The organism is Jeotgalibacillus sp. JSM ZJ347 (assembly GCF_044383825.1).
In the GTDB taxonomy this organism is placed as follows: Bacteria; Bacillota; Bacilli; order Bacillales; family Jeotgalibacillaceae; genus Jeotgalibacillus.
The window spans coordinates 56858-114410 of the sequence record NZ_JBISEN010000005.1 but is presented as its reverse complement, the minus strand read 5'-3'; the positions used below and the strand labels follow the sequence as shown (position 1 = coordinate 114410).

The 57553-nt window shown below is 39.3% G+C and carries 59 protein-coding genes and 1 pseudogene (2 of these 60 cut by a window edge); 40 read left to right on the top strand and 20 right to left on the bottom strand.

Going from position 1 to position 57553, the window contains the following annotated elements:
- Window positions 1-723, top strand: the 3' portion of a protein-coding gene (locus tag ACH6CZ_RS14210; RefSeq protein WP_374098119.1) for an MFS transporter. 555 nt of this gene lie to the left of the window's left edge; the window shows 723 of its 1278 coding nt (coding positions 556-1278); its start codon lies beyond the left edge, outside the window; the stop codon is at window positions 721-723.
- A 736-nt stretch (window positions 724-1459) separates the two neighbouring features.
- Here ACH6CZ_RS14210 and abc-f read toward each other — a convergent pair.
- Window positions 1460-3397, bottom strand: a complete 1938-nt coding sequence (abc-f, locus tag ACH6CZ_RS14205) for a ribosomal protection-like ABC-F family protein (RefSeq protein WP_374098118.1) — start codon at window positions 3395-3397, stop codon at window positions 1460-1462.
- A 629-nt stretch (window positions 3398-4026) separates the two neighbouring features.
- Here abc-f and ACH6CZ_RS14200 point away from each other — a divergent pair.
- From ACH6CZ_RS14200 to tatC, 3 genes are read left to right on the top strand one after another with little or no spacing between them, the layout of a single operon-like run.
- Complete coding sequence (locus ACH6CZ_RS14200; RefSeq protein ID WP_374098117.1) at window positions 4027-4698, top strand: redox-sensing transcriptional repressor Rex; 672 nt, start codon at window positions 4027-4029, stop codon at window positions 4696-4698.
- Between the two features lie 59 nt (window positions 4699-4757).
- The gene (locus ACH6CZ_RS14195) at window positions 4758-4946 is read left to right on the top strand and encodes a twin-arginine translocase TatA/TatE family subunit (protein WP_039807383.1); all 189 of its coding nucleotides are present in this window, start codon (window positions 4758-4760) and stop codon (window positions 4944-4946) included.
- Window positions 4947-4964: 18 nt separating this feature from the next.
- Window positions 4965-5783 carry a twin-arginine translocase subunit TatC gene (gene tatC / locus ACH6CZ_RS14190; protein WP_374098116.1) on the top strand — a complete coding sequence of 273 codons (819 nt, stop codon included), beginning with the start codon at window positions 4965-4967 and terminating at the stop codon, window positions 5781-5783.
- A gap of 228 nt (window positions 5784-6011) precedes the next feature.
- On the opposite strand, the gene ACH6CZ_RS14185 is transcribed toward tatC, so the two are convergent.
- Window positions 6012-6215, bottom strand: a complete 204-nt coding sequence (locus ACH6CZ_RS14185; protein WP_039807386.1) for a YdiK family protein — start codon at window positions 6213-6215, stop codon at window positions 6012-6014.
- Window positions 6216-6965 (bottom strand): CPBP family intramembrane glutamic endopeptidase, encoded by a 750-nt coding sequence (locus ACH6CZ_RS14180; protein WP_374098115.1) that lies wholly within the window; start codon window positions 6963-6965, stop codon window positions 6216-6218.
- A gap of 654 nt (window positions 6966-7619) precedes the next feature.
- Here ACH6CZ_RS14180 and groES point away from each other — a divergent pair.
- The 3 genes from groES (at window position 7620) to ACH6CZ_RS14165 (ending at window position 11522) form a co-directional block, all read left to right on the top strand.
- The gene (gene groES / locus ACH6CZ_RS14175; protein WP_039807392.1) at window positions 7620-7904 is read left to right on the top strand and encodes a co-chaperone GroES; all 285 of its coding nucleotides are present in this window, start codon (window positions 7620-7622) and stop codon (window positions 7902-7904) included.
- A gap of 60 nt (window positions 7905-7964) precedes the next feature.
- A complete protein-coding gene (gene groL / locus ACH6CZ_RS14170) occupies window positions 7965-9587 on the top strand; it encodes a chaperonin GroEL (protein ID WP_374098114.1) in 1623 nt (540 codons plus the stop codon).
- Between the two features lie 696 nt (window positions 9588-10283).
- Window positions 10284-11522, top strand: coding sequence for a hypothetical protein (locus ACH6CZ_RS14165; protein ID WP_374098113.1), 1239 nt, complete (start codon window positions 10284-10286; stop codon window positions 11520-11522).
- Between the two features lie 219 nt (window positions 11523-11741).
- Here ACH6CZ_RS14165 and ACH6CZ_RS14160 read toward each other — a convergent pair whose 3' ends face one another.
- Both ACH6CZ_RS14160 and ACH6CZ_RS14155 read right to left on the bottom strand, forming a co-directional pair.
- Complete coding sequence (locus ACH6CZ_RS14160) at window positions 11742-12359, bottom strand: hypothetical protein (RefSeq protein ID WP_374098112.1); 618 nt, start codon at window positions 12357-12359, stop codon at window positions 11742-11744.
- Between the two features lie 336 nt (window positions 12360-12695).
- Window positions 12696-13373 (bottom strand): SDR family NAD(P)-dependent oxidoreductase, encoded by a 678-nt coding sequence (locus ACH6CZ_RS14155; protein ID WP_374098111.1) that lies wholly within the window; start codon window positions 13371-13373, stop codon window positions 12696-12698.
- 379 nt (window positions 13374-13752) lie between these two features.
- Between ACH6CZ_RS14155 and ACH6CZ_RS14150 the strand changes: the two genes are divergently transcribed.
- Window positions 13753-14499, top strand: a complete 747-nt coding sequence (locus ACH6CZ_RS14150; protein WP_374098110.1) for a hypothetical protein — start codon at window positions 13753-13755, stop codon at window positions 14497-14499.
- Between the two features lie 239 nt (window positions 14500-14738).
- Here ACH6CZ_RS14150 and ACH6CZ_RS14145 read toward each other — a convergent pair whose 3' ends face one another.
- Entirely contained in the window at window positions 14739-14999 is a 261-nt protein-coding gene (locus tag ACH6CZ_RS14145; protein ID WP_374098109.1) for a DUF4209 domain-containing protein, read from the bottom strand.
- A 298-nt stretch (window positions 15000-15297) separates the two neighbouring features.
- Here ACH6CZ_RS14145 and ACH6CZ_RS14140 point away from each other — a divergent pair, with 298 nt between their 5' ends.
- Window positions 15298-15555 carry a hypothetical protein gene (locus tag ACH6CZ_RS14140; RefSeq protein WP_374098108.1) on the top strand — a complete coding sequence of 86 codons (258 nt, stop codon included), beginning with the start codon at window positions 15298-15300 and terminating at the stop codon, window positions 15553-15555.
- A 202-nt stretch (window positions 15556-15757) separates the two neighbouring features.
- Here ACH6CZ_RS14140 and ACH6CZ_RS14135 read toward each other — a convergent pair whose 3' ends face one another.
- From ACH6CZ_RS14135 to ACH6CZ_RS14110, 6 genes are all read right to left on the bottom strand, one after another.
- Window positions 15758-16192, bottom strand: coding sequence for a hypothetical protein (locus ACH6CZ_RS14135; protein WP_374098107.1), 435 nt, complete (start codon window positions 16190-16192; stop codon window positions 15758-15760).
- A gap of 3 nt (window positions 16193-16195) precedes the next feature.
- Entirely contained in the window at window positions 16196-16390 is a 195-nt protein-coding gene (locus ACH6CZ_RS14130) for a helix-turn-helix transcriptional regulator (protein ID WP_374098106.1), read from the bottom strand.
- A 501-nt stretch (window positions 16391-16891) separates the two neighbouring features.
- Window positions 16892-17788, bottom strand: coding sequence for a DMT family transporter (locus ACH6CZ_RS14125; RefSeq protein ID WP_374098105.1), 897 nt, complete (start codon window positions 17786-17788; stop codon window positions 16892-16894).
- A 59-nt stretch (window positions 17789-17847) separates the two neighbouring features.
- The gene (locus tag ACH6CZ_RS14120) at window positions 17848-18501 is read right to left on the bottom strand and encodes a peroxiredoxin-like family protein (protein ID WP_374098104.1); all 654 of its coding nucleotides are present in this window, start codon (window positions 18499-18501) and stop codon (window positions 17848-17850) included.
- A 26-nt stretch (window positions 18502-18527) separates the two neighbouring features.
- Complete coding sequence (locus tag ACH6CZ_RS14115; RefSeq protein ID WP_374098103.1) at window positions 18528-19079, bottom strand: NAD(P)H-dependent oxidoreductase; 552 nt, start codon at window positions 19077-19079, stop codon at window positions 18528-18530.
- 156 nt (window positions 19080-19235) lie between these two features.
- Entirely contained in the window at window positions 19236-19700 is a 465-nt protein-coding gene (locus tag ACH6CZ_RS14110) for an ArsR/SmtB family transcription factor (protein WP_374098102.1), read from the bottom strand.
- A 260-nt stretch (window positions 19701-19960) separates the two neighbouring features.
- Between ACH6CZ_RS14110 and ACH6CZ_RS14105 the strand changes: the two genes are divergently transcribed.
- The 3 genes and pseudogenes from ACH6CZ_RS14105 to ACH6CZ_RS14095 all read left to right on the top strand — a co-directional run bounded on the left by ACH6CZ_RS14105 (window position 19961) and on the right by ACH6CZ_RS14095 (window position 21624).
- Window positions 19961-20407 carry a hypothetical protein gene (locus ACH6CZ_RS14105; protein WP_374098101.1) on the top strand — a complete coding sequence of 149 codons (447 nt, stop codon included), beginning with the start codon at window positions 19961-19963 and terminating at the stop codon, window positions 20405-20407.
- Between the two features lie 2 nt (window positions 20408-20409).
- Entirely contained in the window at window positions 20410-20625 is a 216-nt protein-coding gene (locus tag ACH6CZ_RS14100; RefSeq protein WP_374098100.1) for a helix-turn-helix transcriptional regulator, read from the top strand.
- 201 nt (window positions 20626-20826) lie between these two features.
- Window positions 20827-21624 (top strand): annotated as a pseudogene (locus tag ACH6CZ_RS14095) (MBL fold metallo-hydrolase).
- Window positions 21625-21736: 112 nt separating this feature from the next.
- Here ACH6CZ_RS14095 and ACH6CZ_RS14090 read toward each other — a convergent pair.
- A complete protein-coding gene (locus tag ACH6CZ_RS14090; protein WP_374098099.1) occupies window positions 21737-22492 on the bottom strand; it encodes an SDR family NAD(P)-dependent oxidoreductase in 756 nt (251 codons plus the stop codon).
- 198 nt (window positions 22493-22690) lie between these two features.
- On the opposite strand from ACH6CZ_RS14090, the gene ACH6CZ_RS14085 reads away from it, so the two are divergent.
- The 3 genes from ACH6CZ_RS14085 to ACH6CZ_RS14075 all read left to right on the top strand — a co-directional run bounded on the left by ACH6CZ_RS14085 (window position 22691) and on the right by ACH6CZ_RS14075 (window position 24874).
- Complete coding sequence (locus ACH6CZ_RS14085) at window positions 22691-22846, top strand: hypothetical protein (RefSeq protein WP_374098098.1); 156 nt, start codon at window positions 22691-22693, stop codon at window positions 22844-22846.
- Between the two features lie 149 nt (window positions 22847-22995).
- Window positions 22996-24060, top strand: coding sequence for a bifunctional transcriptional activator/DNA repair enzyme AdaA (locus ACH6CZ_RS14080; protein WP_374098097.1), 1065 nt, complete (start codon window positions 22996-22998; stop codon window positions 24058-24060).
- Window positions 24061-24226: 166 nt separating this feature from the next.
- Window positions 24227-24874, top strand: a complete 648-nt coding sequence (locus ACH6CZ_RS14075) for a DUF429 domain-containing protein (protein WP_374098096.1) — start codon at window positions 24227-24229, stop codon at window positions 24872-24874.
- Window positions 24875-25115: 241 nt separating this feature from the next.
- On the opposite strand, the gene ytvA is transcribed toward ACH6CZ_RS14075, so the two are convergent.
- Window positions 25116-25898: a YtvA family blue-light photoreceptor gene (gene ytvA / locus ACH6CZ_RS14070; protein ID WP_374098095.1), complete on the bottom strand. Its 783-nt coding sequence runs from the start codon at window positions 25896-25898 to the stop codon at window positions 25116-25118.
- Between the two features lie 635 nt (window positions 25899-26533).
- Between ytvA and ACH6CZ_RS14065 the strand changes: the two genes are divergently transcribed.
- From ACH6CZ_RS14065 to ACH6CZ_RS14005, 13 genes are all read left to right on the top strand, one after another.
- Window positions 26534-26920: a transcriptional regulator GutM gene (locus ACH6CZ_RS14065; protein WP_374098094.1), complete on the top strand. Its 387-nt coding sequence runs from the start codon at window positions 26534-26536 to the stop codon at window positions 26918-26920.
- Window positions 26921-26932: 12 nt separating this feature from the next.
- Entirely contained in the window at window positions 26933-27460 is a 528-nt protein-coding gene (gene srlA / locus ACH6CZ_RS14060) for a PTS glucitol/sorbitol transporter subunit IIC (RefSeq protein WP_039807463.1), read from the top strand.
- 39 nt (window positions 27461-27499) lie between these two features.
- Window positions 27500-28552, top strand: a complete 1053-nt coding sequence (srlE, locus tag ACH6CZ_RS14055; protein ID WP_374098093.1) for a PTS glucitol/sorbitol transporter subunit IIB — start codon at window positions 27500-27502, stop codon at window positions 28550-28552.
- A gap of 20 nt (window positions 28553-28572) precedes the next feature.
- On the top strand, window positions 28573-28950 hold the full coding sequence (locus tag ACH6CZ_RS14050) for a PTS glucitol/sorbitol transporter subunit IIA (RefSeq protein WP_374098092.1): 378 nt from the start codon (window positions 28573-28575) through the stop codon (window positions 28948-28950).
- A gap of 18 nt (window positions 28951-28968) precedes the next feature.
- Complete coding sequence (locus ACH6CZ_RS14045) at window positions 28969-30270, top strand: NAD(P)H-dependent oxidoreductase (RefSeq protein WP_374098091.1); 1302 nt, start codon at window positions 28969-28971, stop codon at window positions 30268-30270.
- A 110-nt stretch (window positions 30271-30380) separates the two neighbouring features.
- Window positions 30381-30719 (top strand): bh protein, encoded by a 339-nt coding sequence (locus ACH6CZ_RS14040; protein WP_374098090.1) that lies wholly within the window; start codon window positions 30381-30383, stop codon window positions 30717-30719.
- Between the two features lie 140 nt (window positions 30720-30859).
- Entirely contained in the window at window positions 30860-31843 is a 984-nt protein-coding gene (locus ACH6CZ_RS14035) for a thiamine pyrophosphate-dependent dehydrogenase E1 component subunit alpha (protein WP_374098089.1), read from the top strand.
- Between the two features lie 24 nt (window positions 31844-31867).
- On the top strand, window positions 31868-32848 hold the full coding sequence (locus ACH6CZ_RS14030) for an alpha-ketoacid dehydrogenase subunit beta (protein ID WP_039807473.1): 981 nt from the start codon (window positions 31868-31870) through the stop codon (window positions 32846-32848).
- A gap of 20 nt (window positions 32849-32868) precedes the next feature.
- On the top strand, window positions 32869-34227 hold the full coding sequence (locus ACH6CZ_RS14025; protein WP_374098088.1) for a dihydrolipoamide acetyltransferase family protein: 1359 nt from the start codon (window positions 32869-32871) through the stop codon (window positions 34225-34227).
- Between the two features lie 7 nt (window positions 34228-34234).
- Complete coding sequence (gene lpdA, locus ACH6CZ_RS14020; protein ID WP_374098087.1) at window positions 34235-35611, top strand: dihydrolipoyl dehydrogenase; 1377 nt, start codon at window positions 34235-34237, stop codon at window positions 35609-35611.
- 146 nt (window positions 35612-35757) lie between these two features.
- Window positions 35758-36696 carry a sugar-binding transcriptional regulator gene (locus ACH6CZ_RS14015; protein WP_374098128.1) on the top strand — a complete coding sequence of 313 codons (939 nt, stop codon included), beginning with the start codon at window positions 35758-35760 and terminating at the stop codon, window positions 36694-36696.
- 175 nt (window positions 36697-36871) lie between these two features.
- Window positions 36872-37048, top strand: coding sequence for a hypothetical protein (locus ACH6CZ_RS14010; RefSeq protein ID WP_374098086.1), 177 nt, complete (start codon window positions 36872-36874; stop codon window positions 37046-37048).
- Between the two features lie 30 nt (window positions 37049-37078).
- Entirely contained in the window at window positions 37079-37414 is a 336-nt protein-coding gene (locus ACH6CZ_RS14005; RefSeq protein ID WP_374098085.1) for a hypothetical protein, read from the top strand.
- A gap of 211 nt (window positions 37415-37625) precedes the next feature.
- Here ACH6CZ_RS14005 and ACH6CZ_RS14000 read toward each other — a convergent pair whose 3' ends face one another.
- Both ACH6CZ_RS14000 and ACH6CZ_RS13995 read right to left on the bottom strand, forming a co-directional pair.
- The gene (locus ACH6CZ_RS14000; RefSeq protein WP_374098127.1) at window positions 37626-38102 is read right to left on the bottom strand and encodes a DUF4825 domain-containing protein; all 477 of its coding nucleotides are present in this window, start codon (window positions 38100-38102) and stop codon (window positions 37626-37628) included.
- A gap of 641 nt (window positions 38103-38743) precedes the next feature.
- Entirely contained in the window at window positions 38744-39421 is a 678-nt protein-coding gene (locus ACH6CZ_RS13995; protein WP_374098084.1) for a cell surface protein, read from the bottom strand.
- Window positions 39422-39634: 213 nt separating this feature from the next.
- On the opposite strand from ACH6CZ_RS13995, the gene ACH6CZ_RS13990 reads away from it, so the two are divergent.
- Window positions 39635-39775, top strand: a complete 141-nt coding sequence (locus tag ACH6CZ_RS13990; protein WP_374098083.1) for a hypothetical protein — start codon at window positions 39635-39637, stop codon at window positions 39773-39775.
- 516 nt (window positions 39776-40291) lie between these two features.
- The gene (locus tag ACH6CZ_RS13985) at window positions 40292-41155 is read left to right on the top strand and encodes a DegV family protein (RefSeq protein WP_374098082.1); all 864 of its coding nucleotides are present in this window, start codon (window positions 40292-40294) and stop codon (window positions 41153-41155) included.
- A 195-nt stretch (window positions 41156-41350) separates the two neighbouring features.
- Here ACH6CZ_RS13985 and ACH6CZ_RS13980 read toward each other — a convergent pair whose 3' ends face one another.
- Window positions 41351-43237 carry an RNA-directed DNA polymerase gene (locus ACH6CZ_RS13980; RefSeq protein ID WP_374098081.1) on the bottom strand — a complete coding sequence of 629 codons (1887 nt, stop codon included), beginning with the start codon at window positions 43235-43237 and terminating at the stop codon, window positions 41351-41353.
- Between the two features lie 272 nt (window positions 43238-43509).
- Here ACH6CZ_RS13980 and ACH6CZ_RS13975 point away from each other — a divergent pair, with 272 nt between their 5' ends.
- On the top strand, window positions 43510-44625 hold the full coding sequence (locus ACH6CZ_RS13975) for an RNA-directed DNA polymerase (protein ID WP_374098080.1): 1116 nt from the start codon (window positions 43510-43512) through the stop codon (window positions 44623-44625).
- A 227-nt stretch (window positions 44626-44852) separates the two neighbouring features.
- On the top strand, window positions 44853-46649 hold the full coding sequence (locus ACH6CZ_RS13970; RefSeq protein WP_374098079.1) for a DUF4365 domain-containing protein: 1797 nt from the start codon (window positions 44853-44855) through the stop codon (window positions 46647-46649).
- A gap of 93 nt (window positions 46650-46742) precedes the next feature.
- Here the strand turns inward: ACH6CZ_RS13970 and ACH6CZ_RS13965 are convergent, their stop codons facing one another.
- The gene (locus tag ACH6CZ_RS13965) at window positions 46743-47351 is read right to left on the bottom strand and encodes a GntR family transcriptional regulator (protein WP_374098078.1); all 609 of its coding nucleotides are present in this window, start codon (window positions 47349-47351) and stop codon (window positions 46743-46745) included.
- A 264-nt stretch (window positions 47352-47615) separates the two neighbouring features.
- On the opposite strand from ACH6CZ_RS13965, the gene garR reads away from it, so the two are divergent.
- The 4 genes from garR to ACH6CZ_RS13945 all read left to right on the top strand — a co-directional run bounded on the left by garR (window position 47616) and on the right by ACH6CZ_RS13945 (window position 51895).
- On the top strand, window positions 47616-48515 hold the full coding sequence (gene garR / locus ACH6CZ_RS13960; protein ID WP_374098077.1) for a 2-hydroxy-3-oxopropionate reductase: 900 nt from the start codon (window positions 47616-47618) through the stop codon (window positions 48513-48515).
- Window positions 48512-49930 (top strand): four-carbon acid sugar kinase family protein, encoded by a 1419-nt coding sequence (locus ACH6CZ_RS13955; RefSeq protein WP_374098076.1) that lies wholly within the window; start codon window positions 48512-48514, stop codon window positions 49928-49930. The genes garR and ACH6CZ_RS13955 overlap by 4 nt, the downstream gene beginning before the upstream one ends.
- A 23-nt stretch (window positions 49931-49953) precedes the next feature.
- Window positions 49954-51309 (top strand): GntP family permease, encoded by a 1356-nt coding sequence (locus tag ACH6CZ_RS13950; RefSeq protein WP_374098075.1) that lies wholly within the window; start codon window positions 49954-49956, stop codon window positions 51307-51309.
- 211 nt (window positions 51310-51520) lie between these two features.
- Entirely contained in the window at window positions 51521-51895 is a 375-nt protein-coding gene (locus ACH6CZ_RS13945; protein WP_374098074.1) for a VOC family protein, read from the top strand.
- 431 nt (window positions 51896-52326) lie between these two features.
- On the opposite strand, the gene ACH6CZ_RS13940 is transcribed toward ACH6CZ_RS13945, so the two are convergent.
- The gene (locus ACH6CZ_RS13940) at window positions 52327-52755 is read right to left on the bottom strand and encodes a MarR family winged helix-turn-helix transcriptional regulator (protein WP_374098073.1); all 429 of its coding nucleotides are present in this window, start codon (window positions 52753-52755) and stop codon (window positions 52327-52329) included.
- Between the two features lie 109 nt (window positions 52756-52864).
- Between ACH6CZ_RS13940 and ACH6CZ_RS13935 the strand changes: the two genes are divergently transcribed.
- Window positions 52865-54028, top strand: a complete 1164-nt coding sequence (locus ACH6CZ_RS13935) for an MFS transporter (RefSeq protein WP_374098072.1) — start codon at window positions 52865-52867, stop codon at window positions 54026-54028.
- Window positions 54029-54235: 207 nt separating this feature from the next.
- Here the strand turns inward: ACH6CZ_RS13935 and ACH6CZ_RS13930 are convergent, their stop codons facing one another.
- Window positions 54236-54415 (bottom strand): helix-turn-helix domain-containing protein, encoded by a 180-nt coding sequence (locus tag ACH6CZ_RS13930; RefSeq protein ID WP_374098071.1) that lies wholly within the window; start codon window positions 54413-54415, stop codon window positions 54236-54238.
- Window positions 54416-54768: 353 nt separating this feature from the next.
- On the opposite strand from ACH6CZ_RS13930, the gene ACH6CZ_RS13925 reads away from it, so the two are divergent.
- The 3 genes from ACH6CZ_RS13925 to ACH6CZ_RS13915 all read left to right on the top strand — a co-directional run.
- A complete protein-coding gene (locus tag ACH6CZ_RS13925) occupies window positions 54769-56031 on the top strand; it encodes a hypothetical protein (RefSeq protein WP_374098070.1) in 1263 nt (420 codons plus the stop codon).
- 67 nt (window positions 56032-56098) lie between these two features.
- A complete protein-coding gene (locus tag ACH6CZ_RS13920; protein WP_374098069.1) occupies window positions 56099-57220 on the top strand; it encodes a mandelate racemase/muconate lactonizing enzyme family protein in 1122 nt (373 codons plus the stop codon).
- Window positions 57217-57553, top strand: partial view of a YfcC family protein gene (locus ACH6CZ_RS13915; protein WP_374098068.1) — the 5' end (the start) only. Its footprint extends 1064 nt past the window's final position; the window shows 337 of its 1401 coding nt (coding positions 1-337); it begins with the start codon at window positions 57217-57219; its stop codon lies beyond the right edge, outside the window. Before ACH6CZ_RS13920 ends, ACH6CZ_RS13915 begins: the two co-directional genes overlap by 4 nt.

Below are 57553 nucleotides of genomic sequence, written 5' to 3'. Positions count from 1 at the left end.
TTCGTATTAGCGGCTGCAGCTTACATTGCAGCTGGACTGGTGTTATTTATCATGCTAAAGCCTGACCCGCTGATCATCGCACGTGGACTGTCTGAAGCTTCAAAAGAAGAAACAGCACCTATCGAAACGTTTGATGTGTCCGGTCTGAAAAGAAGAGGCGTAATTACTGGGGCGGTAGTGATGGTGCTCACGCAGATCGTTATGGTCGCTGTCATGACAATGACGCCGGTTCATATGGGACATCACGGTCACGCGCTGAGTGCGGTCGGATTAGTAATCGGCCTTCATATCGCAGCGATGTATCTCCCGTCATTAATTACAGGTGTACTAGTTGATAAGCTGGGGAGGACATTCATGGCGTCAGCATCAGGAATAACGCTGCTTGCAGCTGGCGTAGTAGGCGCACTAGCACCTGGAGAATCACTTGCAGGAATGATTGTCGCATTGATGCTGCTTGGACTCGGGTGGAACTTCGGACTGATCAGCGGGACAGCAACGATCATAGATGCTACACATCTTTCGGTACGTGCAAAAACACAAGGGTCAGTCGATGTCTTCATTGCATTATCAGGAGCGGCTGGTGGTGCACTGTCAGGAATGGTCGTCTGTGCTACAAGCTTTTTCGTTTTGTCACTGGGCGGAGGGCTATTGTCTCTTATTTTAATTCCAATGATCTTCTGGGCAAGGGGAACAAAATCAATGAGAAGCGAAACTCAGCTGTGAAAAAGCTGAGTTTTTCTGTGGATAAGCTGTGCATAAGTGTGAAAAATCTTGTATATAACTCGGCGTGTCGTTTAATGTGGATAATGTTAATAATTGTGTACAAAGCTGTGGGTAATGTGTATAACTCTGTTGAAAAGCATGAAAACGCTGTGCGCAGTGTGTATAAGTCTGTGCATTGTAATCGTTCTGTCACACTGCGTTCACATTCTGTACATATTTGATTTGCAATTTTCACACAAATATAAGCGAAAAGTTATTCACAATTGCCTGATATTTCGGATATGGAAGAATGGGGGAGGATACGTGGGAATCGGTGAGAATTTGGGTGGGGAGTAGTTTGAGTTTGTGAAATGTGCTGCTGGATTTTAGAGTGATCGTGCGGGACAGGCGGATAGGTCAAATTACACTTTTCTACGAACCACCTTGGTTTTTCTAAGAAGGTACCTGTTTTTTCTACGGACATGGCTGTTTGTTCTGGGGACCTTGATTGTTTTTCTAAAAACATGACTTATTTTTCCATGAACCCGGCCAGCCAAACGCCAAAACTGTAAAATCAGGTGAGGAGTGGGGTGGGCTAAATGATACAATTTCCGGTACCACCGGCGAAATGTTCTGAACACCCGCGATAATCTTTCGGACCATCAGCCAAATCTCCGGAACACCCGCTGTAATCTCCTGAACCACAAACCCAACAAACAAAAAACAGGAACCCCAAAAGGATTCCTGCACAAAACACTCACTCACTCAATTCTTCTTCCAATTCAGCCCACTCCTCAAGCAGCTGATCCATCTCAGCTTTTGCCTGATCAATGGCCTGGTTGGATTCCATCACGCGCTCATGATCCTGGAAAATCTCCGGATCACACAGCAGATTTTCATGCTCTTCAATCGTACCTTCAAGCTCTGTAATCAGCAGCTCAATTTCCTCAAGACGCCTGCGTTTCTTTCGTTCAGCCTTCTGTTTTTCCTTATCAAGCGCAAAAGATGATTTGTCAGTAGCTTTTTCAGCGGCTGGCGCTTTCTCAAGGCGCTCGCGTTCTTCAATCGCCGCAAGCTCAGCCTGTTCACTCAGCTTTTCCATATAATAATCATAGTCGCCAAGATACTCTGTGCTGCCATCAGGCGATAGCTCAAGCACCTTTGTCGCAAGCCTGTTGATAAAATAGCGGTCGTGCGATACAAACAGAATCGTGCCCGGATAATCGATCAGCGCATTCTCCAAAATCTCTTTACTATCGAGATCCAGGTGGTTAGTCGGCTCATCTAAAATCAGCAGATTCGATTTCTGCATCATCAGCTTTGCGAGCGCAAGACGAGCTTTCTCGCCACCGCTTAGTGTAGAAACCGGCTTCAGCACGTCATCCCCTGAAAAGAGGAAGTTACCAAGCACCGTACGGATATCCTTTTCATTTTTCATCGGATAGTCATCCCACAGTTCATTCAGCACCGTTTTATTCGAATGCAGTTCTGCCTGCTGCTGGTCGTAGTAGCCGATGCTGACATTCGATCCGTATTGAATCTGACCCGCAAGCGCAGGAATTCTTTTAACAATCGTTTTTAAAAGGGTAGACTTCCCAACGCCGTTTGGTCCGATCAGCGCAATGCTGTCTTCCCGTGTGATCGCTGCGTTGATGTTACTTGAAACGGGGGCATCATAGCCGACAGAGAGATCCTGCAGCTTAAGGACGTCATTCCCGCTCTGACGGTCAATCGAGAAGCCGAAGCTTGCTGATTTCTCATCGCCTTTTGGACGGTCCATCCTGTCCATCTTTTGTAGCTTTTTACGGCGGCTCTGTGCCATTTTCGTTGTCGAAGCCCGCGCCAGGTTCCGCGCGACAAAGTCTTCCATCTTCGCGATCTCTTCCTGTTGCTTCTCAAATTCCTTCATCTCACGCTCATAATCAAGCGCCTTCTGATCCAGATAACGGCTGTAGTTGCCGTGGAATTTCTTTGAACGCTTACGTGAGATCTCCACAACCTGATTGACGATTTTATCTAAAAAGTAGCGGTCGTGTGAGACGATTAAAATCGCGCCCGGGTAACCCTGCAGATAAGACTCCAGCCAGCTGAGTGTATCAATGTCCAGGTGGTTGGTCGGCTCATCGAGGATCATGACGTCAGGCTTGGTTAAAAGTAATTTACCCAAAGCAAGACGCGTTTTCTGACCACCGCTTAACGTTGAGATCGGTGTATCGTAATCAAACGACTGGAAGCGCAGCCCGTGAAGCACGGTTCTGATATCCGCTTCATACTGATACCCGCCGGCGTCTTTGAACTGTACCTGCAGCTCATCGTATTCGGTCACCAGACGGTTATAGCGTTCCTCATTTTCATACACGTCCGGATCTGCCATCTGCTGCTCGGCTTCACGCAGGCGTTTTTCCATGTCTTTTAAGTAATCAAATACAGTCATCATTTCTTCCCAGATCGACAGCTCAGATTCAAGTCCGCTGTGCTGTTCAAGGTACCCGATCGACACGCCTTTTGGTTTATTAATATCGCCGTCGTCATGCGAAAGCTGACCGGCAATAATTTTTAAAAGGGTAGACTTCCCGGCACCGTTACGGCCGACAAGTGCGATCCGGTCCTTGGTCTGAACTTCAAGCTTTATATTAGCAATAATCTCTTCTGCGCCAAACGACTTGGAGAGATTATTGACCTGTAGTAAAATCATTCGCTCACCTCATTTTTCTTCCTATCTAAGTGTATCGTAACAGCGTTATGATAAGCAACGAACTGTCATTGTGAAAAAACTTGCATACTTTGCAAGCGGATACCTTAATGGTGTATGATACAATAGGGACTTGGAATGTATTTAAAAGGAATTTGTTGTGAAAGATTGTTCTTATATAAATGGTTGTTTCGCTGCGCTTCAGGCGGACGCTTTCCGGACGGTTGTTGCTGAGCCTCCTCGCCTACGGCTGTGGGGTCTCAGCTTCCAACTAATCGTCCCGGAGTCGCCGCCTTACGCTACGCTCAACGCTTTGGTAAGAAGGATAACTTTACAACAAAGTACTATTTTATAGTTTGATAAATGAGAGAGTAAATCTAAACGATGTTAGATATACTCACTCAGCGGATGATCTTCGTCCCGGACGGAGACTCCTGCGGCGGGAAAGGACAAGTGAGACCCCGGAAATGCGTAGCATTGAGGAGGCTCACTGTCCGGCCGCGGAAAGCGCAGTCCTGCACGTAGATCATCCGCGTTATAGAACCATTAACAAAATATAGATTTGGAAGCGTTCACAGCTTCACTTTACATGCGGTGCCAGGCGCACTGTTGGATTTAGGGGGAGTACAGGAATGAGTCAGGAACAAATGAAGATTCCTCAGGCAACGGCGAAGCGGCTTCCGCTTTACTACCGTTTTCTGAAGAACCTGCATTCATCAGGAAAGCAGCGTGTTTCTTCGAAAGAGCTGAGCGATGCTGTAAAGGTGGATTCAGCAACGATCAGACGTGATTTTTCTTATTTTGGTGCACTTGGCAAAAAGGGTTATGGGTATAATGTAGAATACCTGCTGTCCTTTTTCCGTAAAACACTTGATCAGGACGAGACGACAAAAGTTGTGCTGATTGGTGTCGGAAACTTAGGTACTGCGTTTTTACATTATAATTTCCTGAAAAACAATAATACAAAGATTGAAATGGCGTTTGACGCGGATCCGAAAAAAGCGGGCACTTCAATTGGAGAAGTACCTGTGTATGCAATGAATGATCTTGAGGAAAGAGTGAAGGAGAGCAACATTGAAGTCGCAATCCTCACTGTGCCGGCTGGTCCTGCACAGGGAATCACCGACCGATTGATCGATCTGAAGGTAAAGGGAATTCTGAATTTCACACCTGCCAGACTCTCTGTGCCTGAGCATATGAGAATCCATCATATTGATCTTGCTGTCGAGCTTCAGTCACTCATTTATTTCCTGAAGAATTATGGAACAGATGACGTAGAAACGTCACAATTAGAAGAAATATAGAATAGCCAAAAAGCTTAATTTAATTTATGATATAGGAAGAAAGAGGAGGTGCACGCATCATGTTACCAGGTGGAATCAGCCTTGCCGTGATTGCAGTCGTTGCATTATTAATTTTTGGTCCTAAAAAACTGCCGGAGCTTGGGAAAGCAGCAGGCAGCACCCTTCGTGAATTCAAGGATGCAACAAAAGGACTTGCAGATGATGATGACGATGTAAAGCCGGCTAAGAAAGACGAAAAACAGCAATAATTACGGGATGGTGGCCATATGAACCAGCAAGATATGACCGTCCATGAACATATAGGTGAAATAAGAAAACGACTCATCATTGTAGTCGTTTTCTTTGTCATTTCGATGGTAGGAGGCTTTTTCTTAGCAGAACCGCTCATGAAATTCCTCCAGTCTTCAGACGAAGCAGCATCGATGACATTGAATGCATTCCGGGTAACGGATCCTGTAAAGATCTATTTCCAGATTATCATGTTCACTGCGTTGATCATGACGGCACCAGTAATACTCTACCAGCTTTGGGCATTTATCAGTCCGGGCCTGCATGACAGAGAACGGAAAGTAACCCTCAGTTACATTCCGGCATCCGTTATCCTGTTTTTAGCAGGCCTTGCGTTCGCATATTTTATTTTATTCCCATTCGTTGTCCGCTTCATGATGAACCTGTCGAACAATCTTGAGATCGAGCAGGTTATCGGAATCAACGAATTCTTCCAGTTCTTATTTCAAATGACTATCCCGTTCGGCTTCTTATTCCAGCTGCCGGTGATCATGTTATTCGTCACAAGACTTGGAATCGTCACACCAATGTTTCTGGCAAGCATCCGTAAGTACGCATACTTCGGCCTGCTCGTCGTCGCAGCCTTTGTGACGCCGCCAGACATTTTCTCACACATGATCGTAACCGTACCGCTGATTTTACTATACGAAATCAGCTTGTGGATTGCGAAAATCGGCTATAAAAAAGCACAAAAAGCTGAAGCCGAACAGCTTGAGCTAGAGGAAAAAGAACGCAGGGAGCGGATCGACCGCGAACTTGCGAAAAAAGAAGCAATGAAGGAGAACAGCGGGGAGTGATTCCGGCTGTTTTCTTTTTTGTGTGGGTGTGGGTTGGGGAGGTTCGTAGAAAGATGAGTGATGTTCTTAGAAAAACCATTACGGTCCTTAGAACGAGCAGCCATGTTCGGAGAAAAAACGGTGACCTTCTTAGAAAAAACAGGGTCGTTCGTAGAAAAGTGTAATTGTACCTATGCCCGAGACACGACCCCGCATCATCCACAAACAAAAAAGCAGCGACCTCAGCCGCTACTTCTTCTCATTCATATGCTTCTTAATCTTAAAGTGGAGTCCAATCAGCCTCAAACCAGCCCCGATATCATACGTTGCGAATGCAACAAACAGATAAGCGAAGAAGCCCCAGCCGTTTTCGTTTACGCTGTTGACAGCGAAGTAGACGAAGAATACCCCAAGTATCAGATAGAAGATACCGTGTCCTAATGGAGATTTCATTTACAAAATTCCTCCTATTGCAAAGCGCCACAGTACGAAGACTGCTTCATTCATTTCAATGATCCGCTGAATTTCATCAGCAAAGAAGAACTGCGTCATCACGACAAATGTGTTGATTGCCATATGCGCGATGATTGGTACGATGATTCGTTTAGTATATGCATAAAGGAACGCGAATGCATAGCCCATTGCCGCATAAATCAGGATATGGGTGAAGTCGAAGTGAATCACCGCAAAGATCAGCGCACTGATCAGCCCTGAGATAAAGAAATTATATTTACGATAGAACCAGCCGAAGATTACGCCACGGAACACAATTTCCTCTAAAATTGGTCCAATCACCGCAACCGCTACAGCTGCGAGCGGGACGTATGACAGCAGGCTGATGATGTCAGCTGTATTCTGTGATCCCGGATCAATTCCGATCAGCGACTCAATGCCGACTGCAATCGCCTGACTGAAGAATGCCAGGAAGATCCCGATAAATGACCACAGCGCCGCCATCCCTGGACTTGCCTTTTTACCCGGCAGATCCATGACGCCTTTATTTTTATTCATGATCAGTAAAATCACAATCAGTGCAATCGTAAAGCTGATAAAGATCCAGTAGCCCGATATTGAATACAGCAGCACGGCAGGTTCACTGTCACTGACCATTCCGCTGATAAATAGTGCGAGTGGTACAGCGATAAATGTGGAAAGCTGCATAGCTACGTATGTGATTAATATAATGAGAAAGGTGCGGTTCACAATCATACTCCTTTGAAATAGATTCGTTCTGTTTATTCTACTATTGAACTACAGCGCCTTCAATTGATAGCTACGATGTCAGACGTATTAAGTAGACATTTTGTGAATAGGGTAGACATTGTGGTGTTTTTAATACGCCGGGTGACCCTTTCCGCAGAGGGCTTCGCTTTCCGCGGCCGCGCGCTGAGCCTCCTCGAGCTACGCTCTGCGGGGTCTCAGCTGTCGCTTCTATGCCGCAGGAGTCTTCGCCCTCTGCTCCAAGGGTCATCCGGCTGAGTAGTGCGTCACAAAATTCGATTAAACAGATCTGCCTATCAAGAGGAGGAATACGTTGCTTTTAAATATCTTTTGAAATTACATAATAAATTTACCCAATTTAGCTGCTTCTTGCAGTGGGGGACGGAGACTCCCGCCCCGGGAAAGGACAGGTGAGATCCCGCAAGGCGAAGCCTGAGGAAGCTCACCGGCCGGGGGCAGGAAAGCGCAGTCCCCCACGGAAAGAAGCAGCGGTTCCAGTGATCAAACTTTTAGAAAAATTTAAGTCCAAGATACTTGCAAAACCATCTCAAATTATTTAAACTAATACTTGTGTTAGCACTCATATGTGAAGAGTGCTAATAAACGAATGAACATAATTCAAGGAGGTTGTTTCACTTGTTAAAACCATTAGGTGATCGCGTAGTAATTGAGCTGGTAGAGTCTGAGGATAAAACGTCAAGCGGGATTGTACTTCCGGATAGTGCGAAAGAAAAGCCGCAGGAAGGTAAGATCGTTGCCGTAGGTACAGGACGTGTGCTTGAAAACGGTGAGCGTGTTGAGCTTGAAGTATCTGTTGATGACCGTATCCTTTTCTCTAAGTACGCTGGAACAGAAGTGAAATACCAGGGCACAGAATACCTTATCCTTCGTGAAAGCGATATTCTGGCTGTCGTAAACTAATTCAATTATTTAAAAACATAAGATTTAAAACCATATTACATTCTGGGAGGAACCTTACAAATGGCTAAAGAAATTAAATTTAGTGAAGAAGCTCGCCGCTCAATGCTTCGCGGTGTTGATCAGCTTGCTGATGCAGTAAAGGTAACACTTGGACCAAAAGGACGTAACGTTGTTCTTGAAAAGAAATTCGGCTCACCGCTGATTACAAATGACGGTGTAACAATTGCAAAAGAAATCGAGCTTGAAGATGCATTTGAAAACATGGGTGCTAAGCTTGTCGCTGAAGTAGCGAGCAAGACAAATGAAATCGCTGGTGACGGTACAACAACTGCAACGGTTCTTGCACAGGCAATGATCCGTGAAGGTCTGAAAAACGTAACTGCAGGTGCTAACCCTGTTGGCGTACGTAAGGGTATCGAAAAAGCGGTTCAGTCTGCACTTGAAGAATTAAAAGCAATCTCTAAGCCAATCGAAGGCAAAGATTCAATCGCACAGGTTGCAGCAATTTCAGCAGCTGACGAAGAAGTTGGCCAGCTGATCGCTGAAGCTATGGAGCGCGTTGGTAACGACGGCGTTATTACAATCGAAGAATCAAAAGGGTTCACAACAGAGCTTGACGTTGTAGAAGGTATGCAGTTCGACCGCGGATATGCATCACCATACATGGTCACTGATTCTGACAAAATGGAAGCAGTACTTGAAAATCCATATATCCTGATCACTGACAAGAAGATTGGCAGCATTCAGGAAGTACTTCCTGTGCTTGAGCAGGTTGTCCAGCAGAACAAGCCGCTTCTAATCGTTGCTGAAGACGTTGAAGGTGAAGCACTTGCAACACTTGTTGTGAACAAGCTTCGCGGAACGTTCAACGCAGTAGCTGTTAAAGCACCAGGATTCGGCGACCGTCGTAAAGCAATGCTTGAAGACCTGTCAATCCTGACTGGCGGTGAAGTGATCACTGAAGACCTTGGACTTGATCTGAAGTCTGCAAACATTTCACAGCTTGGACGCGCAGCGAAAGTTGTTGTAACGAAAGAAAACACAACGGTTGTTGAAGGCGCAGGAAACGCTGAACAAATCGGCGGACGCGTTGCACAAATCCGTGCTCAAATCGAAGAATCAACTTCTGAATTTGATAAAGAAAAACTTCAGGAACGCCTTGCAAAGCTTGCAGGTGGCGTAGCAGTCATCAAAGTTGGTGCTGCAACTGAAACTGAACTGAAAGAGCGCAAACTCCGCATTGAAGATGCCCTGAACTCAACGCGTGCAGCTGTTGAAGAAGGTATCGTATCTGGCGGTGGTACAGCGCTAGTGAACGTATACAACAAAGTCGCTGCAGTAGAAGCAGAAGATGACGTGGCAACTGGTATCAATATCGTGCTTCGCGCACTTGAAGAGCCAATCCGTCAGATCGCACACAACGCAGGCCTTGAAGGCTCAATCATCGTTGACCGCCTGAAGAAAGAAGAAGTCGGCGTAGGCTTTAACGCTGCTAACGGCGAATGGGTTAACATGATCGAAGCTGGTATCGTGGATCCAACTAAGGTAACACGCTCAGCACTTCAAAACGCTGCGTCTGTAGCAGCTATGTTCTTGACAACAGAAGCTGTTGTAGCTGACATTCCAGAAGAGAATGAAGGCGGCGGCATGCCTGATATGGGTGGTATGGGCGGCATGATGTAAGTCATCAGCCCTCAGTTAAGAACTCCTTCTCACTTAGTGAGAGGGAGTTCTTCTATTATGAAAGAAATGTTTATTCTTTTTTGTTATCATCATTATAATAGAAACGACAAAGAAATATTATTGATCAAAATTTAAGAGGCTCAAATTGTGTTTCATTAGGTTAATCAAAATGTTTATTGGTTAAAAGGCTTTATGCTTCTTACTAGAATCTTAAAAGTGTATACCCTATAATTTTTTAAAAAGTTACCCCTGTCATGAAAACGACTTTGAACATTCACTACAAATGTATAGTGAAAACTATTAAACCAGTGATTCTATAAAACCCCTGAATTTTAACTGATTTGTAGTGAATATTCATAAGGACGTTTAGGACAGAGGGTTTTTCAAAAAATCGTTTAAAGCCTCTCAAGAGTAAAAACTCTTGAGAGGCTTTTCTTTTTAATGTGTAGCAGTTATTTACTTATCAATCTACCCCAGTAATTTTTTGGAGCAATTATTATTAGTGACAGAACTAATATCTCGAAACTGAGTATTTAGTTACAGGATAGGGACAGAGAGTTGAAACTCTGTTTCGAAATTAGTGGAAAGTCATAGTATTTTTAATGTTTTAATTTTTTCGTTATAATAACTTGTAATATAGGTAATAATTTCTATAAAAGTGAGAGAATGAAGAATATGGTTTAAGGAGGGGGAAAAATGAAATCGACAATTACAATGCAGGACTTAGAGTTAGATTCAAATTTGATTGACAATTTTAGAGATACCGTTAATTCAAACAGAAAGTTCAATATAATTTGTGAAAATATGGACAATACCAATCAAATGAACGCTGTGTATTCGGCTATGGATTGGATTTCAGTAGGCGTGGAAGGAACAAAGAATTTAGATATTGAATTAGCAGGAGTAGGTTATAATCATAAAAACTCGTTGTCTTTATTGCAATATATTATTGTGATAGACCAAATCCATATGTCAATTAAGTTACTACATGGTATTCTTAGTAAAATTAATATAGGTGCAACTAAAGTTGAATACCCTTTTGAAGAAACAAGTTCAATCTTTAATAAAACAGTGAAAGATGATGTATATTTTAAACATCTAAGAGCTGCATTTGGAATGCATCCTACTGATTTACGCAAAGGGGTAGATGGACTTAAAAGCAAAATCAATCAAAAATTTTATGCAAGTTGGCCTGCTTTTGATATAAGCGGTGAAAATGATTTTATTATTCAAGTATATAGTGACTCCCCAGGTTATGAGCCCAGTGAAATTTTAGGAATTAATTTATTGGAGTTAAACGAATTCATTTCAGAAAGATACCAAACTTTGGTGTCGCTTAATAAGAAAGTTTCTGAAATTACGTTTACCTTAGATTCTCAGTACAAAGATATGCCTATAATTCTAAATAACAGTGATATTTTTGAGGATTTAAAAATACTTAAAGATGAAAATAAAAAACGGATTGGTGTCCTTAATGGAGGGTATGAATATTGGATTCGTTATCTAGAGAGTGCTTTTAGATCTTCATTAAAAATGAATGATTTGGACATAGAGAAAGAAATAATTGAAAATTACAATGAACGCCTTATGAATGTCGTACGAGAAATAAAAAAGAACCTAGAGAATATGAACAAAACTATCTTAAGAATAGGTATTCAAGCTAGAGGTTATGAGTTTGAAAAAATCGCTCAATATTTAATAGTTGATCATGAGCATCCTATTGGTGAAGAGTATTTTACAGGGTTAATTAAATATTCAAGCTTACCAGACAGTTTATTGCAAGAAAAAGATTTTGAAAAAAAGAGGTATGTTTTTGATGCTTTCTTATATAGTAAAATGGATGTAAGAGATGAAATTATATATAAAGATCTTTTAGATGATCAAAGCGCATATAATTCAACAGGACACCTTGGGTTTACAGGATATGTGCTTTAAAGTTTAATAACATTTTACAAAACGCGAAAAAAAAATTATCCCTGTCCTGAAAACGATTTTGAACATTCACTAAAAATGTATATTCAGAAGTGTAAAACCAATTATTCTATATGACTCTTGAATATAATGTGATTTGTAGTAAATATTCATAAGTGTATCTAGGACAGGGAGTTTTTAAATAAAATATGTCCACTGCTACAATGCAGGCAGGGGATTGATTTATTTTTTTACAGATTTAAATATTGTTTCTAAAAAGTTTTCTGTAATATTAATGAAATTAAAACAAAATTTTTCATCTAAAATAAGATGTCTCTGTTTGTTAATTGATATATGCTCCAAATCATTAACAACATTAATTAATTTACGTTGATCAGACTCGGATAATTTAGAAACATCACCATTAGCATGAACAATACAGTTTCTTACCTTATTTGATTTTTTTATGTACTGCCATTCTTTAGCGTGATCTGGAAAATCAATTTTGATTACTTTTTTTAAGTAGATTTGAGCTTTGACTATCCCCTTACCGGTAATTTCACTAAGTTTTAAGTCTTGTTCATATTTTTCGCAAAGATCTAGCATTTTTGACTCTAAAAAAGAGTAAATAGTTGTAAACTGAGAATTTCTCATTAATCTAGGGAATTCATCTCTAAAATGTGCAATGTCGTCATAATAAAATTCTACAAATTCATCAGCTTCGTCTTCATCTAACTCTTTCAAAGAGTCCTCAATTTTATTCATTTCCTGCTTTAAATTACTTTCAATGTATTCTCCATAGTCCTTAAGCTTTTCAAGTTGATATGTAACATCAAAATGATACCTAATTCCAAGCGTCATTTGTAAAGCCCTCCTTATTGATGAGTATTATAAACAAATCAATGTATACATGTAATTAAAAAAATTACACCGTGACCCTGTGTTGAACACAATCCCCACACAATTTAAATGATTTATATAAGTCAACGCAATTGTGTAGAAGTTGTATTTTCAACTGGGAACAGGCTCTCTAAGTAGTTAAAAACACACGAAGCCCTGTAACGCATCATATAACGCGCTACAAGGCTTCTAAACAGAAAGACGAAAGGTAATTCAATTGAATAAAAAGAACTACTTCAGCTTTACAAACATAATTATATCACTAATGTTAAAGTCATTTAAATGTTATATGAAAAATTAATCCGCCTTCTTCCGCGAAGTATACTGATAAACCGGCCCCATCAACTCAAACTCATAACTCTCACTATTTACCTTCCCCAAAACCTGCTCACTATCATAAAGCTCCAGCATAAACTGAGCCATCTCTTTTGCAGTATGGAATTTCTGCACGTTGTCACTGTATCTGAACTCATCAATCTCCCGTGCAGTTTTAACAAATTCGGTTTCTGTCATAGAAGGCGCAAGGATTTTGACTTTCAGTGGCGATCCCTTATCCTGCAACTCCTGGGCAAGTCCTTCTGTAAATGTGCTGACGTAAAATTTGCTTGCAGCGTATGTAACTGCGTTTGGTACGATTCTGTAGCCTAAATCAGATGATAAGTTGATTAGCTGTGCGCCTTCTTTATCAGCATAATCGTGTGCGTAAAGTGTGGATGTGGAAAGGGTTATGAGTGCTTCAACGTTTATGCGAAGCATTTTTTCAGTTTGCTGTACATCCTGTTCAGCAACCGTCGCGCTGTTTCCGAAGCCGACGTTGTTAACAAAGATTTCAATATCGTATTCTTTAAGACTTTCGTATAACGCATAAACCTGTTCACTTGCAGAAAGGTCTGTTGGTCTAAGGATGACATCGAGATCAGCGTTCATACTTTGGATTTTGTCTTTCAGATTAAAATTTGTTCCTGTGTTGAACACAATTCCCTCACAATTTAATTTATATAATTAAACGAAATTGTATGGGAATTGTATCTGGCACAGGGAACACTTTAATAGATTCACTCGGTCAGATGGTCAGAGAACTGTCGATGGAGGTGTAACGGAATGCTTAGCTTTTACCATGACGCAATCAATTATAACTACTAAACAATGGACAGCGTACGGATCATTTATAAAGAGCAAGTAAATGTGCTAATAAGCGGTGGTCCTGCCTATAACAGATCATGTTCATAAAAGATAGGTTACGTATTAATGAGTAAATAAAGCAAGTATAAAATTTTTACAGTAATATAAAAAAGCCTTAAAGTATATTAATGTCTTCCGATATAAATTACTGACAATATAGTAAATTTTTTAATTGGAGGCGTTCAGAATTAACGAACTTGCAAATAAATTTATAAATGAAGGACTAGTGCTCCTATTTTCATTACCATCATTGCTTTACTTAATAAAAGTTGCAATTGACTCATACAATATGACAGGTCTTGAGAAAAGGTTAAATACTGACTTTCAGAAAGTCACATATTTTGTAGCACCGATTTTTTTATTTAGCCTACTTCCAGCCTGTTTATTGTTTTTTTATGTTGTTGAAGCTATTACTGGTGTTTCATCTACGGTAGTTTTTATATCTAGTGTAATATTAACGTTTACAACCTTTCTTACTTTTATAACAATGGTGACCGTGTTAGGTAATGCTATTTCAATCAAATTTATATATTTTATTACAGACTTAGAAGTTGACTGGGTGATTGAAAGGAAAATAAATAAAGAAAGGTACATTTTATCTAATCAATTAACTTATAAAATAATTTCTGAAGAAGAACTTATAAAGCACACAATTAAAATTAAGTTAAAAAAAGATAAGGATAATGCTGACTATACCCAGAAACTAAAAAAATATAAAATAGCATCTGTAATATCTGTATCTCTTTTTTTAGTTTATACGATTATTTTTATACCAATATTACACGCTGTAAAGGGTAATGATGAATCTTTATCAGTGTGGTGGTTTCTTTTTGTCATTGGATTATTAGTATTTTGTGTTTTTACACTTATTAAGTTTGGGAATTATAGGATTTTGAAAAAATATAAATATATGACATAAATTTATAAAATAACGTATGCGAAGCACCGCTCTAATTGAGAAGTGCTTTTAGGTTGTTGAATTTATAAAAAGTGCCGGATCATTCCGTAGACTACTGAGGAATGATCCGGCACTTTTTATGTCTAATGATACTTATTCCTTCTTTTCAAACTTTCAAAATTGAGTAATGTTTTGCTATAAGTCAAAAACTTCAAAATATTTCCTCGTCTAATTAATCTCATTCTGTTTTACCTTTTAAATTATGAACTTGATGGTGGGATTCCCACCATCATCTTTAAAATCAATAGTATATGAAGTAATGAAACAGCAGTACTCTCCTTAATATTTGAGTCGCTTAATAAACCATGAGAAAGCTCATTCCTAAGGTTTAAGCCAGCTTTCTCATTAAGTACAAACCTTAAATGAAACATAATATCCTCTTCTAAATACTCATCTAATATATTTAGTACTCTAGAGAGAGTTAAAACCGTGACCCTGTGTTGAACACAACTTCCACACAATTTAATTCATTTATATAAGTCAACGAAATTGTGTGGACGTTGTCTCTGAAACAGGGAACGCTTTAAATTCAATACACATGGAAGGAGCGTTTTTTTGAAATTAAAAGTCATATTAATTTTACTGGTATTACTTACTATTCCGGTATCTATTTACTTCATCATGGAAAATAATAAACTAAACAAATAAGTAAAGTTTTATGAAGAAATAAGTGTAAGTTTAACAACTCATTACAGAACTCAATTGCAGAATCTGGACGTTCACCAGCAGAAACTGATAAACAGTGCAGAAGTTGAATCTATGACTTTAAATTCTCAATATACAAACAGTCTTATAGAACACGGACAATCAGTTCTGGCTATTCTATTAAACAATCAAAATCAATCTAGAGAGTTTGAAGAATTCACAAGAAGAGTCATTGATAATTTTCAACAATTTAATTCAGCCTCGACGATTGAAGAGAAGACGGTAGTCAATCAGGAATTGCATCAAATTTTATCAGAATATAATGTGTTTCTATCAGAGTTAGAAGAAGAGTTTGATGTTGAGGAAATTTGATTTTTAGATCTAAGAATGCAGCAGCCTTCCATTCAATACATGGAAGGCTTTTTCTAAATGGCTGTGTGGATATGTCGCTGGATCAATTCACTCACAATTTCATTTAAGTCGTTAAACAAAAATGTCTAAAAGTTGTGCCTGATACAAGGAACACTTTAATGTGATGGTACAGCGCTTGAAGTTTCTTAAAGGGAAGAAAAAATCAGGCTTCCTTCAAAACATGCCGGAAAACCAATGGAGCGAATAAAGAAAAAAGAAGTACACTTAACGTCATCCACCAGCCGATTGTGTTGAATACATTTTCAGGCATGATAAATGTATAGCCCAGATATGATAAGAACAAAACACCCTGCAGCAGCTTCAGTGTCTTCGCATCGGCCTGATTCTTCTCCGCTACAAGGCGCTCATCCGTCTCCGATACAATCACTTTAGGGTTCTTTTTTATTTTCATCAGCTTAAGAAAGTAAGCCAGTGCTGCACTGAATGGAATAAGTGACAAGGCTAAGAAGGCTTTGCTGTCAGTAAAAGAAATCGACGTTGTTTCGAGAATAAACCAGGTGATAAATAGGGCCAGGCTGACAAATAGCGATATACCAATGGTTAATTTAGTTTCCTTCATTAACTTTTCAGCACTCATTGATCATTCCTCCCAGAATAAATCATCTAAAGTTTTATTTAATACCTTACATATGGCGATGCACAATTTCAGACTCGGGTTATAGTTTCCAGCTTCGATCAGATTAATGGTCTGCCTTGTCACGCCGACAAGGTCTGCTAACTTTTCCTGAGAAACATCGGCTTCAACACGTGCGACCTTCATTTTTTTGTTTTTCAAATACAATCATCTCCTCCTTCTACATTTATATTATTCTAAATATTAAATAATGTCAATTATATATTACATTTTGTAAGGTGAAAAAGCTCTCAGTTCTGAAAATGCATTTAGATATTAACTGGATACTTACTTCAGGAAGCGGAGCAAAAATGATTTAAGGTGGCAACTGAATGTAATTGGGTTAACGATAAGGATCAAAAGTTTCTATAGAAAAAGGTATTTATTCAGGGTACAAAAATTTCTCTGATGGAAATAAACTATGTGTTAGATTTGAAATAGTGTTTGTGCTGATATCATTCAATAGAAGAAAGCTGACCGTAATTCTAATAAAAACTGTGTAGAAAAGGCAATACATCTATAAAAATGCGCTGATCCTCTTTTTTAGATGATCAGCGCATTTTTATTTTTATTCAGCTTTCTTTTACTCATGAAAATACGATCAATATTGTTTCCATCTTCGTTAGGTCATTAAATCAGATATCAATAATTGAGTCGCTTCATTCATATTATTTTTGCAGCTTTATGTTCTGCCTGAACAGCATTCTGTTTTCCATTCCAGTTCACAAGAAAGATGCCTAACAGAATGAAGGAGCCTCCAATCAATGTTGTTACATACAGTATTTCTTCGAGAAGTAACCATCCAAAAAATACACCGAAAAATGGTGCGAGAAATAAGAAAGCACTTGTTTTTCCGGGATCTCCTTTTTGAAGGAGGTAAAACCAGATCGTGAATTGAACAACTGAAGCCATGATTGCAAGCCATAATGTAAGGGAGATGGATGCAGGCGTGAGAATTAAAGTCTGTTCCTCGAATAAAAAGCTGAATAACAGCAGGAACAGACCGCCAAAAAGCATCTGATAACCCGTCAGGACCCACAGGTCAAATCTTTTCCCGAATACTTTAATAAGAATAGTAGCTATCGCCCAGGATACAGCTGCAAGCAGGCTGAGTAAAGTACCCGTCTGAAAGTCCAGTTGACCATCCAATGTAATAAAGACGCCAATAAAACCTAAAATCACACCACACCAGTGTCTCAGCTGATACCTGGTTTTCAAAAAGAATGTACTAAAGACGATGACAAGCAGTGGATTAATAAATGTTAGGATGGACGACTGACTTGCAGGTATCGTATTCAGGCTCATAAAAATAAAGCTCATGACGGCAGTGGTCTGAAATAAGCCAATTAATCCAATGATGCACCAATCCTTTACTGAACGGGGATGAGGCTTTTTTATGTAAATAATAACGCCAGCTATAATCGTGCCGGCTATGATGAATCTAATAGCGTTTAAAAGTAGAGGGGAAATATAAGTAAGTGCTATTTTTCCTATGGCAAATGAAGATCCCATTAATGCAGTCGTAATGACAACTAAAAGGCCAAAAACATATTTATTCATTCATACACCTCCCTGAAACATATATAAATAGAATAAGGGTTCAAAGACCCTTATTCTATTTATACTTTACTATGGTTTTTTAAATTCCGTAACACTTCTTCAGGTTCAGCCCGGTACATATAATCAACATTTGCACTCGACATAATAATGGTTCCGGATTGACTGATCACAACTGTTCCCGCTACGGGAAGGCGCCATGAATGTTGCTTGCTGTTGTAATCAGCTAAGTTGAGATTGAAATCATGCTTATACGTTTCCACCAGGTACTCAGGCATCTCAAATAATAAATTGTACGCTGCAATTACCTCTTGTGAGGGGTCACTGACAACTTCGTACGAAAGGTTATTTTTCTCAACCGTCGTTAGTGATTGGTCCGGCGTTTGAGGCGATATAGCGATTAATTGAGCGCCAGCTGCTTTTATATCCTCAAGCATTGCTTCATATGCTCTTAGTTCAAGGTTGCAGTAAGGACACCAGCCGCCTCTGTAGAAATTCAGAATGACAGGTCCGTCTTCAAGCACTTTAGATAAAGTAATAGATTTTCCAGCTGCGTTTTTTAAAGTGAAATCAGGAGCCTTGTCTCCCTTTTTCAGTCCGGTTGCAAAGCCTGATTCAATCAGCTCATTCGTTGCCCTGGTTACGTTATCTGTTACGTGTGAAGGAGCATTTGTAAAAAATTTCTCTCTGACTGATTGTAGTTCATCTTTTAGCATATTCTCACCTCATTTGTTTGACTGAGTTATACGTTAAATACTTTTTTCATATGAGCACGAAGTTCTGTAAGGTACTTATCGATGTCAGGATTATGCATCACATCATGAGCTCCGAAGCTTTCAAGTGGTTCAAGTCCAACGTACTTATTCATATTGTGTAAATGATCAAGTGCTTGTTCAAGATGTTGCCCGTTAAAGAACTGCTCTTGATCATTGAATGCGTATTCCGGAGCGTTCCACGTAGTAGAGAACATGTATTTTCTTCCGTTCATCATCCCGTTTTTACCATAGACTGCATCTCCGCCAAAGAATACACCAGGCTCATATACAGCATCAATATAGGTTTTGAATGCGCCAGGTAAGCTGAACCAGTTGATAGGGGTTTGAAAGATAATTGTATCTGCCCACAAGAATTTTTCCTGCTCTTCTTTCACATCATAACCGTCCTGAACGACAGTTGTTTTGATCTGATATGAACCTTCTAAATGACTAATCATTTCTTCGAACAAAGTTTTGTTCAACTTTCCTGTTGCAAATGGCCAGTACTCGTGACCATTAATAACTAATATATTTTTCATGATAAATCCTCCAATATTGTTTTATAGTTCGAAAACCTTCGAACTATTGAAGATCATATCACCGTTTATTTTTTTATGCAACGATAATGATAAATATTTTCGATAGACAGAAAAAAGCCAAAAAAAAAAAGAGCCGCATGCCGACTCCTTAAAGGTCTAGATATCTTCTTCGTTTATTCCGGTCACGGTTTGAATTAAACCCGGAAACTTTTTATCAATCTCATCTCTTCTGAGAGAATAAATGTGCTCCTTTCCATCAATTCTTGCCTTAATTAATCCAGACTCACGAAGCACCTTGATATGGTGAGAGACCGTGGATTTTGGCAGCATTAATTTTAGTGAGTAAGCTGTACAATTATTTTCAAAACTTTCGTTTAGACATCGGATGATTTTTATACGATTCGGTTCACTTAAAGCATGAAGTACTTTCGTGAAAGAAATACTTTCGATTGGTGGATGATATGGTATTTTCATACTCGCAATTTTAATATGTCTTAGTATTAAAAGCAAATGTAAGATATTGATGAAATTTTTTCTGTCCTGAAAAAGCGTCTGTATACTCAGGTAGCTGTTATAGCTGACATTCCAGATGAGAATGGAGGCGGCGATAGGATGAATCATCAGCCTCATTCACAAAGAGCGACAAATGCTGATTTTCAGGGTTAGGGGCTCTTTTTATTTTGCTTATTAATGGTGGCGCTGTCCTAAACTCTAACCATGTGGCAACAAATGATTTCCAAAATCGTTTTTGATTTTAGAGACAGGTTTCATATTTATTTTAACAATATGTTAAAAATACTTTACATAATGTTAAAATAAATATACTATATGTATAACAAAGCAAACTAATTGTTAAATTGAATTGACAGGAGAGAAGACACATGTCCTATCAAGAAAAAAGTAGTATGATTTCCATTGTCAGTACGTTAATTGTTTTTATAGGATTAGGAATATATGTTTATTGGATCTATCAGGAAGGAAACCTCCATTCAGATGAAGTTCTACATTTCTGGGGAATCGTATTTATTATTTTGACTGTTGCCAGCATTGTTTTTCATATTGTCGCACACGTTATTACAAGTATTGTCACAGGCATCGTGACGCGAAGCAAAGAGTCTTTTATTCAGGATGAACGGGATAAGTTGATTGATTTGAAAGGAACAAGAAACGCTCATTACGTTTTTATCACAGGGTTTGCGCTCTCGATGGGAATGCTGGCGTTTCGGATAGATCCGTCTATCATCTTTCCATTTCTCTTTTTCTTCGGCTTTTTATCCGCGCTGATCGGTGATTGTTCAAGAATTTACTTTTACCGGAGAGGGTTTTAAGGATGGGAAAGAGTTTACTCAGTAATAACATACGTACTCTGCGCTTTCACCACGGTGAAATGACGCAGCAGCAACTGGCTGAAAAGGTAGGTGTCACCAGACAGACCATTGCCGCCATAGAAAAAGAAAAGTATTCACCGACGTTAGAAGTCGCTTTTCTGATTGCGAGGACTTTCAACTCAACGGTGGAGGAAGTCTTTTTTTTAAAAGATGAATAAAGCGGGTTAAACTTTGACCCTGTGTCGAACACAATTTAATTCATTTATATAAGTTAACAAAATTGTGTAGGAATTGTATCTAGCACAGGGAACGAATCTTTCAGTTTCAAGATATTGATGAGTAAATGGTTATCTATCTTTTATCTCGTCAATATTTGATAAAATTAAAAGAGAGCGCTTTATTTTAGAGAGAGGTGTAAAATGAAAGTTGGTCATCATGGAGAAGTAATCTCTGTATTAGGAAACGTAAGACGCGGAAAATTTTTCATGTCAGTTTATATATTTTATATAGATGGAATGCTGGTTGATACGGGAGCTTCGCGAATGCTTAAAGATTTTAAGTCGTTCTATCGGGAAACCCCTATTGATTTTGTGAGCATTACCCATCCTCACGAGGATCACACAGGCACAGCGAAATGGCTGCAAACAGAATTGAACATTCCTATATATATATAAAAAGAAGCGGTTTCTGAGTGTAGGGTTGAAGCGAAACTCCCTTCCTATAGGAAGAACATATGGGGAGGGCGGGAGCCATTCTCACCATGTCCGTTTGGTAAGACCATCGAATCTGAGAATCATTCATATGAACTGATACATACTCCGGGACATGAAAAGAATCATATGGCTTTATACGATAAGGAACATGGGAGGTTGTTTTCCGGAGATCTGTTCATACATCCAAAACCAAAGGTCATTATGAAAGATGAATCTGTCCCTGATATGATAAGATCCATCAGAAACCTTCTTCAATTCGATTTTCAAGAGATGTTCTGCCAGCATGCAGGATACATACAGGATGGGAAATCAGCTATGAGAAAGAAGCTTAACTATCTGGAAGAATTGAGCGAGCATGTGCAGAACTTGTATAATAAAGGATTTACTAATGAAGAGATAAACGGAACACTCTTTCCTGAAGTACCGGTGATTGTGCCTCATTCGAGTTATGAATATGATTCAAAACACATGATTCGATCTATATTAGAAGAAATAAAGCTATAGCAGAGCATTTATATTGGGGGGTCAATTCCTCTCTAAAAGACGCCTACGTATGATTTTTACGTAAGCGTCTTTAGATGAAGATTTATATCAATTTATCAACAAATTAAAGATCCTATTTCCGCGAAGTATACTGAAAAACCGGCCCCATCAACTCAAACGCATAACTCTCACTATTCACTTTTCCAAGAACCTGCTCACTATCATAAAGCTCTAACATAAACCCTGCCATCTCTTTAGCAGTATGGAATTTCTGCACGTTCTCACTATAGCTAAACTCATCAATCTCTCGTGCCGTTTTAACAAATTCCGTTTCGGTCATAGAAGGCGCCAGTATTTTAACTTTCAGTGCAGCTCCGTTGTCCTGCAGTTCCTGTGCCAGGCCTTCTGTAAATGCACTCACGTAAAATTTGGTCGCAGCATATGTAACTGCATTTGGCACGATTCTGTAGCCTAAGTCAGATGACACATTGATCAGCTGCGCGCCTTCTTTATCAGCATATTCATGTGCGTAAAGAGTGGAAAGTGTTGTGAGTGCTTCAACGTTTACACGCAGCATCTTCTCCGTTTTCGTTACATCCTGTTCAGCAACCGCCGCACTGTTTCCGAAGCCGGCGTTGTTAACGAAGGTTTCAATATCGTATTCTTTCAGACTTTCGTATACAGCATGAACCTGTTCACTTTCAGAAAGGTCTGTTGGCTTGAGGACGACGTCTAAGTCTGCGTTCATGCTTTGAATTTTCTCTTTCAAATGATTGAGCTCGGCTTCACGCCTTGCCACAAGAATCAGGTTTTTGTCGCGAGATGCGAAAGCGAGTGCAGCTTCATAGCCAATTCCTGAGCTTGCGCCTGTGATCACTGTATACTTCATCTGAATTCCTCCATTGAAATGTATTATGATGCTTCTCTTATCGTACTGTTAAGTTTAACCAGAAAGCAAATGATGTACGTGGAGACTGGTAAACTTACTCCGGTATTTTCAATCTAAAAAAGAGTGTACTGAATAATAGAATGAAGCTGTAAAAATGTTTAAGAATCTTGAATCGTTATAAATGTATGGATGTGTATGATGCAAAAAGCAATCACAGTACATTATCAATCTGATAAAAAGAATAACGTCAGTGAGTTGAATCAGCTGCTTGAGAAGGGATGGAAGGTTGTGTCCCAGAGTCCTATCGGGTTGGTGCCAATGGTGTCGTCTCTTGTTATCCTGGAGAAAGAGTAGAGAATCATATGTTTGTAACCGCCTTTTCAGAGGGCGGTTTTGTTTTGAAAAAACGACTTATTTAAATCACTGCCTGATTTCCGGCGGCGCAGTTTTCACATACGATTATAATAGAGGTAAAGATAAGTAAGAAATGAGGTGCTCATCTGATGACTGACGATCAAAAGAAGGATTTCTATCAAGCGTTACTGGAGAAGAATTCAGCTTATGAGGGCTTATTCTTTGCAGGTGTGAAGAGTACAGGTGTTTTCTGCCGTCCGACCTGCCCGGCAAGGAAGCCCAAGTTTGAGAACTGTGAGTTCTATCATACGGCAGAAGAGGCGCTGCTTGCGTCTTTCCGTCCGTGTAAAAGGTGCTCGCCGCTTTCTCACCCAAATCAGGTGTCTAAGCTTGTTCAGACACTTGTACAGGCTGTGGAGGAGAATCCGGAGAAGAAGTGGAGAGAAAAGGACTTTCGTGAACTGGCTGTCGATGAATCAACGGCGCGACGTCAATTTAAAAAGCGCTTCGGGATGACGTTTGTCCAATATGCCCGTGCAAGAAGAATGGGCATTGCGATGAAAGAAATCAGATCGGGAAAGCCAATGATTGATGCCCAGCTGACAACAGGCTATGAATCAGGAAGCGGCTTCAGGGATGCGTTCTCAAGAATTATGGGAGATGCACCTGCTGCAGCTAAAGATGCCCAAATTCTGAAAGCATCCTGGATTGATACGAGGCTGGGACCGATGATTGCGATTGCAGATGAAGCTGCACTATACCTCCTTGAGTTTGTTGATCGGCGCGGACTGGAAAAAGAGATTGAAGTGCTTAGAAGGAAAACCCGTTCAGCGATCATTCCGGGAAAGCCAAGACCCATTGAATCAATTGAGAGAGAGCTGGATCTGTATTTCAAAAGTGAGCTGACTGAATTTCATACACCAGTCAGACTGATCGGAACACCTTTTCAACTGAAGGTATGGGACAAGCTGAAGGAAATCCCGTCTGGTGAAACAAGATCCTATACTGACATCGCACATGAAATTGGGCAGCCAACTGCTGTGCGCGCAGTTGCGAGAGCCAATGGATCAAATCAGCTCGCACTTATCATTCCATGTCACCGGGTGATTTTAAGTGACGGTTCAACTGGCGGATACGCCGGAGGGTCAGCGAGAAAGAAGTGGTTATTAGAGCTAGAAAGCGAGCAGTATGATCTGGATAAATATGACTATTAAAAAGAAATGAAAGAGCGGTCCATCTTTGTCTTCTTTTTAATGTGATCAGGATGATTAATAAGTTTTTACACTTGTGCAAGGGGTAAGGGATGATAAATGATATAGGGTTTTACTTTCCTCAAATGAGTAGGCGGTTTTAAGGAATCAGAAAGAAGGGCATACACTTATGATCATTATTGGCGTTGACTTATCCGGTCCATCTAACCATAAAGATACAGTCGTATCTGTATTTAAAAAAGTGAATGGTGAACTGGAACTGATTGATTTTATAAAAGGAGCTTCAGATGACAGGATCCGGTCACTTGTGACAGACTGCCTGAAAAAGGACGCGGTCACGATTGGTTTTGATGCTCCGCTCTCCTATCAGGACGGAGGAGGGGATAGGGAGCAGGAAAAAGCGCTCCGCTACATGATCAAAGCAAATGGATTATCTGGCAGCTCAATTATGACGCCGACGATGACACGGATGGTCTACCTGACACTGAGAGGCATTGCGCTTTCAAGAAGCCTTGCTGAGCTTGATTCCGCTGGACGTTTGACGATTCTTGAAGTGCATCCCGGTGCTGCAATCGGCCTGCGTCTTGATGAGGAGAAGAGAGGGCTTGCGTTACGCTATAAAAGAGACCCGGATGTACGGCCAGATATCATCGAAGCTCTGGGAAAATGGGGATTGAACGGACTTTATCCTATGGTCGAAACGCACGAAATTGACGCCTGCGGTGCGGCGCTGGCTGCGTGGAAATATACACAGGGAGAGGCAGTGTGGGTGTTTGATAAGAGGTCGGCAGCGCATCCTTTTGTGATGTGCTGCTGAAATCTATTGCGTGTGGATTTCATTAAAATAAAGGATCATTATCTTTTAGGTTTAGGAAAAAATATGAGCAGCCACTCATTAAAAACCCATCGATGACTGGAAGTGCAGTACCAATGATCAATATGTCAATAAATGACATTAAAAAATATTGCATTAAACTTACTCATTTCACGCAAAAGCGGTGTAGCATTGGCTCACCGCTTTTTAGTATGGCTAATCATGGTTTGTAAAATTAAAATAATCACTCATCCTTTTGATTAATCACATCAAGTGCAGCCCTAACATTTGAAAAAGATCGCAATTTATCGAAGGTACCATTCATATGGATCATCTTGATAGCAAGTGTAGGCTTAATTCCTGTAAAAAACATTGCAGTGCCAGTCAGTTTTGTCAGATCCTGGAGCTGGAATAAATGTTCAATCGCTGTTGTATCGACCTCAATCATACCAGAGAGATCAACCAATATGTAATCATCCTCGGATCGGTTCAGGTAGTCCATCAGATTATTGGTAATAGAAACGTAACGGTTATGGCTCAGCTCACCAATAATCGGTAATACAGAGACACCTTTTTGAACTGGTACAATCGGTGTAGACATTAATTCAATTTCGATCGCTTGTTTAACCAATTGTTCTTTTTGATGAATGTTCTCTGTAATATCTTTTTGTACCCCTACAAAATATAGTTGATCTTCAATTGTAATAGGGTCAATATGAAGATCATTCCAAAAGGGTGATTGATCCTTGGTATAATTCAAAATCTGCACGTTAATAGAAGTTTGATTTCTAATTGCGGTCCGAATTTGATCTACTGTATCAGGATTTGTATCTTTTCCCTGTAAAAAACGGCAGTTCTTCCCGATCACTTCATGTTCTACATAACCTGTTATATCTAAAAAACCCTTATTAGCATAAATGATTGGGTTATCCAGTTGCAGTGGGTCTGTAATCGTGAATCCGGCCCGGGAATAATTAAGTGCTGTTTCAATGAATTCAACCAATTTTTCAGTCTTAATTTGTGTCATGGTCGTCACGTCCTGCCTGTTATTGTAATTTTGATTATTTCAGGTGTTCCAGTTTTGAAAGAGAAAGAAAATAATGTATGCTGGGTCGTTTGTTCAATTATTTAGTGTGAAAATCTTGGGATTAATTAACTTTTTTACCGTACGTAAAGTTGATTCCGTTTTTAAAGTTCATATTAACTTTTAATTTTATCTCTTTTTACCCATTAATCAAAGGATTTTATATTGTAAGAATAAAATTCAATTCATTTATATCAAGAACCAAAATCATTTAAACATTGTGGCTGACATATGGTCTTTTTCGTTACTGGTCAACTGAACTCGGGGGATTGCAGATCAACTGCTTAAGAAGAGTAAGTTTTTGCCGTTATTGATCCTATATAAAACTATTGATAGTAAAAAGCTAAAACCTGCAAACGGTTCGATCATTTGCAGGTTTTAAATGTTTATCCTGATGAAAATAAGAAAGAGAAAGATGAATATAGTTAAAAAGTATTGCTTTTTACCAAAATTCCTGTTGTAATAATTGAAATATTCTTTAAATTACTATTGATTTATTCTGAAAGCGCTTTTATAATGTTTTTAATAACATTTGTTACTAGTCGTGACAAATGTAAAAATAATGGAGGGGATTTGTTGTGTGGGGATGGTTCATTGTTGTTTTTGCCGGGATATGGATCCTTCAGATTATAATGACAAAAATCCAGCTGAAGAATTATCAGGCAACGCTTAAAAAAATGAGCAGCAGATCGTCCGGATACCTGGGGGTCGGGATACAAAAACAGAAATTAGGAATAGGCATGATTGCTATTTTAGTAACAGATGAGAATGGGGTATTGGTCGAGAGTCAACGGATGAAGGGCGTAACTGTATTCAGTCGATTTGAAACATATACAGAATATAATGGGCTGCATATAAAAGAAATGAAGGAAGAACTTAACCAGGATACTGATAGCCAGGCTTTTATGATGGCGATTAACAAAATTGAAGCGCAAATGAGTAAAAAAACAAATCTGGCAGTATAAGGAGGAATAGAGATGGATTTTTTAGTATCACTCGCTGAAGGTTTTATTGGTATGTTTCAGGCAGGTGCAGATACATTCACAGGACTCGTGACGGGCATTATTCCACTATTGGTCGTCTTAATCACGGCAATTAATGCACTTATTAGATTAATAGGTGAAGAACGTATCAATAGACTGGCTAGAAAAAGCACGAAAAACATTATTTTGCGTTATACATTATTTCCGGTACTAGCCGTTTTCTTCTTAACAAATCCAATGGCGTACACATTCGGGAAATTTCTGCCTGAAAAACAAAAACCGGCTTTTTATGATTCGGCTGTATCATTTGTTCATCCGATTACTGGATTGTTCCCGCATGCGAATCCGGCAGAATTATTTGTCTATCTGGGAATCGCAGCTGGAATTACTGAACTTGGACTATCACTTGGACCACTCGCGATTCGCTTCCTGTTAGTAGGGATCGTTGTCATTTTAATCCGTGGCATCGTAACTGAAATCATTACGGTCCGCATGATGAAAGCAAAAGGGATGGAAGTCTGATTATAAATAGCACGTTCAAATGAAAAGGAGGCAGGCAAAATGGCAGAAAATCAAACACCAGTAGATTATAAAGCAGTTTCCGTAACAAAAGGCCAGGGAGGCTGGGGCGGACCACTGACTATACGACCAAATGAAACACAAAGATATATCGTATCTGTTACAGGAGGAGGTATTCATCCGGTAGCAGCTGAAATTGCACGGTTAACCGGTGCTGAAGCAGTTGATGGATTTAAAAGTACTTATGCAAAGGAAACAATGGCTTGTGTCATTATCGACTGCGGTGGCACAGCACGCTGTGGTGTTTACCCGAAGATGAATATTCTAACGATCAACGTGAATGCGACTTCACCATCAGGTCCTTTGATGAAGTTTATCAATGAGGAAAACTTTGTGTCAGGTGTAAGAACTTCAGATATCAGTTCTGAAGCAGCACCTTATGAAGATCAGAACGAAGTAAAAAAGGCAGTCGATGAGACAGAAGCGCCGGCGGTAAGAAAAACACCGCAGCAATTAAAGGAAGAGGCGAGAAGAAAGGTAGCAGCTAACAGCACCGGCGAACCGAAAAAAATGAACATCGTTGAACGTGTCGGCCGCGGAGCAGGTAAAGTGGTTGGGGTTCTCTATCAGGCAGGACGCGAAACAATTGATCAAGTGCTGAAAAATATCCTGCCATTCATGGCATTTGTCAGTATGTTAATTGGAATTATTACCTTTACAGGAATCGGCGATATTATTGCGAATTTCGTTACACCGCTTGCCGGTAACTTTATCGGATTACTCATTCTTTCAGTGATCTGTTCACTACCAATTCTTTCACCATTGCTCGGACCGGGTGCAGTTATTGCACAGGTTGTCGGTGTGTTAGTTGGGGTGGAAATTGGCCGTGGCAATATTCCGCCGGAGCTTGCACTGCCTGCGCTATTTGCCATTAACCCTCAGGTTGGAGCCGACTTTGTTCCGGTTGGACTGACGCTTGGAGAAGCTGAGCCTGAAACTATTGAAGTCGGTGTTCCGGCCGTACTCGTATCAAGACTGATTACCGGACCACTCGCAGTTGTCATTGCGTATTTATTCAGCTTCGGATTGTATTAATAGAAGGGAGAGGAAGTCAGGTGAACAATCTTATGATTAATAAATATAAAGCGAAAATTACAGGAATCGGTGAAGATGTCGAGTTGTTTTCTGAGGAAAATATGATGGTGATTTTTAACGACACAGTACCAGAAGAGCTCCGGTCATTTGCTGTTATACATGAAACAGCTGACCTTGCTGAGAAGGTGGAAGCTGGAGACTTTCTAGAAATCAATGATGAGCGGTATGAAATTCTTTTTGTCGGAAGCAAAGTGAATGAAACGCTTCAGGAACTCGGCCACTGTACAATCTCTTTTTCAGGAGATGTGACAGCTGACCTGCCGGGAACGATGTGTGTAGAGAAAAAAGAGATGCCTGAATTGGCACTGGGAGCGGACATTCGCATTCTAAAAGTCTGATAAAGAGGAGATTATACTATGCTAGGAATAAACAGGAAGCTTGAAGAGTTGGAGAAAGCAGGAGGTCAGATCAAGGTTGGCCTTGTCGGCGCAGGTCAGATGGGCCGGGGAATGGTTTCACAGATCGAAAGTATGTCAGGCATGCGCGTGGTGATGACTGCAGATATCCAGATCGATCATGTAGTAAATGCCTATGTAAAGTCTGGTGTGCAGGACACAGATATCGTCAAAACAAACGTGTTAGAAGAAGCGGATGAAGCGATCCGTTCAGGTAAAGTGGCAGCGACAACGGATGCACAGCTGGTTACATCTTCAACAGAGGTGGATGTGATCGTTGATGCGACAGGTGTACCTGATATTGGTGCGAAAATAGCATGGGATGCCATTTTAAATAAAAAACATATTGTCATGTTGAATGTAGAGGCAGACGTCACAATCGGCCCGCTTCTTTTGAAAATGGCTGATGCAAGTGGAGTTGTCTATACAGGAACAGCAGGTGATGAACCAGGTGCTGTCATGGAATTATATGATTTTGCAGATGCCCTCGGATTTGAGGTGGTTGCACTTGGAAAGGGTAAGAATAACCCCCTCAACCTCTCAGCGAATCCTGATTCGGCAGCAGAAGAAGCTGCAAGAAAAGGCGCCAGTCCAAAAATGCTCGCATCTTTCCAGGATGGTACTAAGACAATGGTGGAAATGACCGCTGTAGCGAATGCCACCGGCTTTCTTCCTGACAAGCCTGGCATGCATGGCTTTGTCAGTGATGTAAAAGGGTTACCGGAGATTTTTCAGCTGAAAGAAGACGGCGGTCAGGTCAGCAATAAAAAGATTGTGGAATACATCAACGGTGTTGCACCAGGTGTATTTGCCATCATCGCTTCAGAAAAAGCTGAAGTCAATCATGAAATGCAGTACTTAAGCATGGGAGAAGGGCCAAATTACGTGCTGTATCGTCCCTATCATCTGACAAGTCTTGAGACACCGATCTCAATTGCCCGCGCGTATATTTATAATGAGGCAACAATTGCTCCGTGGGAAGGACTTCAGGCAGAAACAGTCACAGTCGCAAAAACGGATCTTGAAGAAGGTCAATTCCTTGATAGCATTGGTGGTTTCACGGTTTATGGAAGCATTCTGTCAGCTGCTGATGCAAAGGAGAAAAATGCTTTGCCGCTTGGACTCGTTGACCGCAATGTTCAATTGAAGCGTTCAGTTAAAAAGGGTGAACTTATTACTTATCAGGATGTCGTACAGACGAAGGAATCAACGATCTGGAGACTGCGCCGGATGCAGGATGATATGCTTTCTTCACAGTCATAAAGGCAGTCCTGGTTAACGTTTAACATTCCGCGGAAGTATCGGTATGGATAAAAATCGATTATAATATTCGTAAGGACATGTTAAATATTTAAACGAGAAGGTGCGCTAATATGAAAGTGAATAAAATGGAAGCCGGCTTATACTGTTCAAAGTGTAAAGACGAGACGAACCATGAAATTACCTACATTAATAATCATATTAAACGGATCCGCTGTCAGGAATGCAATGAAACAATGGAAATGAATATGGATCTTAAAAAAGACTTTTATAAGGAAATCTATGAGCGTGTTTCCTCTAAGCCCACACGAATTACGGAAGAATACCATGATAATCTTCGTAAGCTTTTATTATCACTTCCTTATCGTGCGATTAAAAAGCCTTACCGGATGATTAAAGAAGTTCATTCTTCCCGCAGAGTCATCAAAACCTATAATCCAAAGAAAAAATAAACTGCCTATTTAAAGGGCCAAACTTCTGATTTTACAAGAAGTTTGGCCCTTTTGTTCTTGACGAATAAACTGAAAAGACTTATAATTTTTACATATGTTACGGTAATGAACAAATGTAAAAATAACGAGGGGGAATACACATGACGCAGGTAAAAAATCTACCGTCAAATGTAAAAGAAACTGATTTAACAAATTTATTAAAACAGATGTGGCAGATCCGTTTCTTTGAAGAAAAAGTGGATGAGTTTTTTGCTAAAGGGATGATCCACGGGACGACACACTTAGCAGTCGGGCAGGAAGCATCAGCAGTCGGTTCAATTGCCGTGCTGGAGGATCGCGATAAGATTACGAGTACTCATAGAGGACACGGACACTGTATCGCAAAAGGAGCGGAAGTGAACCGGATGATGGCTGAATTATTCGGACGCACAACCGGCTACTGTAAAGGAAAAGGCGGATCAATGCATATTGCAGATGTTGATAAAGGCAATCTTGGCGCAAACGGAATTGTCGGCGGAGGATTTGCCATTGCAACTGGAGCGGCACTGACTTCCAAAATGAAAAATGAAGGGTTTGTTGTGCTCTGCTTCTTTGGAGATGGTGCATCAAATGAAGGAAGCTTTCATGAAGCAATTAACCTCGCATCTATCTGGAAACTGCCGGTCGTATTCATTTGCGAAAACAATCAATATGGTATGTCAGGTCCAGTTAAAGAAATGATGAATATTGAAGATGTGGCAAAGCGCGCGGAAGCCTATGGTATTCCGGGATCAGTCGTCGATGGCAACAATATTTTTGATGTCATGAATGGTGTAGGACAGGCTGTGGATCGTGCAAGAAACGGTGAGGGGCCTTCCATTGTTGAAGCGAAGACGTATCGCTGGAAGGGGCATTCAAAGAGTGATGCGAAAAAATACCGTACGCGTGAGGAAGAGCAGGAATGGCGGGCGAAAGATCCGATCAGGCACCTGCGTGATGTCATGATTGAAGAAGGCTTACTAACGGAGGAAGCAGCCGATGAGATCAAAGCAGCAGCTAAAAAAGAAATTGAGGATTCTGTTGAATTTTCAAAAGCAAGTCCAATGCCAACAATTGATGACTTAATGGAAGATATCTATGCATAAAGCAGAACAAAGGAGCGGAAGGGTATGAGAGAGCTAACGTATTTAGAAGCGGTCAGGGAAGCGATGAGTCAGGAAATGCGCCAGAATGAAGACGTTTTTATTCTGGGAGAAGATATCGGTGTCTACGGCGGCGCTTTCGGTGTAACAAGAAACATGATTGAAGAATTCGGTCCGGAACGTATCCGAAATACCCCTATTTCAGAAGCTGCGATCTCTGGAACAGCTGTCGGGGCAGCACTGACAGGTATGCGCCCGATCCTGGAGCTTCAGTTTTCAGATTTCATTACGATCGCCATGGATAATATGGTGAATCAGGCGGCAAAGATCCGCTATATGTACGGCGGTAAAGGGAAAGTGCCGATGGTGCTGCGTACGCCGGCCGGGTCAGGAACCGGCGCAGCTGCCCAGCACTCTCAAAGTCTTGAAGCGTGGATGACCCATGTGCCTGGATTAAAAGTCGTTCAGCCTTCTACAGCTTACGATGCAAAAGGTCTTTTAAAAGCAGCGATGGATGACGATAACCCGGTGATCTTTTATGAACATAAATTATGCTATAAAACTTCATCAGAGGTACCTGAGGAATTATATTCGATCCCTCTTGGGAAAGCAGATATTAAGCGTGAAGGTAAAGATGTCACGATTGTTGCTACTGCGATCATGGTTCATAAATCGCTTGAAGCAGCTGAAGCGCTTGAAAAAGAAGGGATCAGCGCAGAAGTCATTGATCCGCGTACGCTTGTGCCATTAGATACAGACACAATCATTCAATCCGTAAAGAAAACAAGCCGTCTCGTGGTTGTACACGAAGCCGTCAAACGCGGTGGTTTCGGCGGGGAAATTGCCAGTACAATCGCTGAAAGTGAAGCATTCGATTATCTGGACGCACCGATCAAGCGTCTCGGTGGAAAGGCAGTGCCGATCCCCTATAATCCTGAACTTGAAAAATCTGCGATCCCGAGTGTGAATGAGATCGTTGCAGCTGTCAAAGAAACATTAAACCGCTAATAAAAGGGAGGAACGGGGTTATGGCGAAAGAAATATTCATGCCGAAGCTGAGCAGCACCATGGAAGTTGGAACGCTGCTGCAGTGGTTTAAAAATGAAGGTGATTCAGTTGATGTAGGAGAGCCTTTATTTGAAATTATGACAGATAAGATCAATATCGAAGTAGAGTCGTATGAAGAGGGGATTCTGCTGAAGAAGTATTTCGAAGAGGACGACGAAGTGCCGATTAATCATGTGGTCGGCTATATCGGTGAAGAAGGGGAAAAAGTACCTGACACACCACCGGGCGAATCAGGTGCAGCGCCACAGGAGGATGCAGAAGCTCCAGCAGCTGAAGCTGAACCGCAGCAGCGCGCTGAAACGCAGTCTGAAGCAGCACCTGCCTCACAGGACCATCATTCATCTGCTGAGAAAATCAGAGCCACACCGGCTGCGAGAAGAGTCTCAGGAGAAGAAAACGTCACCCTTGCTGATGTCTCCGGATCCGGACCAAACGGGAGAATTCATCAGGGTGATGTCATGGCTTTTGTATCCTCACGTTCATCAACAAAAGCAACACCGCTTGCGAAAAAAGTAGCGGAAGCAGAAGGTGTAGACTTACAGGAGGTCAAAGGAACAGGGTCACACGGAAAAATCTATCGTGCAGACGTTGAAGCTGCCGGTAATTCCACTCAGACACCTGCTGCAACTGGCGGCAAACGTGTGAAGATGGATGGTATCCGCAAAGTCGTAGCGCAGCGCATGCTCCAAAGTAAAACGACAGCGCCACATGTAACCCTGACGACAGAAGTCGATATGACTGAAGCAATCAGTATGCGTAAGCAGCTGCTCGGATCGATTGAACAACAGACCGGCTTCAGGGTTTCCTATACAGAGATCATTCTAAAAGCCGTTGCTTATTCATTAACCCGTCATCCGAATATCAATGTTTCTTTAGAAGGAAATGAGATTGTCTATAAGGATGAGATCAACCTAGGGCTTGCAGTTGCTGTTGATAACGGATTAATCGTGCCGGTGGTCAGACATGCAGATCAAAAAGGTCTGTCAGCGTTGACAGCTGAATGCAAACGTCTCGGAAAAGCGGCGCGTGACAGCAAAGTGAAACCTGAAGAAATGGCAGGAGGTACCTTCACAGTCAGTAACCTTGGCATGTATGCGATTGATGCTTTCACACCGGTCATCAACCAGCCTGAATCGTCCATTCTGGGCGTCGGACGTATCAACGAAAAGCCTGTCGGTGTAAATGGTGATATCGTGCTCCGCCCAATGATGGTTTTGAGCCTGTCATTTGATCACCGTGTCATTGACGGTGCACCCGCTGCGGCATTTTTAACGGAGCTAAAAGAGACACTTGAACAGCCTTTTAAATTACTGGTCTAAGGAGTAGATGCTATTGAATAGTTATGAAGTGGTTGTGATCGGTGGAGGTCCCGGTGGTTATGTCGCTGCGATTCGTGCAGCCAAGCTCGGTAAAAAGGTAGCGCTGGTCGAAGCACGTGACCTCGGGGGCACCTGTCTGAACCGCGGGTGTATTCCATCTAAAACGCTGCTGCGGCATGCAGAAGTAATCGAAAGTATTGAGAAAGCGAAAAGCTGGGGAATTGAAACAGGCGAGCTGACATTTTCATTATCCAAAATGCTGGCGCGCAAAGACGCTGTTATACAGCAATTAAGAAACGGTATTTCATACTTATTGAAGCAGGGAAAGATCGATGTATATAACGGATTTGCTCAAGTTAAAAGCGGGGGTGACATCACCATTCAGATTGCTGACAAGGAAGAGGTCATCCATGCTGAAAAAACGATTCTCGCAACCGGCTCAAAGCCGATCGTACCGCCAATTGACGGAATAGAAACGGCCGAATACTACACGAGTGATACGATTTTCGATATCGAAAAGATTCCAGAATCAATGGTCATTGTAGGCGGAGGCATCATTGGCGTTGAGCTTGCGTGTATTTTTGCGAGCCTGAAGGTACCCGTCACAATCATCGAAATGGGTGACAGAATCATACCCGGTGAGGAACCGGAAGCATCAAAAGCACTTGCTAAGTCATTGAAGAAGAAAGGGATCTCTATTCTCACTAAAACGAAAGTGATAAAAATTGATCAGAAGCAGATCCATATTGAAACAGATCAGGGGAAGAAAGAAACACTTGATACTGAAGCGATCCTGATGGCTGTAGGCCGGGCGCCGAATACATCCGCTTTTTCCGAATTGAATCTGGAGATGGATGGTCCTTTCGTTAAAGTGAATGAAGAAATGGTTACAAGTAACCCTGCAGTCTATGCAGTCGGAGATGTCATTGGCGGATGGCTGCTTGCCCATTCAGCCAGCGCAGAAGGAATGATTGCTGCTGCAAATGCAGCTGGGGAAAAACAGGCCATTAACTATCAACTCGTTCCACGCTGTGTCTACACAAGCCCGGAAGTTGCCAGTGTCGGCATGACAGAAGCAGAAGCAAAGCAAAAGGGAATCGACTATAAAGTAGTGACTGTTCCGCACTCAGGTAATGGCAGAGCTTTGGCGCACGGAGAAGCGGAAGGCTTCACGAAGCTGATTGCAGGCACTAAATACGGAGAAATACTGGGCGTTCTGATGGTTGGACCGCATGTAACGGAAATGATTGCAGAACCTTCAGCCTTTATTCATCTGGAAGGCACTGTGGATGAACTGGCTTCTATGATTCATGCTCACCCTACCATCACAGAAAGTCTTTACGAAGCAGCTGCTTCATGGACTGGACAAGGCGTTCACCACTGACAAATGGTTCATCTCAAATCCAGCCGGCACATGTTATAATCTTAACAGGATGATTCAATTAATGTAAAAACAGGATGTAATCGAAGTACAACAAGAAACCGCTTACATTTGTTTTACTAATCTAAATCAAATGAGAAGGTGCAGCGATCATGAATTGGGATGAGCGAAGGCAAATCGTAAAAGTATCAACATTATATTATTTTGAAGGCATGACACAGGCAGAAATTGCAAAAAAAATCGGCGTGTCCCGTCCTTTAATATCAAAATTACTGAACAAAGCCCGTGAACACGGGATTGTCGAAATCTATATTAAAGATGAAAATGCACATACAGTCGAACTGGAAAATCGACTTGAAAAAAAGTACGGCCTGAAGGAAGCGATTGTGGTTCCTTCAGCCGGCAGAAGTCCGGAGATGGTCAAACACTCACTGGGAAAAGCAGCCTCAGTCTATGTGTCTAAAAATATTGGAGACAAAAAATCACTCGGCATATCCTGGGGCACCACTCTGGCAAAGTTCGTAGAGGAATATCCTTATGAAACCCATCAGGAATTAAAGGTTATTCCTCTAGTGGGCGGAATGGGCAGAAAACTCGTTGAAGTGCATTCCAACCTGCTTGCCTATCAGCTGGCGCAGAAGATGAACACAACATGCTCTTATCTGTACGCGCCAGCAATGGTTGAAAACGAAGAACTAAAAAAACGACTTGTTGAGTCAGAGGATATTTCAATGGTCCTTGAAGAAGGGCGTAATGTAGATATGGCCGTGGTCGGAATGGGAACCCCTTTCGAGCAGTCCACGATGACCACCATGGAATATCTGAAAGAGGATCACTTAAAGGCACTGAAAGAGGCCGGAGCCGTCGGTGACATTGGCTCACGCTTTTTCGATCAGCATGGTCAGCAAATCAAACATCCATTGAATGACATGGTCATCGGGCTGGATATCGAAGAATACAAAAGAATTCCCGAACTAATCGGAATTGTGGAAGGCACACATAAAGCAGAAGGGGTCAAAGCCGCTTTAAAGGGCGGTTACCTGAATGTTTTAGTGATTGATGATAAGACGGCTTCTTTGATTCTTTGATTAAATGTTGTAGAAGATAGTTTCTTCTCTGAGTGTGATTTTTGAACAAACTGATATTTATTAAGTAGTCAGGGGCTCCTTCTCGTATAACGGGAAGGAGCTTTTTACTATTTAGAAAATGATTTTGTTACTAAAAATGTTAAAATTTTGTATCATTTAAAGGGGATAAAGGGAAATGAAAGCAGACAATAGAATATTAGAAGTAGTAAAAGTATTGTCTTTGGTTATTATCGCAATCAGCTCTGTGACTATTACTTTATCGCTTGCCCAGAGTGTTACGCTTTTAGAGGTGATAAATGATAATTTAAGAGGAATTAACACTGCCTTGTTTGATTTGTTAAATAGGGAGTAGATTATAACAAACTTAGGATGGGGTGATTTTTTGAAGAGAAGTTTTATTCTTATATTAGCAATCATTATGACGACCATTATTTTATTCGGTTGTAATAACAGTACATCAAATGGAGAAATAGATAGCGACGATACGCTTAGTGACCAATATGCAGAAGAACAAAACATTTTATCTAAGGATGATGCGGAAGCTCTTGTGTATAACCAGCTAAATGATGAAGAAAAAGAGAAACTTACAATTGATTATTATAAAGAAGAAGGAACAAAGTACTTCATTAGAGTGTATGAAGAGGTAAATGGCAGCGAAAAGGTGATAAAGGAATATACCGTTGACTTTAACACTGAAGAAGTTCAGGAAGTACAGTAACAACCGGTTTATAACCAGACAGAATTCCTTCTCCATATATTGAGAGGGAGTTTTTTTGGAAATTATCCCTGTCCTGAAAACGATTTTGAACATTCACTACAAACGTATATTCAGAAGTGTGAAACCAATGATTCTATATGACTTCTGAATGTTAATTGATTTGAAGTAAATATTCATAATTGTGTTTAGGACAGGGAGTTAAATTCATGCCTTAGTTCAAAAGCTGATTTACACTTTGAACATCTTCTAAAGAATCCTGTATCAACTTCGTTAGTACATCTTCGCTATCAATGTCGTTCAATTCTACTCCATACGATTCCTGTAACTTCTTCCGAGTAATCTTATACTCATTCACTTCACCCTCAGTATCAAAATGGAAGCTTACCCAGTCCACATTTTGCAGCAATGTAAATAAGTAAGAAGAATTGTTGAGCACTGTTTCTTTTTCATCTAACTGTGATTCGGTCCAATCATAGTTCACAGTGATCCCATATGGTTCATCTTTTGTGTGGAGCTCTAATCCACTAAAGTGATTTGCACCCTGTAAATTAACAATAGAATTAACTACTGCGCTAATGTCACCAACATAAGAACCTTTATATTGAAACAAATCAAAGTCATTTTCATTTGAATTACAGGCAGTTAAGAAGAGTATGATTGATAGTGGTACAAACAAAAACTTAATCATCTTCCGCAAATTGATTCCCCCATTAATACGTCAGGTACATTTTGACTGATCCTGTTCTGAAAATGTAACTTTGCTTATCGTCTCTATTCAGATTAACATAGATATTACCATTAATTCTTGCAGGTTCTTTATTCACATTTTTAAATTCCTTTTTATTTATCAGTATATTAGTGTATTCAAATACACAGTGAAAATCACTGCATTTAAAAATATGAACTGCAACCATATATTAAATAATCAAGACTTCATGATTATCTAAAAGAGTAATTCCTTTGATCACTTTTCTATAGCAACTTATAGAAACGCAAATTTTTAAATGTATATATATAATTTGAAAAATCCTAATATATTCTATACAATGTAAATAATTCTAGTAATTGATCGGGATAAAGGAGGGATAATGTTGGGTATTATTAAAAGACCTCTACTATTTATCGTTGGTTTAATTTTACTCGTCATAGTTGCCACTCTACAATTTGGCTTTGATGTTAGTTCAGGATACATATTTGTGTTAGCGATAATTTGTGGGCTTTCAATAGGGATAAGTTTTAATAGAAAATAGACTTTTCGTAAACTCTGCTTATAATATAAGATCACCTCTTAATTCACTATAATGTGATATTAAGAGGTGATCTTTTAAATTATGCTGCTGTAATAGTGGCCGGCACGTAAAGTACACAATTTAGATTTACTCCATTGCCTTTATCTACTTTACTCATAGCCCAACTAACTCCACCAGAGAATAGCGCTACAGGACCTAATGCTTTTGAAGTTACTTTATACCCATTCTTAGCTAGAAAGCTTTTAATTCCATCAGCAGCACCTAAGCCACCTACAATACCATTAATTGCAAGGAAATCATTAAGATCAGTAATCGCTGATGAAGAAAAATAAACTTGCATCCCCCACCAAGTATAATCAACGTCTATATACTGAGAGGCATTTACAGCTTGAACAGTGAATTGACCACTTGCCTCATTCTGTACTGATTCAGTAAATTTATTGCCTTGTTTTACTATATTGGGATTCCAATTTTCTTTTAACAATTCATTATTCTCTTTTACTAAATTTTCAACGATATTAAACTCTTTTTCTCCAATTTCATTCTTTAATTCTTCGCTATCGGTTATGACGAATTTATTATTAGTAACTGTGATATACTTATCAGCTAAGTTTATGGTTTCCATTGGCAGACCATTTTCTACTGAATTTGAGTCAACAGTTTCTGCACTTGAATAGGCTGGGGATATCATCCCTACAAAAAGTAAAGTTACTATCAGTGAAAAGAATGACTTTTTAAAGACTTTACTAAATAACATAAAATCCTCCTTGTTATTTTGTCTGTAGATTACAAGTTGCGCAACTAGTTTACAATTTAATGGTAAATTATCCATATAATAGAGTCAAGTGTTTTGGTCAATAATTCCTATAATTAGCATATATTATTAGAAGATCATTACATTGATTATGTGCGTTAACGCTTTGGCTTCGATGTGTGATGCTAGTTGTAGCTTCAAGGAGAGTTGTTGGCGATGGGTGATCGGAAAAAAGTAGATAAAGGTGGTATTTTAGCTGCTGTAACCGTTGCTATAATGGCAATTATAATCGCTAATGTATTTATATCTTTCCCATTCTTGGGTTCCTTTGGATTTTATAGAATCATTAACGAATGAGGTTTAGCAAAAATTGATTTTTATGATGGGGTTCTCAACAATGTTCTGTACTTCGGGCTCTTATTCTTTTTAATTTATATCTTATCAACTCTGCTTGATACTTGTTCAAAAATACTATTTAGTATGATTGATTACTCGATTACTAAAAAAGTCATGATTTTTAATTACCTCATACAACTTGTTATTTGTGCAGTTGTATTTAAAGTAGTAACAGATGTATATTTTAGAAGAATTGAATTCTCATTTTTAGGTTTGATTATTTTGTTTTCTATCGTTTATGCGATCTATTATGTGTTACTCGATAGTGAAGAGACGGTAGATTAGAGAATATGTAATATAGTGATTGTCCGAAAAGTTTGACTGTCAAAAGTTCAAGAGTTCCTTCTCACAAAAATGAGAAGGAGCTTTTTTCTTCCAAAAAATTATATTTGTCACATCACTAACCCCACAATCTCCTGTATAGTTAAAGCAATAACTGGAAAAACAAACGCTACAAACAACCAAGGGGGAGTTCACATGCCTAACATCATCCTATCAACCGAAAGCGGCGCCGACCTGCCGAAGGATCTAGTTGAAAAGTACAATCTGCAAGTCGTTCCCATGCACATCATCATGGACGGAAAAGATTATCTGGACGGCTCTTTACCAGTCCAGGACATCTATGACTACTATGACCGCACGAAGAAAATACCTTCCACCACCGCCACGAATATTCACGAGTACCAGGAGTTTTTCACATCTATCAAAGAACAGTACCCTGACAGCACCATCGTACATATCGGCTATACATCACAGGCATCCTCATCCTTTCAAAACGCAGTCATCGCTGCAGAAGAATTCGAAAACCTCCACCTGATCGACGCGCTAAACGTAACCGGAGGATTAGCAGCTGTTGTATTATATGCTGCTGACTTACTGGAAAAAGAACCTGACATCGAACCAGCACACTTAATCGAAAAAATAGAAGCAGTCGTTCCAAAATCAAAACTCGCCTTCATCCCGGGCAGCCTCGAATTTCTAAAAGCAGGAGGCCGCGTCAGCAACATGGCTTCCCTGATCGGCGCACTGCTGAAAATAAAGCCATGCATCGAATTAAAGGGTGGAAAGCTCGTCTCCACAAAGAAATACCGCGGGAAAATGAGCGGAGCGACTGAGAAGCTTTTTAGTGATTACTTAAAAGAATTCGATATTGATAGAGAGCAACTGTATCTGATTTATTCGATTGGACTTGATGAGGGGATCAAGCAACGGATGGATGAAGTTGCGAAGGAGAATGGATTTGAAAATGTTAGATGGATTCAGGCTGGTGGGATGATTTCGACGCATTCGGGACCTGGGGGATTTGGGGTTGCGGGGTTGGAGAATTTAAAAAAGCTATAAAAAAGATTAAACTGACAGTTACTTATCATAGGGAAAGTACTAACTACATAAAATTGAGTTTTATAAAAATCTAATAAAAAAATACCCTGCGCTGAACAATCTTTTTAAGGTTAACTGATTTTGATTGTCGACATAAATAACTTCTAACGCAGGGTTTGTTTTTTATAATATGATTTTGATTTGTCAATATTTCAATTAATAATCGCTATTAATAGTATCATTTGAAATGTTTTCAGATTTAAGAATACTTCTTTTAAAGAACCATTCAAACTTACAGGTCCAATTAAAATAAGATCTGTTGATTAATACATCAATCTCAGAAGGAGTTACAGATGATTCTAAATTCATATTTTTTTTCATCTCATTATATTCATTTTTTAAAGACATATGAATTTTTTTTGTAATAAAATTTTTGTTGAACCCAGGATAATGATAAAAGTCATTAATTAGATAGAAGTAAAAAGCGTCTTGATATTTCTTTGGGCTTTTTTGAGTATAATTTTTTAAAAAGAAATCCAGAGTGGAAATAATTTTTTTAAGCACAATAATATATTGCTTAGTAACAATTTTGTCTTCATTTAATATATATAATGCAATTGTGCAAAGACTGAAATAATCGTTTTTATGTTTTTCAATTAGTGAACAAAGTAAAGAAGAGGATATTTTCTTATCTAAAAATTTCATTGCTATAAGTAAATCGTATATTTTAGGGAAGTGATTTGAATTCTGTTTTAAAGCTTTCACCATAAAATGAAAAGCGTCTTCATCTAACTTGCGTAGCAGACTCTTGTCCATTTTTTCTTTTTTAGAGAATTCTATACATTTAAGAAAAAAAGTATAGTAATACCTAGAACTATAATATTCAGGAGAATGAGAAAATAAGTGTAAAGCTAGTTCGAATATTAATTTCCGGTCACGTTCCACCTTGGTAGTTTTGATAAATTTATTTAGAGACTTTAAGGTATATCTTACTAACTTTTGTTTTTTAGTAGGGTATTTTTGTATAATAACTTCAAAATCAATTAAGAAATTACTTATGTATTTCATACGATTATCAAAGTTAGAAGTTTCGAAATATTTTTGGGAAAAGTAATCTATTACTTTGATTAATGTGACAATACTGTCATCTTCTAAAGTAGTTTTGGAATCTGCTAAAGCATATTTGTTATCGTTTAATGATAATTTGTATTCTTTAAGTCTATTACTAATTATTCCTTTAATTTTATCATCATTCATATCACTAACATTATTGAAAAAAATAAAGTAATCATCAATATAACGATAAATAATATAATCTTTATTATATTTTAATCCAACATCAAACAAATCCCTAAATATATTTAAATCAATTCTTGTTAAAAGAATTTCAGATATAATCCTAGAGAATTCTGGACCTATTATGATTCCGTTGGTTTCTTTGTAATTTATCTGTTGACATATTAAATCTATAGCCTTCAGAAAGTCATCAGTATTTGTATTTAAAGACCCTGTTTTGATACTGTATTTATCACCTGCCAATGCCCATTCTATAGAATGGGTGTAAATTGAGTCAAAATAATTTTGGATATCTAATTTCATAAAATTATCATACTTAGATTTCGATCGATGATATATGGGAGAATTTAAAAATTGAGTAAGCATACTAAATTTCTTGTATCTAAAAAAATTATGATATTCTTCAACAACATCGTTATAAGATAGCCTGATCATATATTTATCATCAGCATTAAAAAACTGTTCATTGTCATATGTAATTTTTTGTAGCTTTCTTTTTATTAAATGAGTATTTATTGAATTTATTTTATAAGGAGATCTTATACTGAAGGGTGACAGCGAACAAAAACTAGTTATATTAAACTTAAATGCATCAATAAAATTCATCATTTGTAATTGTGCAATGGGATGAGGCAAACTCAATACCCTATTATTAATTGAATTAGGTTTAGGGATTTCAAAATTATAAGGAATAGTATATATCTTATTCGAAAAATCCTTTTTTGCTAAATATAGGTTTTTGTTTGTGAAATTTATTGGCAATTCTGAAGGTAAAACATCAGTTTTAAGAAAAAACTTATTTTTCATAATAACCTCTTCCATTTTTTTGTTTTATTTCTTATTATAATAACAGAGGTATCGGCCAAAAGTAACACGGGAAATGGTTTATTCAACTTATATACTGTTAGATCGGTCAAGCTTTTACATTATACTGTTGAACAGTACCTGCTCCTTGCACACACATTAGGGATCTTGATTCATTATATAATTAAGCTCCAATATTACCCGCTTGTTGAGGGGTGATAAGGTGGTGAGCTTGCTTACCACCTAGCCATACCTTTAAAAGGAGTGAATTACCTTTGAAAGTTTCTAAATATAAGCGTCTAATAATAAAAAATCGTAATATTTATGTAGCGCCTTCGAGTCAAAAACTAGTTGACTATCAGATTCATTTAGAACTTAAAAATAAGTATAGATTAATAGATAAAAACAGAGATTACATAATTGATGCTTTATTAACTGTTTTAAGTAATAAAAATGAAAAAATAGCTAAAGGGACATCTCTGACAATTTTAAGATTTGATGTGAAGAATTTTTTTGAGAGTATAAATACTCATAAACTGTATCAAAAATTAAATAAGTCTATGATGTTAAAAGAGAACTCGTTAAATAAGGTGAAAGAAATCGTGTTTTCTAATAAGGTTAAAGGGTTGCCACAGGGAATAAGCTTTTCTTCATCGTTGTCAGAAATTTATCTTGAAGAATTTGATCAACTTATGCCGATTATTCTTCCTAATATACAACTCTATGAAAGATTTGTAGATGATATTATTGTAGTGATTTATGGTAACCACAAAGAACAAAAAGATCATTTAATATCTTTAGTTGAAAAGCTTTTGAAAAATTATCAGTTAGAACTAAATGATAAAACTCAACTACAAGTTGTTAATAAAGAAAACAATTTTGATTTTTCATATCTTGGTTATTCCTTCAAAAGTAGCAACGGTTCAAATGAAATCGACGTTTCTGTTAGTAATGATAAAATTAAAAAATATATAAAAAAGATCCAAGAATTATTTTCACGTTATTTTCATAGCAGCAGAAATCAATCGGATGTTTATATCTTATATTATTCTTTAAGAAATCTTTTGTGGAAAGTTGAAACAAAAAAATATTCTACTAATAAAATAGTATCTTATGGATTTAAAAATAGTTATAAACGTATTAATAGATATGAAAGCTATGATTTACTAAATAAAGAAATTGCTAAACAAATTAATACCTCCAGATTGTTTAGTAAAAAAAATAAAAAATTATTATTTTCTTTAAACCTTTCACAAGCACCGCAGATTTATAACTATAACAAAGCTACTCTTTCTCAACTTCATTTAATTGCCAATAATATTGGAATACCTCAACCTCTAAAAATAACCAAAAATAAATTGGTGATGAAAATATTTGACAAACTCTATTGATTTTTAATTATGTACTATAAAAGTAATAATAGAAGTCTCTCCCTATTTTGATAATGCTTTTTAAGACTCATTTCAAATTCACATTTCGAAGTAAATATACATTAATTCTGTATGACTTCTGAATTTTAATTAAATCATAGTATATATACAAGCTTTTCTCAGAACAGAAGGATTTTTCCTTCTTTATCATTTTTTATTTATCAAATAATTATTTTTAGAGGTGAATAATGGATAAGGTGATTATTGAGCACTTAGCTTGTATGGAGATTAACTATCATATACTGCAACCACCATACAGATTAATTAGTAATGTAAAGTGGAACGACAAAGGGCTCTCATTTGATGGTGATGTTGAGATATATAATGGTGCTATAGAAAAAGCTAATTTTAAAGGGAGAGTTCCTGTTCAAGTAAAAGGAACAACAACTTTTAAAAAAGTAAATAAAAAAAATAAAATAAAACATAGTGTCGCCAAAAAAGACTTAGAGGTCTATTACAAAGATGGGCAAGGTGTACTTTACTTTGTAGTTACCATAAATAAAGCCACACGAGCAAAGCAAGCATATTATAGAAGACTTGCACCGTTAGATTTAAAAGGTATACTATATCAACTTAAGAATAGCGGTAATGAAACGATCTCAATATCATTTAAAGTTTTGAATATAGGAGAACTAGAATCAATCTGCATTAACACTTTGAGAGTAGTAGAAAGCCAGCCAAAACATTTAATTGAGGCATCTCACGAAAAAGATTTCACCAATTATAAGATCCGTTTCCATGATACTGATAAAGAGGGCTATAATTTGTTTGAAGAGAGCGTTTATTTGTACGGAATTTTAAATAATTATGAGATTCCTCTTAATTCTGTACTACTAAAAGAGATTAAAATGGGTAATTTTGAAGTGGTTGAAATAGACAATAATAGCTTGGTGATTAATTACAATATAAGAGAATCAGAAGATAAGATCATAGTAATTATAGAAAACACATTAACTCTCGAGGTCTATAAAGAGGTGAAAACAGGTAAGTTACATATAGATAAAATAAAATCGATCGATTCATACTTGAAATGCTTGTATTTCATTAAATATCACATCGAAAAAGGTAAACTACCTTTTAATAAGATTAACCTGGGTGTAACTATAACAGAAAAAGACTTATTTGATAATTTGTCAACTGATATAAAGTTTTATGAAGAAATGAAAAACATTTTTAATCAAATAGGAATTAGTGCAAATTATGAGTTTGATAAGAACGAGGACTTAGAGCATCTTTTTACTGATATTATAGAAATTTTTAATGATAAAAAGTTAGATCGTATTAATTTTGAGAAAGACTTTAAAATAGAAGATATGATATTTAATCTAGAGTTATCAAATTATATAAAAATAAAGGTTATGTATAGCGGAAATAAATTTATTAATATGTTTAGCAAAGAAGCATTGTCTATAGTGGGAGGATTTACTCCCAAAAGTGAAATAAAATTTGAACAAGAATTTAGTGAGTGGAAGGGAAATGATTGGAACGATAAGTATTGGAAAGTAAGTATATTTACTCCAGAAAAAATAAATGATTTAGAAGAAATGGCAAATTTTAATTTTGATATATTTAAATTATCTTTCACTGAGGAGTTTCATGACATTGAATCTGACGTTACTATAAACAAATCTTTGGATTGTATAAATTATTATGATTCAATCAATGATGAAAGATATTTAGATTTGGCTTTAGAACTCAATGAAGGGTATTTAGAAAAGGATCCAGAAAGCGATATAGCAAAAATTAATATCAATTTGATAAAAATAAAGAAAAGAATTCAGTTAAGTACTAAAGATGAGCAAGAGATCTTTGAAATACTTGAAAAAGCGGAGAAGAAAAGCGAAAGCTCAATATGTTTTGCATGTGAGGTTATATTAGGAAATAAGCATAAGTCAAATAAAATATTTAATTCCTTGAGTAAAACGGAGCAAGAGGCTTTGAGTAATCTTCCTATATATAAAGCTTTTCAAGCGTTAATTAAATAAAATTACACAAAGTTTGCTCCTGTGCTTGTGGTCTTTATAAGATCTAGAATGTAATAGGAAAAAGCGTTGATCCCCAATCAACGCTTTTTCCTATTACAATACATGCACCGAAAAATCCAAATCCGCCTGCAAATGCTTCTTCATCAATTCCTCAGCCTTCTCAGCATCTCTACCCTTAATCGCTTCATAAATCTCCTCATGCTCATCAATCAACCCAGGTCTCTTATGATACACAACGGTTTTTCTGAACAGATAAATAATCGACTGCATCTGATCAATGATATCAATCATGACAGGGTTGCGACTTGCTTGAACAATTAAGTCGTGGAATTGTTTATTGGCTTTCATGATTTCTTCGATGGTGCCGGTGCGGCCGACGTGGATACATTCGGCGAGTGCTGTGAGTTCGTCGTCTGTCATGTAGGCGGCTGCGGTTCTGGCGGCGTGACCTTCTAGGATCATGCGTACCTGGAACATGTGGCGTAGGTCGCTTTCGGTTGGTTTGACGACGCGTTTCTTTTTGATTAAGCCTTCCTGCTCAAGCCGCCTGATGGATTCTCTGATGGGTGTACGGCTGACGCCGAGTTCTTCAGCAAGGCGTTCTTCTGTTAATTTTGTTCCGCCTTCTAATTCTCCGTTTAGAATTCTGTCACGGATCGTTTCATACGCGAGTACGTAGGCAGATGATGATGGTTTTGACATACGCTTCGGGGCTGCTGCTCGGGGTGATGGATCTGGATGTGTCAATCGATCAGCCGGGCAGCGCCACTCCTCCTCTATCTGTAAAGGTTCGGTTACATCCCTTATTAAGTCCTGCCTTAAGTATAGCGTGAAAATGGGCAGATGGAAATGTTGGATAAAATCATTTTGTATACTTTTTAAAATAAATTGTATACAAAAATAAAATAATCGTGTACAATCGAACTAATTCATGAAAGCCTTTACATTTAGAAAGGAGTTTTTACAATGAGAATTGGATTTATTGGACTTGGGATTATGGGAAAACCGATGGCGAAGAATTTGCTTGCAGCAGATTTCGACGTGACAGTATTCGATTTAAATACAGCAGCGATTCAGGAACTTGCAGCGCTTGGGGCAAAACCGGCCATGTCACCAGCAGAAACAGCAGAGGGGCAGGACGTGATTTTCACCATGCTGCCAGCTCACCCGCACGTTGAAGCCGTACTTTTCGGTGAAAATGGTGTAGCGGAAGCAGTGAAGCAGGGTGCAATTGTTGTAGATATGAGTTCAATCTCACCTGTTTATTCAAAGCAGTTTGCAGCGCAGCTTGCTGAAAAAGGTGTTCATTTTATCGACGCACCAGTGAGCGGCGGGGAGCCAAAAGCAATTGATGGTACGCTTGCGATTATGGCAGGCGGTCAGCCGGACATTTATGAAAAGGCTTACCCGGCACTTGAGGCAATGGGCGGACAGATTATCCTTGTTGGTGACACAGGATCAGGCACAACAGCGAAGCTTGCGAATCAGATTATGGTGAATGTGAATATTGCTGCGATGTCAGAGGCACTGGTGCTTGCGGCAAAAGCAGGAATTGATGTGGAGAAGATGTATCAGGCGATCCGTGGAGGACTGGCAGGCAGTGCAGTACTTGATGCAAAGGTACCACTCATTTTAGAGCGTAACTTTGTCGCAGGCGGCCGCATTGATATTAATGCAAAAGACTTAACAAATGTACTGGATACAGGCAGCGCACTCGGCGTATCACTTCCACTGTCGGGTCAGGTGCTTGAAATGTATGAAGAGATGAAGGCTGAAGGTAAAGGGGCAGATGACCACGGCGGTCTTGTGCAGCATTATGAAAAGCTTGCAGGTGTCAAAGTGCAGAAGGAAGTGAATGCAAAATGACATTAACACTTCAACAGATCAAAGATTATCCGAAACTTGATGCCAATCAGGTCAACAGTGAATATGCAAAAACGTATGAGTCATTTAAACATAAAATTGTCGTCCTTGATGATGATCCGACAGGCGTTCAGACGGTGCATAGTGTATCGGTCTATACGGACTGGGAGAAGGAAACGATTGAGCGCGGGTTTCAGGAAGACAATCAGATCTTCTTTATCCTGACGAATTCAAGAGCGTTCAGCGCCCAGAAAACAGAAGAGGTGCACCGCACGATTGCGCAACGAGTGAAGGAAACGGCAGCAGCGTTCAACCAGCCATTTCTCATTATCAGCCGAGGTGACTCAACGCTTCGCGGACATTATCCGCTTGAGACAGATGTGATGCGCCAGGAGCTTGGTGAGATGGATGGGGAAGTAATCCTCCCATTTTTCGAGCAGGGCGGACGCCTGACGATTGATAATGTGCATTACGTTCAACAAGATGAAGAACTGATTCCGGCAGGAGAAACTGAGTTTGCTGGTGACCGGACGTTTGGCTATCAGGCAAGTGACCTGACTGAGTGGGTGGAAGAAAAGACTAAGGGTGCTTATAAAGCAGAGGATGTCACGACAATCTCACTTGAGTCGATCCGCAGCTTTGCGATTGATGAGATTGAAGCGCAGCTGCTTGCAGTGAAGAATTTTCAGAAGGTTGTGGTAAATGCGATCGAGGAGCAGGATGTACGCGTCTTTACAATCGCATTAATGAAAGCGCTACAAAAAGGTAAGACTTATCTTTACCGGACGGCCGCTACATTTACAAAGGTGATTGGCAATGTGTCTACAAGAAAACTTTTGACGCGTAGTGAACTGATTCAGGAGGATTCAGTGAATGGTGGGTTAGTCGTGATTGGCTCTCACGTGAAAAAGACGACTGAACAGCTTGAAGCACTAATGGAGCTAGATGCACCGGTATTTATCCAATTCAACAGTCACCTGGTGCTTGAAAAGACAGCATTTGATGAAGAAGTGGCACGTGTGAAAAAAGAAGCTGAAGATGCGATTGCTTCAGGCGTCACAGCCGTGATCTACACCCGCCGCGAGCGTCTGGACCTTGGAGAAGGCATGAAGGAAGAAGAGCTTGCACTGTCAGTTGAGATCTCACTGGCCCTCACAAATATCGTCCGCACGCTTTCAGTCACACCGAATTATGTGATTGCTAAAGGCGGGATCACATCAAGTGACGTTGGTACAAATGGTCTTCAGGTCAAGCGTGCCATTGTCAAAGGACAGGTCGCACCGGGGATTCCGGTATGGGAAACAGATGAGGGCAGTACATTCCCGCATATCCCGTACGTCATCTTCCCGGGAAATGTTGGACAGATTGAGACATTAAAAGAAGTAGTTGAACTGCTTGAGCAGAAACAAATAAACTAACATTGGGAATGGGGGAAATTAATATGTTAACAGGCAATATGCTGATTCTGATCTTTTTACTTTCATTAGGGGCGTTATTCTTCCTGATTCTAAAATTAAAGCTTGAACCGTTTTTAGCATTGATCGGGGTAGCACTTGGAACGGCGTTAGTGATTGGGATTCCGGTTGCTGAAGTGCCGGGCATTGTCGCAGGCGGATTTGGCGCAACACTGACTGGTGTTGGGATCTTAATCGGTCTTGGGGTCGTATTTGGTCAATTTCTCGCAGCATCAGGCGCAATTGAAAGGATTGCACAGGCAGTCCTTCGCGTATTCGGTGTACAAAAATCACCTGCAGGCCTTGCACTGACAGGAACAGCTGTATCGATTCCAGTATTCTTTGATGCGGCCTTCGTGATTTTGAGCGGACTGATCAAGAGTCTGTCAAAGAAAACAGGGATCTCCATCGTGTCATTCGTAACAGCACTTGGGGTAGGCCTGATCGTGTCACACAGTATGATCGCGCCAACACCGGGACCACTGGTGGTTGCTGAAAATACAGGATCTGATCTTGGACTATTTATTTTATACGGTATTATCTGTGCGATTCCTGCAACATTGGTTGGTGGATATCTGTACGGGATGTTTATTGGTAAGCACGTGAAATCAGGCGTTACAACTGACGAGACTGAAGAAGCAGCAGCAACAGTTGAGGAAGCAGCGCCGCGCAAGCAGATCAGCACAGGGCTATCATTTGCGATGCTTGGTCTTCCGATTGTCTTGATTTTAGTAAATACAATTTCAAAGCTGTTTGTGCCTGAAGGTGTGTTTGCTTCAACATTAGGTTTTATCGGGGATAAAAACGTTGCCCTGTTTATCAGTGTAATTGTCGCAATCATTGTGCTGCAGCCTTACATCAGAACGCCAAAGCAGGAGCTTTATACAGAAGCAATTAACTCTGCCGGACTGATTATTCTTGTAACGGGTGCTGGTGGTGCGTTCGGAGCGGTTATCAACCAGAGTGGTATCGGTGACCACCTGATCGCAACGATGCAGAGCTGGAGCATTCCGGTCCTATTACTTGCATTCATTTTCTCACAGATCCTTCGTGCATCACTCGGATCAGCAACCGTTGCGCTTGTAACAACATCAAGCATTATGGGACCACTGGCAGTAGACCTTGGCGTCGCACCAGTATTACTTGGACTTGCGATCTGTGCCGGCGCAATCGGACTGTCACTTCCGAACGACTCAGGCTTCTGGGTTGTGAACAAGTTTGGTAAGCTGACGATTCCACAGACATTGAAGGCATGGACAGTTGGCGGGTTCTTAGCTGGACTGACTGCGCTTACGATGGTGTATATTTTGAGCTTGTTCTCAGGTGTGCTGCCTGGACTTTAAGAATAGTTGATGAGAGGAACCTCCTGGGATGGGAGGTTCTTTTTTTAATGGCTTTTAAATGCTATATGAAATAAAATGATAGAAATATTCTATAAATAGATTGTGCAGGAGCACGACATTTGAAATAATTGGTATTAATAAAATCAATGAAATCACTAAAAGTAAGCGTTAGGTATTCGCATAATTTGATTGGTTCATAGGAGGAACCCCATTGAGTAAATCATTCATCCAACATCTTCATTACATAAGAATTCCCGTTAGAGACTTAGATCAGTCTGTTCGATGGTATCAAAATGTATTAGGACTTGAATTAGTAACGATTACTGAGGATCCATTCGCGATTTTTAAAATAGACGAAGGGCCATTTTTAATTACACTGGTACCAACTGAAAATGAAACGTTTATTCATTTTACAATCAACAATGACGCTGCTTTCAGCCTCGGTTTTGCAGTTCCGGAATTAGAAGCGTTCCACCAGCATCTAGTTGATCATGACGTTCAGGTGGAGGACATACATGAAGATCAGGGTCATAAATATTTTATTTTCTATGATTTGAATGGAAATAAGCTTCAATCACATTGGTGAATGAATGTTAACTTAAAAGAGTGATTCAATGAAAGTGATAAACACCGGTTCCATCTTCATTGTCTCTTTCATCATCCTATTTTTGATCTTTAGCACCTGGATTGGATATATCACTGAAAGTTTGAGTTTACTAGATTCATGTGGTCTGCAGATACAGAATTCTATTTATCGTTTGGATCACAATAAACAGAATCAATTTTATGCATGCTTGGATGGTTTGAGAAAAAACGACTTACTGGAAGCTATTGAGAATAATAGAGGGATTTAAACTCTGTGCTAATCAATTATTCCCTGTCCTTCATACTCTTAACATTAGCAAGTGTTTAGGACAGGGGGATTATAAAGTAAGTGATATAAGTCTGGATAACCATTGTAGCAGAGAAGCTTGATACGCAAGGTATAGAGGCGCTTATGATTCTAAGTTAAAAAGACTAACCCTCAAGGTGATTCTTAATTTTAGTCAACATTTTTTGCATCTGATCAATTTCTTTTTTTGTAAGCGGGTGTGTGACTTCGCTCTCCAAATCATATCGAATATGCTGAAGTTGACTTTTTCGTTCTTTCCCCAGGTTTGTTAAATAAATCAGTTTTGTTCTGGCATCATGTTCAACGGATTTTTTATACACTAAATCTTTTTGAATCAGAATATCGATCAGCTTGGATAAAGATGAACCTCGAATTCCGAGTTCGCGTTGAAGGTAAGATTGTTTCACTCCATCTTTTTCATAGAGAACAAACATGACGTTTACATGAGAAACACTTAATCCTTCACTTTGAAGTCTGTCATTTTGCAGCAATTTTATGGAATGAGATATTTTTTGTATCTGATATCCGATATCATCGTGATGTGATTCATTCATAGAATTCATCCTTTCTAAAAATAGTTTATCATATATCAGATGCATTTAGTTAGTTTCCTAACTATCTTTATGATAAGATATGTTTCTAATGATAAAGGAGGTAGCTTCAATGAATGAATTATCCAAATCAGGCATATTTGCTTTAATGCTTGCAGCAAGTCTTACTGTCATGGTAGGTAGTGCGATTACACCTGCTTTACCTACTATATCCGGGCATTTTAATATGGAAAATCACGCAGCCTGGCTAACGACGCTTCCCTCTCTTGGGGTAGTGATTTTTGCTCCGTTGGCTGGTAAATTGATCGATAGAGCTGGTCCTTACATCTCTTTATGTATTGGTCTATTTTTGTATGGGGCACTGGGGATAACAGCAATTTGGTTAGAAGGAACTTCTATTATTTTAATAGATCGAATTCTGCTTGGTGGTGCAACCGCTGTTGTCATGTCAGCAGCAACCGGGTTACTTGCGGAGTTTTTTGATAAAGAGAAGCGCTTGAAGATGATTGCACTTCAAGGCATGTCTATCGAAGCTGGAGGTATCATATTCTTAAGTATTGGAGGTATATTGGGGAGTTTTGGATGGCAATTTCCGTTCTTATTATATCTAATTGGATGGATCGCTCTAATCACACTAGTGATCTTTGTTCCATTTCCTTCTAAAGAAGAAAAGAAGGAAATGCCATTAGACGAGATGTCCTCAAAAAAAATCTGGCCAGTATTATTGTCCGCTATGCTTGCAATGACTATATTTTTTGTCACGATGGTTTCTGTACCATTTTATCTTGCAGAGCATTTTCATATGACTTCTGAAGGAACAGGATATTTTCTGGCAATGATTTCTTTGGTTGCAGTGATTTCAGCCAGTCAGATGCCTAAAGTTGTCAGTAAAATGAATGATTATTCCACATTGATGAGCGGTTTTATCCTATTTGGTACTGGTTACTTACTGCTTGGGTTGAATCAGACCTTCATTCTGGTGGCAATTGGAGGGGGGATCCTGATCGGCTTTGGATTTGGATTTACAATTCCGCTCGCAAATCATATGACAGTCGAAAAAAGCAGTACAACTAATCGTGGTAAAAATCTTGCTTACTTTTCTTCTGCTGTTTTTCTAGGTCAATTTTTATCTTCTTTTGTTGAGAGTATTTCTGATGATCTGTCAGTTGTTTATATTATGACGGCTGCAGCATCCTTATTGATTGGCGCATGTTTCTTTATTTTATTAAAAAACTCACACATGTTATTTCGAAAAGAAAAGCATGCTCATTTCTAAATTTCTCACTAGCCTTAAAAAAGCGGTTTAAGCATGCTGTGAGCCAGGGACCACATATTAAACCAACATTTTTATATGGTATTTAACACTTTAGAATGATCAGAGATTCATTATTTAATTAAATTTGCCGGCAGACCTGCAGCCTTCTGAAATTGATTCATATTTATTTAACTGGTTCATTTCTGAAGGCAGTTTGTGGGTCATACTTCATTGTTTTGGAGACTGTCCATACATTCTCTTGAATTCCCTGCTGAATTGAGAAGCACTGACATATCCGACTTCAAAGGCAGCGTCTGTTATATTAACGCCAGTTGCGATTTTCATTGCGGTGCTATTTAATCGGACTGATTTTACAAACTGGGTCGGTCCAGTCGGAGATTGTGTCATAAAGCCGCATGCACTTGATAAAAAAGTTGCCAAGAGACTTTGGGAAGTATCAGAAGAAGCAACGGGCATCAAATGGCTGATTAATCACAGTTGATTTTAATGATATTTGTTAAAGGTTTTCTCCTGTTTTGAAATTAGTTCTGAATGTGTGTGAAATTGTCCAGGACAGGGTGGTTTAGAAAGTTCCTCCCTGTCCAGAAAACAATTCTGAACGTTCGAACCTGTTTTGAGACAGGTTTTTTAGGCTAGCTAGTGTTCCTGGATACTCCTTCGTAAATTCGCGGTATTTTTTTGTGTTGTTTTCCGTCAGCTCAAATTTGATATAATAAGACCACAATTCAGGGGGTGACATGATGAAAATTGGTGTAATTGGTTCAAGGCAGTTTCTTGAAGATATAGAAAAATTAAAAGAAAGATATCGTGAAGTCAGTTTTTATCCATATTTATATGAATCTCCCGATGAGGCTGAAAGTATAATCAGGTCTGTTGAAGAGAAAATGGATGTTTGGCTATTCTCAGGTATCATTCCTTATTTTTATGCCCGTTCTGCTGTGAAGCAAAAAAAATTGCTATACACCTTCGCTCCGTTTACTGAAATAATGGTGGCGCTTTCGTTGTTCAAGCTTTTTTATCAGGAAGGTATCACCATGAGCCGGGTGTCACTGGATTTGCCTGATCAGCGAACGATTCATGGAGTGCTTAAGCAGCTCGGGGCTGACCATGAAGTAAAGTTCATAAAAGATTATGCATGGATCTATAAAGAGTTATCAGAACAAAAAACGCTTGACCTCGATGCGTTTGTGAACTACCACCGGTCATTATATGAATCAGGTGAAACATTGATTGCCCTAACAAGCATACATGCCGTATATGATCAGCTTCTTTCTCTCGGAGTACCTGCGCGTTATATGATCCAGGCGGAATCTGCAACGTTAGAAGGAATCGAAAAAGCGATTCAAATCGGCAGGCTGGAGCAGGAGAAAAAATCCCAGGTTGCAGTAATCAAAGTAGATGGCTCATACAAAGCGATAAATGATCCATTTATTCGGTTGCTTAATGGCACTGTTACACAACAGGATGACAGTTGGAATCTGTATTCAACACGCGGAGCAGTAGAAGAGAATTTTGATGCTGAGCAGCTGCTTGGAGCAGGAGATATACCTGTGATCGGGATTGGATTTGGGCAGACGCTCAGGCGGGCAGAGTTGCATGCACATGATGCATTACAGTATGCAAAAAAACATCAGCACAGTGGTCCAGCAGTTTATCTATTGAATGATAAAGACGTTTTATTAGATTGGAATGCTGAACATAAGGTGCAGATAAAAGTTAAATCCGATTCTGTAGATGTCCTGCGTATTGCTGAAGAAATTGATCTGGCTGCCAAAGCAGTTCATCTTTTTTTATCATTTATTATTGATGGCGACGCACCAGCTTTTACTGCAAATGATTTTGCTGCCTACACTGGAAAATCCAGAAGATCTGCTGAGAGAATGATCAAAAAGTTTGTTGAATTTCAATATATTCAACATGCCGGTACTGAACGTCCATATGATCAGGGACGTCCGAGAGCAGTCTATCGTGCAACAGAAAAACTCTTGAATCAGGTTGACTAGATAAAATTTTCAGATTATTATAATGTATAATAAACGACAAAATAACGACAAAATAGAGGTGACTGTTATGAAAATTATTGAAGCGAATATATGGGGAATCCACCTTCCATTTATCGAGCCGTTTGTCATATCTTATGCAACATTTCCACACATGCCTTCTATCATTCTGGAACTAAAAACAGATGAAGGAATTAGCGGGTTTGGAGAAGCTGTACCTGATGAGCATGTAACAGGAGAATCTTTTGAAGGAGCGTACGCCCTATTAAAGCATATGCTGATTCCTGAAGTGATTGGTGAATCACCATTTAATATTGAACGTATTCATCAGAAAATGAATGACAGGTTAATACATAATCCTTCAATTAAAGCCGCAATTGATATCGCCTGCTATGACTTAATGGGCAAAGCAGCAGGATTGCCAGTGTATGATCTGCTGGGTGGGAAAGCACATGACAGACTTACCTATCCAAAGGTGATTTCCATTGGAACACCAGAAAAAATGGCATCACAATGCAAAGAATCGCTGAATGAGGGATATAGAGAATTAAAAATTAAGTTGAGTGGAGATGTCCAGACAGATGTCCGGCGCTTACATATGATTCGTCAGACAGTAGGAGACAAGGTGCCAATCAGAGTGGATGTCAATCAGGGCTGGAAAACAGTTGACCAGGCAAAACGTGCGCTGTCACAGCTTGCCTCACTTAATCTGGACTGGATTGAACAGCCGCTTGCCCCTCATGAATTTGATGCTATGAATGAACTGAGATCTTTCTCTGTTATTCCATTGATGCTTGATGAAAGTGTTGTGAGTGAGACAGATCTAAACAGAGCGATTGTGACACGTGCAGCAGATAAAATCAATATCAAGTTAATGAAATGTGGAGGTATCTATCCTGCCGTTCATATGGCTAAAACAGCGGAAGCAGCAGGACTTACATGTCAAATTGGTTCAATGGTGGAATCATCAATTGGTTCAGCAGCAGGATATCACGCAGCGATGGCAAGAAAAAATATTACCAGCACTGAACTTACAGGACCTTTGTTGTTCTCAAGTGACGTTGGTAACCTGAGCTACCAGATTCCTGAAGTAGTCCTTACCGGGCAACCTGGTCTGGGCATTGACATAGATCGTTCCTTGCTGCAGAGCTTAAGTGTTAAATATGATGAAATAAAGGAGAAGATAATATGAGTGAAAAGAAAAAGAAATTGCCAATTCCACATACATACGCCATTATTTTTTCGATTGTGATTTTGGCGGCGATTGCAACTTACATTGTTCCTGCAGGACAGTTCGATCGAGAAGAAGTAGATGGGAGAACAGTCGTGGTTGGTGACAGCTACAAGGAAGTGGAATCAAATCCGATTGGCTTTTTTGAAGTCTTTATGGCAATTCCAGAAGGGATGGCAGCAGGTTCTTCTATCATTTTTTATATCTTTTTAGTAGGTGGGGCTTTTGGTATCATTCGCGCTACGAATGCAATTGAAGCTGGTATACATAAAACGGTTGTAAAGCTTGGCAAAA

What these genes read in the sequence shown, in the direction of transcription:
- abc-f (WP_374098118.1), bottom strand. Translation starts at nt 3,397, where the DNA reads ATGATTTTACTACAGGTCAATAATCTCTCCAAGTCGTTTGGCGCAGAA.
- ACH6CZ_RS14200 (WP_374098117.1), top strand. Translation starts at nt 4,027, where the DNA reads ATGAGTCAGGAACAAATGAAGATTCCTCAGGCAACGGCGAAGCGGCTT.
- ACH6CZ_RS14195 (WP_039807383.1), top strand. Translation starts at nt 4,758, where the DNA reads ATGTTACCAGGTGGAATCAGCCTTGCCGTGATTGCAGTCGTTGCATTA.
- tatC (WP_374098116.1), top strand. Translation starts at nt 4,965, where the DNA reads ATGAACCAGCAAGATATGACCGTCCATGAACATATAGGTGAAATAAGA.
- ACH6CZ_RS14185 (WP_039807386.1), bottom strand. Translation starts at nt 6,215, where the DNA reads ATGAAATCTCCATTAGGACACGGTATCTTCTATCTGATACTTGGGGTA.
- groL (WP_374098114.1), top strand. Translation starts at nt 7,965, where the DNA reads ATGGCTAAAGAAATTAAATTTAGTGAAGAAGCTCGCCGCTCAATGCTT.
- ACH6CZ_RS14165 (WP_374098113.1), top strand. Translation starts at nt 10,284, where the DNA reads ATGAAATCGACAATTACAATGCAGGACTTAGAGTTAGATTCAAATTTG.
- ACH6CZ_RS14160 (WP_374098112.1), bottom strand. Translation starts at nt 12,359, where the DNA reads ATGACGCTTGGAATTAGGTATCATTTTGATGTTACATATCAACTTGAA.
- ACH6CZ_RS14140 (WP_374098108.1), top strand. Translation starts at nt 15,298, where the DNA reads ATGACTTTAAATTCTCAATATACAAACAGTCTTATAGAACACGGACAA.
- ACH6CZ_RS14135 (WP_374098107.1), bottom strand. Translation starts at nt 16,192, where the DNA reads ATGAGTGCTGAAAAGTTAATGAAGGAAACTAAATTAACCATTGGTATA.
- ACH6CZ_RS14125 (WP_374098105.1), bottom strand. Translation starts at nt 17,788, where the DNA reads ATGAATAAATATGTTTTTGGCCTTTTAGTTGTCATTACGACTGCATTA.
- ACH6CZ_RS14120 (WP_374098104.1), bottom strand. Translation starts at nt 18,501, where the DNA reads ATGCTAAAAGATGAACTACAATCAGTCAGAGAGAAATTTTTTACAAAT.
- ACH6CZ_RS14115 (WP_374098103.1), bottom strand. Translation starts at nt 19,079, where the DNA reads ATGAAAAATATATTAGTTATTAATGGTCACGAGTACTGGCCATTTGCA.
- ACH6CZ_RS14110 (WP_374098102.1), bottom strand. Translation starts at nt 19,700, where the DNA reads ATGATTCATCCTATCGCCGCCTCCATTCTCATCTGGAATGTCAGCTAT.
- ACH6CZ_RS14105 (WP_374098101.1), top strand. Translation starts at nt 19,961, where the DNA reads ATGTCCTATCAAGAAAAAAGTAGTATGATTTCCATTGTCAGTACGTTA.
- ACH6CZ_RS14100 (WP_374098100.1), top strand. Translation starts at nt 20,410, where the DNA reads ATGGGAAAGAGTTTACTCAGTAATAACATACGTACTCTGCGCTTTCAC.
- ACH6CZ_RS14090 (WP_374098099.1), bottom strand. Translation starts at nt 22,492, where the DNA reads ATGAAGTATACAGTGATCACAGGCGCAAGCTCAGGAATTGGCTATGAA.
- ACH6CZ_RS14085 (WP_374098098.1), top strand. Translation starts at nt 22,691, where the DNA reads ATGCAAAAAGCAATCACAGTACATTATCAATCTGATAAAAAGAATAAC.
- ACH6CZ_RS14080 (WP_374098097.1), top strand. Translation starts at nt 22,996, where the DNA reads ATGACTGACGATCAAAAGAAGGATTTCTATCAAGCGTTACTGGAGAAG.
- ACH6CZ_RS14075 (WP_374098096.1), top strand. Translation starts at nt 24,227, where the DNA reads ATGATCATTATTGGCGTTGACTTATCCGGTCCATCTAACCATAAAGAT.
- ytvA (WP_374098095.1), bottom strand. Translation starts at nt 25,898, where the DNA reads ATGACACAAATTAAGACTGAAAAATTGGTTGAATTCATTGAAACAGCA.
- srlA (WP_039807463.1), top strand. Translation starts at nt 26,933, where the DNA reads ATGGATTTTTTAGTATCACTCGCTGAAGGTTTTATTGGTATGTTTCAG.
- srlE (WP_374098093.1), top strand. Translation starts at nt 27,500, where the DNA reads ATGGCAGAAAATCAAACACCAGTAGATTATAAAGCAGTTTCCGTAACA.
- ACH6CZ_RS14045 (WP_374098091.1), top strand. Translation starts at nt 28,969, where the DNA reads ATGCTAGGAATAAACAGGAAGCTTGAAGAGTTGGAGAAAGCAGGAGGT.
- ACH6CZ_RS14040 (WP_374098090.1), top strand. Translation starts at nt 30,381, where the DNA reads ATGAAAGTGAATAAAATGGAAGCCGGCTTATACTGTTCAAAGTGTAAA.
- ACH6CZ_RS14035 (WP_374098089.1), top strand. Translation starts at nt 30,860, where the DNA reads ATGACGCAGGTAAAAAATCTACCGTCAAATGTAAAAGAAACTGATTTA.
- ACH6CZ_RS14030 (WP_039807473.1), top strand. Translation starts at nt 31,868, where the DNA reads ATGAGAGAGCTAACGTATTTAGAAGCGGTCAGGGAAGCGATGAGTCAG.
- ACH6CZ_RS14025 (WP_374098088.1), top strand. Translation starts at nt 32,869, where the DNA reads ATGGCGAAAGAAATATTCATGCCGAAGCTGAGCAGCACCATGGAAGTT.
- lpdA (WP_374098087.1), top strand. Translation starts at nt 34,235, where the DNA reads ATGCTATTGAATAGTTATGAAGTGGTTGTGATCGGTGGAGGTCCCGGT.
- ACH6CZ_RS14010 (WP_374098086.1), top strand. Translation starts at nt 36,872, where the DNA reads ATGAAAGCAGACAATAGAATATTAGAAGTAGTAAAAGTATTGTCTTTG.
- ACH6CZ_RS14000 (WP_374098127.1), bottom strand. Translation starts at nt 38,102, where the DNA reads ATGATTAAGTTTTTGTTTGTACCACTATCAATCATACTCTTCTTAACT.
- ACH6CZ_RS13995 (WP_374098084.1), bottom strand. Translation starts at nt 39,421, where the DNA reads ATGTTATTTAGTAAAGTCTTTAAAAAGTCATTCTTTTCACTGATAGTA.
- ACH6CZ_RS13990 (WP_374098083.1), top strand. Translation starts at nt 39,635, where the DNA reads ATGGGTGATCGGAAAAAAGTAGATAAAGGTGGTATTTTAGCTGCTGTA.
- ACH6CZ_RS13985 (WP_374098082.1), top strand. Translation starts at nt 40,292, where the DNA reads ATGCCTAACATCATCCTATCAACCGAAAGCGGCGCCGACCTGCCGAAG.
- ACH6CZ_RS13980 (WP_374098081.1), bottom strand. Translation starts at nt 43,237, where the DNA reads ATGAAAAATAAGTTTTTTCTTAAAACTGATGTTTTACCTTCAGAATTG.
- ACH6CZ_RS13970 (WP_374098079.1), top strand. Translation starts at nt 44,853, where the DNA reads ATGGATAAGGTGATTATTGAGCACTTAGCTTGTATGGAGATTAACTAT.
- ACH6CZ_RS13965 (WP_374098078.1), bottom strand. Translation starts at nt 47,351, where the DNA reads ATGTCAAAACCATCATCATCTGCCTACGTACTCGCGTATGAAACGATC.
- garR (WP_374098077.1), top strand. Translation starts at nt 47,616, where the DNA reads ATGAGAATTGGATTTATTGGACTTGGGATTATGGGAAAACCGATGGCG.
- ACH6CZ_RS13955 (WP_374098076.1), top strand. Translation starts at nt 48,512, where the DNA reads ATGACATTAACACTTCAACAGATCAAAGATTATCCGAAACTTGATGCC.
- ACH6CZ_RS13950 (WP_374098075.1), top strand. Translation starts at nt 49,954, where the DNA reads ATGTTAACAGGCAATATGCTGATTCTGATCTTTTTACTTTCATTAGGG.
- ACH6CZ_RS13940 (WP_374098073.1), bottom strand. Translation starts at nt 52,755, where the DNA reads ATGAATGAATCACATCACGATGATATCGGATATCAGATACAAAAAATA.
- ACH6CZ_RS13935 (WP_374098072.1), top strand. Translation starts at nt 52,865, where the DNA reads ATGAATGAATTATCCAAATCAGGCATATTTGCTTTAATGCTTGCAGCA.
- ACH6CZ_RS13930 (WP_374098071.1), bottom strand. Translation starts at nt 54,415, where the DNA reads ATGACACAATCTCCGACTGGACCGACCCAGTTTGTAAAATCAGTCCGA.
- ACH6CZ_RS13925 (WP_374098070.1), top strand. Translation starts at nt 54,769, where the DNA reads ATGAAAATTGGTGTAATTGGTTCAAGGCAGTTTCTTGAAGATATAGAA.
- ACH6CZ_RS13920 (WP_374098069.1), top strand. Translation starts at nt 56,099, where the DNA reads ATGAAAATTATTGAAGCGAATATATGGGGAATCCACCTTCCATTTATC.